The 57,671-nt window shown below is 72.5% G+C and carries 48 protein-coding genes (1 of these 48 running past the window's edge); 33 read left to right on the plus strand and 15 right to left on the minus strand.

Translation table 11 applies throughout. The annotated features are described in order from the left end of the window. Window positions 1-139: 139 nt before the first annotated feature. From serS to AC069R_RS07320, 12 genes are all read right to left on the minus strand, one after another. Complete coding sequence (gene serS, locus AC069R_RS07265; RefSeq protein ID WP_478765302.1) at window positions 140-1,417, minus strand: serine--tRNA ligase; 1,278 nt, start codon at window positions 1,415-1,417, stop codon at window positions 140-142. Continuing rightward, window positions 1,401-2,885 carry an APC family permease gene (locus AC069R_RS07270; RefSeq protein ID WP_397983526.1) on the minus strand — a complete coding sequence of 495 codons (1,485 nt, stop codon included), beginning with the start codon at window positions 2,883-2,885 and terminating at the stop codon, window positions 1,401-1,403. The genes serS and AC069R_RS07270 overlap by 17 nt, the downstream gene beginning before the upstream one ends. A 190-nt stretch (window positions 2,886-3,075) precedes the next feature. Then, window positions 3,076-4,296: a beta-ketoacyl-[acyl-carrier-protein] synthase family protein gene (locus AC069R_RS07275; protein WP_478765304.1), complete on the minus strand. Its 1,221-nt coding sequence runs from the start codon at window positions 4,294-4,296 to the stop codon at window positions 3,076-3,078. Then, on the minus strand, window positions 4,296-4,526 hold the full coding sequence (locus AC069R_RS07280; RefSeq protein WP_397983524.1) for a phosphopantetheine-binding protein: 231 nt from the start codon (window positions 4,524-4,526) through the stop codon (window positions 4,296-4,298). The genes AC069R_RS07275 and AC069R_RS07280 overlap by 1 nt, the downstream gene beginning before the upstream one ends. Before the next feature lie 35 nt (window positions 4,527-4,561). After that, window positions 4,562-5,569, minus strand: coding sequence for a beta-ketoacyl-ACP synthase III (locus AC069R_RS07285; RefSeq protein ID WP_478765305.1), 1,008 nt, complete (start codon window positions 5,567-5,569; stop codon window positions 4,562-4,564). Continuing rightward, window positions 5,566-6,546, minus strand: coding sequence for a ferritin family protein (locus AC069R_RS07290; protein ID WP_478765306.1), 981 nt, complete (start codon window positions 6,544-6,546; stop codon window positions 5,566-5,568). The genes AC069R_RS07285 and AC069R_RS07290 overlap by 4 nt, the downstream gene beginning before the upstream one ends. Further along, window positions 6,543-7,091, minus strand: coding sequence for a flavin reductase family protein (locus AC069R_RS07295; RefSeq protein ID WP_478765307.1), 549 nt, complete (start codon window positions 7,089-7,091; stop codon window positions 6,543-6,545). The genes AC069R_RS07290 and AC069R_RS07295 overlap by 4 nt, the downstream gene beginning before the upstream one ends. Continuing rightward, window positions 7,088-7,621, minus strand: coding sequence for a hypothetical protein (locus AC069R_RS07300; protein WP_397983520.1), 534 nt, complete (start codon window positions 7,619-7,621; stop codon window positions 7,088-7,090). The genes AC069R_RS07295 and AC069R_RS07300 overlap by 4 nt, the downstream gene beginning before the upstream one ends. 21 nt (window positions 7,622-7,642) lie before the next feature. After that, window positions 7,643-8,125 (minus strand): type II toxin-antitoxin system RatA family toxin, encoded by a 483-nt coding sequence (locus AC069R_RS07305; protein ID WP_478765308.1) that lies wholly within the window; start codon window positions 8,123-8,125, stop codon window positions 7,643-7,645. Between the two features lie 2 nt (window positions 8,126-8,127). Then, the gene (locus tag AC069R_RS07310; RefSeq protein WP_478765310.1) at window positions 8,128-9,423 is read right to left on the minus strand and encodes an aspartate aminotransferase family protein; all 1,296 of its coding nucleotides are present in this window, start codon (window positions 9,421-9,423) and stop codon (window positions 8,128-8,130) included. A gap of 135 nt (window positions 9,424-9,558) precedes the next feature. Next, complete coding sequence (locus AC069R_RS07315) at window positions 9,559-10,701, minus strand: acyl-CoA dehydrogenase (RefSeq protein ID WP_397983517.1); 1,143 nt, start codon at window positions 10,699-10,701, stop codon at window positions 9,559-9,561. 27 nt (window positions 10,702-10,728) lie between these two features. Further along, window positions 10,729-12,360 carry an aldehyde dehydrogenase family protein gene (locus AC069R_RS07320; RefSeq protein WP_397983516.1) on the minus strand — a complete coding sequence of 544 codons (1,632 nt, stop codon included), beginning with the start codon at window positions 12,358-12,360 and terminating at the stop codon, window positions 10,729-10,731. Between the two features lie 143 nt (window positions 12,361-12,503). Here AC069R_RS07320 and AC069R_RS07325 point away from each other — a divergent pair, with 143 nt between their 5' ends. The 12 genes from AC069R_RS07325 (at window position 12,504) to AC069R_RS07380 (ending at window position 30,954) form a co-directional block, all read left to right on the plus strand. Continuing rightward, the gene (locus AC069R_RS07325) at window positions 12,504-12,812 is read left to right on the plus strand and encodes an acyl carrier protein (RefSeq protein ID WP_397983515.1); all 309 of its coding nucleotides are present in this window, start codon (window positions 12,504-12,506) and stop codon (window positions 12,810-12,812) included. A gap of 11 nt (window positions 12,813-12,823) precedes the next feature. Further along, a complete protein-coding gene (locus AC069R_RS07330; protein ID WP_478765311.1) occupies window positions 12,824-18,511 on the plus strand; it encodes a type I polyketide synthase in 5,688 nt (1,895 codons plus the stop codon). 34 nt (window positions 18,512-18,545) lie between these two features. Then, a complete protein-coding gene (locus tag AC069R_RS07335; RefSeq protein WP_478765313.1) occupies window positions 18,546-20,147 on the plus strand; it encodes a fatty acid--CoA ligase in 1,602 nt (533 codons plus the stop codon). A gap of 38 nt (window positions 20,148-20,185) precedes the next feature. Continuing rightward, window positions 20,186-21,184, plus strand: a complete 999-nt coding sequence (locus AC069R_RS07340; protein ID WP_478765314.1) for an LLM class flavin-dependent oxidoreductase — start codon at window positions 20,186-20,188, stop codon at window positions 21,182-21,184. Window positions 21,185-21,213: 29 nt separating this feature from the next. Then, window positions 21,214-21,981, plus strand: a complete 768-nt coding sequence (locus AC069R_RS07345; protein WP_478765702.1) for a thioesterase II family protein — start codon at window positions 21,214-21,216, stop codon at window positions 21,979-21,981. A 132-nt stretch (window positions 21,982-22,113) separates the two neighbouring features. Further along, window positions 22,114-23,124 (plus strand): ketoacyl-ACP synthase III family protein, encoded by a 1,011-nt coding sequence (locus AC069R_RS07350; protein ID WP_478765316.1) that lies wholly within the window; start codon window positions 22,114-22,116, stop codon window positions 23,122-23,124. A 52-nt stretch (window positions 23,125-23,176) separates the two neighbouring features. After that, window positions 23,177-24,658 (plus strand): MFS transporter, encoded by a 1,482-nt coding sequence (locus AC069R_RS07355; RefSeq protein WP_478765318.1) that lies wholly within the window; start codon window positions 23,177-23,179, stop codon window positions 24,656-24,658. Between the two features lie 95 nt (window positions 24,659-24,753). After that, the gene (locus tag AC069R_RS07360; RefSeq protein ID WP_478765320.1) at window positions 24,754-26,247 is read left to right on the plus strand and encodes an MFS transporter; all 1,494 of its coding nucleotides are present in this window, start codon (window positions 24,754-24,756) and stop codon (window positions 26,245-26,247) included. A gap of 223 nt (window positions 26,248-26,470) precedes the next feature. Then, entirely contained in the window at window positions 26,471-27,667 is a 1,197-nt protein-coding gene (locus AC069R_RS07365) for a cytochrome P450 (protein WP_478765322.1), read from the plus strand. Window positions 27,668-27,852: 185 nt separating this feature from the next. Next, a complete protein-coding gene (locus AC069R_RS07370) occupies window positions 27,853-28,803 on the plus strand; it encodes a diacylglycerol/lipid kinase family protein (RefSeq protein ID WP_478765324.1) in 951 nt (316 codons plus the stop codon). 52 nt (window positions 28,804-28,855) lie between these two features. Next, a complete protein-coding gene (locus AC069R_RS07375; RefSeq protein WP_397983506.1) occupies window positions 28,856-29,224 on the plus strand; it encodes a nuclear transport factor 2 family protein in 369 nt (122 codons plus the stop codon). Between the two features lie 161 nt (window positions 29,225-29,385). Then, window positions 29,386-30,954: an MmgE/PrpD family protein gene (locus AC069R_RS07380; protein WP_478765326.1), complete on the plus strand. Its 1,569-nt coding sequence runs from the start codon at window positions 29,386-29,388 to the stop codon at window positions 30,952-30,954. Window positions 30,955-30,961: 7 nt separating this feature from the next. Here AC069R_RS07380 and AC069R_RS07385 read toward each other — a convergent pair whose 3' ends face one another. Then, a complete protein-coding gene (locus tag AC069R_RS07385) occupies window positions 30,962-31,705 on the minus strand; it encodes a GntR family transcriptional regulator (RefSeq protein ID WP_478765327.1) in 744 nt (247 codons plus the stop codon). A 323-nt stretch (window positions 31,706-32,028) separates the two neighbouring features. Between AC069R_RS07385 and AC069R_RS07390 the strand changes: the two genes are divergently transcribed. The 11 genes from AC069R_RS07390 to AC069R_RS07440 all read left to right on the plus strand — a co-directional run bounded on the left by AC069R_RS07390 (window position 32,029) and on the right by AC069R_RS07440 (window position 43,343). Continuing rightward, window positions 32,029-33,306 carry an extracellular solute-binding protein gene (locus tag AC069R_RS07390; protein ID WP_478765329.1) on the plus strand — a complete coding sequence of 426 codons (1,278 nt, stop codon included), beginning with the start codon at window positions 32,029-32,031 and terminating at the stop codon, window positions 33,304-33,306. A gap of 112 nt (window positions 33,307-33,418) precedes the next feature. Then, window positions 33,419-34,417, plus strand: a complete 999-nt coding sequence (locus tag AC069R_RS07395) for a carbohydrate ABC transporter permease (RefSeq protein ID WP_478765331.1) — start codon at window positions 33,419-33,421, stop codon at window positions 34,415-34,417. Continuing rightward, complete coding sequence (locus AC069R_RS07400) at window positions 34,414-35,244, plus strand: carbohydrate ABC transporter permease (RefSeq protein ID WP_397983501.1); 831 nt, start codon at window positions 34,414-34,416, stop codon at window positions 35,242-35,244. The genes AC069R_RS07395 and AC069R_RS07400 overlap by 4 nt, the downstream gene beginning before the upstream one ends. A 6-nt stretch (window positions 35,245-35,250) precedes the next feature. Then, window positions 35,251-36,762 carry a glycoside hydrolase family 3 protein gene (locus AC069R_RS07405; protein ID WP_478765333.1) on the plus strand — a complete coding sequence of 504 codons (1,512 nt, stop codon included), beginning with the start codon at window positions 35,251-35,253 and terminating at the stop codon, window positions 36,760-36,762. 416 nt (window positions 36,763-37,178) lie between these two features. After that, window positions 37,179-38,210, plus strand: a complete 1,032-nt coding sequence (locus AC069R_RS07410; RefSeq protein ID WP_478765335.1) for a phytanoyl-CoA dioxygenase family protein — start codon at window positions 37,179-37,181, stop codon at window positions 38,208-38,210. Further along, window positions 38,207-39,490 carry a DUF6271 family protein gene (locus tag AC069R_RS07415; RefSeq protein ID WP_478765336.1) on the plus strand — a complete coding sequence of 428 codons (1,284 nt, stop codon included), beginning with the start codon at window positions 38,207-38,209 and terminating at the stop codon, window positions 39,488-39,490. The genes AC069R_RS07410 and AC069R_RS07415 overlap by 4 nt, the downstream gene beginning before the upstream one ends. Window positions 39,491-39,618: 128 nt before the next feature. Further along, window positions 39,619-40,755, plus strand: a complete 1,137-nt coding sequence (locus AC069R_RS07420) for a type III PLP-dependent enzyme (RefSeq protein ID WP_478765704.1) — start codon at window positions 39,619-39,621, stop codon at window positions 40,753-40,755. Window position 40,756: 1 nt separating this feature from the next. Beyond that, window positions 40,757-41,275, plus strand: a complete 519-nt coding sequence (locus AC069R_RS07425; protein WP_478765338.1) for a GNAT family N-acetyltransferase — start codon at window positions 40,757-40,759, stop codon at window positions 41,273-41,275. Then, window positions 41,275-42,492, plus strand: coding sequence for an MFS transporter (locus tag AC069R_RS07430; protein WP_478765339.1), 1,218 nt, complete (start codon window positions 41,275-41,277; stop codon window positions 42,490-42,492). Before AC069R_RS07425 ends, AC069R_RS07430 begins: the two co-directional genes overlap by 1 nt. 126 nt (window positions 42,493-42,618) lie before the next feature. Beyond that, a complete protein-coding gene (locus tag AC069R_RS07435; protein ID WP_478765341.1) occupies window positions 42,619-42,750 on the plus strand; it encodes a hypothetical protein in 132 nt (43 codons plus the stop codon). A 92-nt stretch (window positions 42,751-42,842) separates the two neighbouring features. Further along, window positions 42,843-43,343 carry a DUF4234 domain-containing protein gene (locus AC069R_RS07440; protein ID WP_478765342.1) on the plus strand — a complete coding sequence of 167 codons (501 nt, stop codon included), beginning with the start codon at window positions 42,843-42,845 and terminating at the stop codon, window positions 43,341-43,343. A gap of 59 nt (window positions 43,344-43,402) precedes the next feature. Here AC069R_RS07440 and AC069R_RS07445 read toward each other — a convergent pair whose 3' ends face one another. Next, on the minus strand, window positions 43,403-46,243 hold the full coding sequence (locus AC069R_RS07445) for a BREX system ATP-binding domain-containing protein (protein ID WP_478765343.1): 2,841 nt from the start codon (window positions 46,241-46,243) through the stop codon (window positions 43,403-43,405). 483 nt (window positions 46,244-46,726) lie between these two features. On the opposite strand from AC069R_RS07445, the gene AC069R_RS07450 reads away from it, so the two are divergent. The 9 genes from AC069R_RS07450 to AC069R_RS07490 all read left to right on the plus strand — a co-directional run bounded on the left by AC069R_RS07450 (window position 46,727) and on the right by AC069R_RS07490 (window position 55,240). Continuing rightward, window positions 46,727-47,200: a hypothetical protein gene (locus AC069R_RS07450; RefSeq protein WP_478765344.1), complete on the plus strand. Its 474-nt coding sequence runs from the start codon at window positions 46,727-46,729 to the stop codon at window positions 47,198-47,200. Between the two features lie 3 nt (window positions 47,201-47,203). Then, window positions 47,204-47,950: a thioesterase II family protein gene (locus AC069R_RS07455; RefSeq protein ID WP_478765346.1), complete on the plus strand. Its 747-nt coding sequence runs from the start codon at window positions 47,204-47,206 to the stop codon at window positions 47,948-47,950. Between the two features lie 89 nt (window positions 47,951-48,039). After that, entirely contained in the window at window positions 48,040-48,945 is a 906-nt protein-coding gene (locus AC069R_RS07460) for a class I SAM-dependent methyltransferase (RefSeq protein WP_397983492.1), read from the plus strand. Between the two features lie 379 nt (window positions 48,946-49,324). Beyond that, window positions 49,325-50,161 carry an AfsR/SARP family transcriptional regulator gene (locus AC069R_RS07465; RefSeq protein ID WP_478765348.1) on the plus strand — a complete coding sequence of 279 codons (837 nt, stop codon included), beginning with the start codon at window positions 49,325-49,327 and terminating at the stop codon, window positions 50,159-50,161. A gap of 52 nt (window positions 50,162-50,213) precedes the next feature. Beyond that, window positions 50,214-50,678, plus strand: coding sequence for a group II truncated hemoglobin (locus AC069R_RS07470; RefSeq protein WP_478765350.1), 465 nt, complete (start codon window positions 50,214-50,216; stop codon window positions 50,676-50,678). 301 nt (window positions 50,679-50,979) lie between these two features. After that, entirely contained in the window at window positions 50,980-52,206 is a 1,227-nt protein-coding gene (locus AC069R_RS07475) for a Cmx/CmrA family chloramphenicol efflux MFS transporter (protein ID WP_478765352.1), read from the plus strand. Between the two features lie 133 nt (window positions 52,207-52,339). Next, window positions 52,340-53,089: a methyltransferase gene (locus AC069R_RS07480; RefSeq protein WP_478765353.1), complete on the plus strand. Its 750-nt coding sequence runs from the start codon at window positions 52,340-52,342 to the stop codon at window positions 53,087-53,089. A gap of 130 nt (window positions 53,090-53,219) precedes the next feature. Beyond that, window positions 53,220-54,677, plus strand: coding sequence for an NAD(P)/FAD-dependent oxidoreductase (locus AC069R_RS07485; protein WP_478765355.1), 1,458 nt, complete (start codon window positions 53,220-53,222; stop codon window positions 54,675-54,677). A gap of 155 nt (window positions 54,678-54,832) precedes the next feature. Further along, window positions 54,833-55,240: a RidA family protein gene (locus AC069R_RS07490; RefSeq protein WP_397983486.1), complete on the plus strand. Its 408-nt coding sequence runs from the start codon at window positions 54,833-54,835 to the stop codon at window positions 55,238-55,240. A 106-nt stretch (window positions 55,241-55,346) separates the two neighbouring features. Here AC069R_RS07490 and AC069R_RS07495 read toward each other — a convergent pair whose 3' ends face one another. Continuing rightward, window positions 55,347-55,937, minus strand: a complete 591-nt coding sequence (locus tag AC069R_RS07495; RefSeq protein ID WP_478765357.1) for a flavoprotein — start codon at window positions 55,935-55,937, stop codon at window positions 55,347-55,349. A gap of 219 nt (window positions 55,938-56,156) precedes the next feature. Between AC069R_RS07495 and AC069R_RS07500 the strand changes: the two genes are divergently transcribed. Beyond that, window positions 56,157-57,671, plus strand: the 5' portion of a protein-coding gene (locus AC069R_RS07500; protein ID WP_478765359.1) for a non-ribosomal peptide synthetase. Its footprint extends 1,758 nt past the window's final position; the window shows 1,515 of its 3,273 coding nt (coding positions 1-1,515); the start codon lies at window positions 56,157-56,159; its stop codon lies beyond the right edge, outside the window.

Raw genomic sequence — 57,671 nt, forward strand, 5'->3', positions numbered from 1 at the left:
TTCCCTCGCACCATGGGAGAGGTCTTCCATGTGGAGGGGGGGGTGAATGTGGTGGGCTCCTAACCCCCCCCGACCCCCCTCGGCGCGAACGCGGGGGGGGGGGGGGGCCCGCCCCCCCCCCCCCCCCCTTCCCGTGGTGTCACTCGGTCGTGCCGCCCGGCAGGATCCGCCGGAACCCGGTGTACGGCACCAGCGCGTCCGGCAGCAGCACCGAACCGTCGTCCTGCACGCCCTGCTCCAGGAGCGCCGCCACCGTCCGCCCGATCGGCAGCGCCGAGCCGTTCAGCGTGGCGGCCGGCGTCTTGCGGCCGTCGGCCCGCTTGACCCGGATGTCCGCGCGCCGCGCCTGGAAGGTGCCGCAGTCGGACACCGAGGAGATCTCCCGGAAGGCGTCACCGCCCGGCAGCCACACCTCGATGTCGTACGTCATCCGCGCCGAGAAGCCCATGTCGCCCGCGGGCAGCAGCACCGTACGGAAGGACAGTTCGAGCCGGCGCAGGCACTCCTCCGCGTGCCCGACCATCAACTCCAGCTGCTCCTGCGCCTCTTCGGGTGCGCAGATCCGCACCAGCTCCACCTTCTCGAACTGGTGCAGCCGCAGCACACCGCGGGTGTCACGGCCGTACGCCCCCGCCTCCGCGCGGAAGCAGGGGGTGCGGGCGGTGAAGGCGTACGGCAGCGCCCGCGCGTCCAGCAGTTCCCCGGAGACCAGGTTGGTCAGCGGCACCTCGGCCGTCGGGATCAGGAACAGCTCCCGCTCCCCGACCTGGGTGCGGAACAAGTCCTCCTCGAACTTGGGCAGTTGCCCGGTGCCGGTCATGGTGTCGCGGGAGACCAGGAAGGGCACCGACTGCTCGGTGTAGCCGTGCTCGCGGGTGTGCAGGTCGAGGAAGAAGTCGGCGAGGGCGCGCTCCAGGCGGGCCCCGGCGCCGTGCGCCACGCTGAACCGGGCGCCGGACAGCTTGGCCGCGGCCGGCGGGTCGAGGATGCCGAGGGTTTCGCCGATCTCGGCGTGGTGCCGGGCGCCCTTGGCCGGGCGCGGCGCGGGACCGCCCCGCCGCACCTCCACGGCCTCCTTCTCGGAGTCGCCGTCCGGGACGCTGTCCAGCGGCAGGTTGGGGATGCCGAGCAGCATCTCGGTCAGCTCCCCCGCTGCCACCCGCGCAAGCGCCTCCGCCTGCTGCACCTCGGCCCGCAGCGCGCGGGCGGCCTCCTTCTCCGCCTCGCTGGGCGGACCCGAACGGCGCGCCTTGGCCGTCCTGTTCAGCTCGGTGCGCAGCCGGGTCACCTCGGCGTTGGCGGCCGAACGGGCGCGCAGCGCACCGCCCACCGCGTCCAGGTCGAGGTCGTAGCGGCGGCGGGCCAGACGGCGCCTGGCGTCCTCGCCGGCCTCGATCAGCTCATTGGGATCGTGCATGGCGGTCTCCTGACGGGGCGGGGGAGAGGTCGGGGGTGGCGGGGGCGGCGGTGTGCCGGGTGCCGAGCAGCCGGTAGCGCAGCGGGTGGGCCGTGCGCAGCCGGAGCGCGTAGAGGAGCCCGCCGAGCGCGACCAGCGGCAGCAGCCAGGGCAGCGCGGCGATCACCTTCGAGGGCGAGCCGGTGAGCATGTCGAAGTTGCCGACCACCAGCCACACGGAGGCGGCGAGCCCGGCGAAGCCCAGCAGCGGGGCAAGGGTCTCCTTCCACCAGTGCCCGTGCCCGGCGCGCAGCCGCAGCCCGAGCACGGAGAGCGCGGCCAGCGCCTGGAGCGTGACGATGCCGAGGGTGCCGAGACCCAGCATGCTGGTGGTCAGGTCGGCGTACGGGTCCAGGCCCGCGACCGCGAACCCGGCCAGCACCAGCGCGGTCAGCACGCTCTGCCAGACGCTCGCCCGGTGCGGGGAGCCGTGCCGGGCGTGCTCGGCGGCCAGGGTGCGGGGGAGCAGCCCGTCCTGGGCGAGGACCTGGGCATAGCGGTTGGCGGCGCTGTGCAGGGCCAGCGTCGCCGCGAACAGGCTGGTGCACAGCAGGACTTGGAGCATGGTGCTGCCCGCGGTGCCGAGGAAGTCGTCGCCGAGTCCGAAGAACAGGTCGCCCATCTGCTTGCCCGCGACCTCGCGCACATGGTCCGGGCCGATCGCGCCCACCGCGAGCCAGCTGGTCAGCGCGTAGAACCCGGCGATCAGCGCGGCGGCCGCGTACGTCGCGCGGGGCACGCTGCGCTCCGGGTCGCGCGCCTCCTTGCCGTACAGCGCCGCCGACTCGAACCCGATGAAGGACACGAAGGCGAACATCAGCGAGACACCGACACCGGGGCCGGCGGCGGTGTGCGGGGAGAAGGAGGCGGCGGGCAGCGCGTGCAGCCCGTGCCGGACGAGGATCGCCACGTCCAGGGCCGCGAGCACCCCGATCTCGCCCAGCATCAGCAGGGCCAGCACGCGGGCGCTCAGCGCGATCTCCCGGTAGCCGAGCACCGCGGTCAGCACCAGCCCGACCGCCGCGCACCACTCCCAGGACACCGTCAACCCATGGGCGGCCAACACGAGTTGGGTGAAGTATCCGAGCGCACCGGCCAGTCCGATGGTCGCGCAGTTGTACGACAGCAGGGCCAGGTATCCGGCCGCGACCGCCGGGGGCCGGCCGAGCCCGTCGGCGACGGAGGCGTAGAACCCGCCGGATCCCCCGGTGCGCCGGGCGCTGACCGCGTACCCGGCCGAGAAGCACAGCAGGGTCACCCCGGCGAACAGGAACGCCGCCGGCACCCCGGCGCCGTCCCCGAACGCGAACGCGAGCGGGACCGTGCCGACCATCGCGGACAGCGGTGCCGCGGCGGCGACGATGAGAAACAGAATGTGCGCCGTACCGAGCCGCCCCGACACGGGCGGCGAACCACTGGTGGTGGACATGGGGGCTCCAGATATGGGGAGAGGGGTGGGGACCGTGGGGGGTGACGTCAAGGACAACAGCCGCCCGCGGGAACTTCTCAGCGGACGGCTGTTGGAAGCGCCCTGTCAGGGGCGCGGGGCTGTGCTCGGTTCACGGCTCCGCCGCGTGGGCGCGGCCGGCCGCAGCGGGCCCGCGGACGAACGGCGTGCGTTATGCCGGTGCGATGGCCAACGCCGTGTTCTGCCCGCCGAACCCCAGCGAATTGCTCAGCGCCAGATCGATCGGCATCTCCGTCAGGGTCTGCGCCAGCTTGATCTCCATCCGGGGGTCCGGCATCACCAAGTTGGCTGTAGGCGGGATGATTTCGTGCTCCACGCTGAGCACGGTGAACGCGGCCTCGACCGCCCCCGCCGCCCCCAGCAGATGCCCGGTGACCCCCTTGGTGGACGTCACCACCGGATCGCCGCGCAGCGTCCGCTGGATCATCCGTGCCTCGGACAGGTCGTTCAGCGGCGTCGACGTACCGTGCGCGTTGACGTGCTCGACGTCGTCGGGGTCGGCCCCCGCGTCGGCGAGCGCCGCGCGGACCGCCGCCTCGATGCCGGCGCCCTCGGGATGCGGCGACGTCATGTGGTGGGCGTCGGCCGTGGCGCCGTACCCGATGATCCGCCCGTGGATGTGCGCGCCACGGGCCCGCGCGTCGGCGACGCGCTCCATCACCAGGATCCCGGCCCCCTCGCCGGCCACGAACCCGTCGCGGTCGGCGTCGAAGGGACGGGACGCGGACGCCGGGTCGTCGTGCCGCCTGGACAGCGCGCCCATCTGGGCGAACCCGGCCATGACCAGCGGGGTGATCATGGCCTCGCTGCCGCCGGCCAGCACGATGTCGCAGCGGCCGAGCGCCAGCAGGTCCCGCGCGGTGCCGATGGCCGTCGCGCCGGACGCGCACGCGGTGGCCACCACCAGGTTGGGTCCGGTCGCCCCGAACTCGATGGCCGTCTGACCGGCCAGCATGTTCGGCAGCTGCATCGGCAGCAGCAGCGGCGACACCCGGTCCGCGCCCTGCTCGCGCAGCACATGGTGCTGTTCCTCGACCGTGCCCGGACCGCCGTCGGCGCAGCCGAGGACCACGCCCACGCGGGCGCCGTCCCAGGTCTGCGGGTCCAGGCCCGCGTCGGCCACCGCCTCATGCGCGGCGACCAGCGCGAACTGCACGAACCGGTCCAGACGGTGGGCCCGGCGCGCGCTGAGCAGACGCTCGGGGTCGAAGTCGGGCACCCGGCAGGAGATCTGTACGGGATTGTCGGCCAGCACCGGATCGAGGGCCGCGGCCGGCCTGCCGTCGCAGACCGCCGCCCAGCTCGGTCCGACCCCGATCCCGCCGGGGGTGATCAGACCGAGCCCGGTGACGGCGATGTCCATCGCGGCCATCAGACCTTCGCGCTCCGCTCCTCCATCAGCCGGACCATGTCGGCCACGGTGTCGGCTTCGAGCAGGTCGTCGTCGCTGATGTCCAGGTCCAGCTCGGACTTCAGCAGCAGCGACAGCTCCACGACGGCCAGCGAGTCCAGCTCGATGTCCTCCCGCGTGGCCTCGGGGGTGATGGCCTCGGGCGACACCTTGAGCTTGTTGGACAGGATTTCCTTGAGCTGCTCCAGCATGTCGGTTCCTTTCGAAGGTCTTTCCTGACGATCGGTCAGATGGTCTGGAGCTCGGGCCAGACGACGGTGGCCGCGCCCCAGGACAGCCCGCCGCCGAACGCGGTGAGCAGCACCCGGTCCCCCGCCGTGAGCCGGCCGTCGGCGGTGGCCTCCGCGAGCAGCAGCGGGATCGAGGCGGCACCGGTGTTGCCGACCCGCGCGATATTGCTGAGCCGCCGCTGGCCGGGGATGCCGAGCCGGTCCGAAACCGCCTCCAGGATCCGGGCGTTGGCCTGGTGCGCCCCGAACCGGTCGACGTCGTCCAGACGCCAGCCGGCCCGCTCGACGGCCTCGGTGGACGCGCTGGTCATACGCTCCACCGCGTGCCGGTACGTGTCCCGGCCGAGCATCCGGAAGTAGTGGTCCTCGGGGGCGGCCGGGCGGCCCGAGGAGCGCTGCTTGGAGCCGCCCGCCGGGACCTCGATCAGATGGCTCAGCTCGCCGTCGCTGCCGAGTACCAGCGGTCCGAGCGCACCGGGCTCGTCGGGCGAGCCGGCCCGCAGCACCACCGCGCCCGCGCCGTCCGCGAAGATCACGGCGGTGGTGCGGTCCTCCGGGTTGATGATCGTGGTGAAGGCGTCGGCGGCGATCAGCAGCACGCTGTCCGCGATCCCCGCGGCGATCAGCCCGGCGGCGGACGCGAGGCCGTACAGGAACCCGGAGCAGACGGCCGCCACGTCGAAGGCGGGCACCTGGCCGAGCCCGAGCCGCGCGGCCACCTGGGGGGCGGTCGCGGGGCACGGCTGGTCCGGGGTGGTGGTGGCGAGCACCACCGCGCCGACCTGCTCGTCGCCCGCCGACTTCAGGGCCCGCAGACCCGCCTCCACCGCGAGGTCCCCGGTGGAGGTGCCGGGGGAGATGTAGAACCGCTCGGCGATGCCGGTACGGGTGCGGATCCATTCGTCGGAGGTGTCGAGGCGCTGCGAGAGGTCCTCGTTGGTGACGATGTTGGGCGGGACGTACGAGCCGATCCCGGTGACGACCGCCGCCCGCCCGGTACTCATGCGCCGGCCTCCGAGGCGAGGACCTCGACCGGCAGGCCCATGTACTCCATACGGACCTCGGCCATGTCGTCGGTCCACTGCTCGGCCATGTCGTAGCGCTGGTCGGGCGTGGTGTCGAGGAGGCGGACGCCCGGCCAGACCTCGTAGTCGCCGATCAGGTCGGCGTGCTTGAACATGCCGTCCTGGAACAGCTCCTCGCGGTGGATGACGAACTCCCGGTCCGGCAGCTCGTCCCACAGCCTGACGCCCGAGCGCAGGATCTCCAGCAGCCGGGGGGTGTACTCGGGGTGCGCGACGAGGTGGTCGCGCAGGATGGTGCTGGCCACGGTGAGGTGGCGGATCTCGTCGATGGCGGTGCCGCGGGAGATCTCGCCGGTCGCCGGGGACAGCGGGGTCCACTTGCGCTCGCTCAGCTCGGCCGCGGGGGCGAGGACGCCCTCGATGATGATGGCGAACACGCCGACGCCGCCGGCGAAGTCGGCCTTGTCGCGGACGATGTCCAGGGTGAAGTCCACCACCGGGTTCAGCACCCGCTTGCGGTAGTCCTGGGACATCTCCTCGATCTCCCGCAGCAGGGCGCTCTGCGGGATGCCGAGGTCCACCAGGTGCTGGCGGAAGACACGGGCGTGCCGGGCCTCGTCGATCAGCTGGGTGGCGTAGAACTCCATCTCGGGGATGCCGGGCGCGATGGTCACGTAGTGGCCGAGCAGCCGGGTGGCCAGCTCCTCGGAGAGGGCCCGGAAGCCGAACTCCAGGATCAGCGCCTCGCGCAGCGGGCCGGGGGCCTTCAGGAAGTCGGGGGTGAGGGCGTCCACGTGGTGGCCGGTGGCACCCCGGTCGCGCAGGGTGCCCTGGGCGACGGAGGTGAACCAGTAGGCGAGGTCGCACTCCTCGGGGCCGAGGGTGAGTTCCTTCGCGCCGTCCAGCAGGCCGGGGGCCTTGTCCCAGTCGGCCTCGGGGGCAACGGGTGCGGTCATGATGCGGCGGTCTCCTTCGCCGGACGCAGGGAACCGGCGAACAGCCCGCCGGTGTAACTGAGCAGCGGCAGGCCCTCGTCCGCGGTGGCCCGGACGACATGGCCGAGCAGCAGCTCGCTGTCGCCCGCGGGGTGCGCGGAGTGGAACCGGCAGACGTAGTGGGCGAGGGCGCCCGCGATCAGCGGGGCCTGGGCGTAGCGGTCGGCGGTCCAGGCGAGGCCGGCGAAGGCCGCGCTGCCGTCGGGCCGCGAGCTGTCGGCGAACCGCCGCGCCACGTCGGCCTGTTCGCCGCCGAGCACATTGATCGCGAACCGGCCCTCGGCGGCGGCGAGCCGGGCGAAGGACGAGCCCGCCCGCAGCACCACCCCGACCAGCAGGGGCGCGCGCGATACCAGGGTGACGGTGCTCGCGGTGGTGCCGTGCATCCGTTCCTCGGGGCCCGTGGTGAGCACGGACACCGGGGAGGCCAGGTGGTACAGGGCCCGCCGGCGCTCGGCGGGGTCCTGGCGCACCGGCCGGCGCACCGGGGTCGCGGCGGTGGTCATCGTACGGCCTCCGTCTCGCGGACGACGGGACGCGCGGGGACGTGCCCGACCGGCACCGGGTCCATCGCGTGCCCGACCGGCTTGGGGTGCGGCAGGCCCAGGTCGTCCAGGAGGCGGAGGTAGCCCTCCTGGCGCACCGGCTCGAAGGGCAGCGCGAAGGACTTCATGAAGTTGCCGAACAGGCCCCGGTCGCCGAAGAGATGGAACGGCAGCACCAGCAGCGCCCACTCCGGCTTGACCAGCAGGCACCACAGCGCGGCGACCGCGCCCTGGGTGATGAGGCTGTGCATGACGTTGTAGAGGACGTAGTACGCCTTGTGGATCGGCCGGCCGCCGCTCTTGCGGAAGGCGATGGCGCCGGGGATGTAGCCGATCAGGTCGATGTACAGGAACAGCCCGAGCGCCGGCAGCCAGCGGATGTCACCGAAGTGGTAGATGATCATCCCGGTGGTGACGGCGAGGCCCACCAGGTACTCGGCGCGGTGCAGCGAGTACGTGCGGGGCGTCTCGAAGGGGTTCGCCTGGTCCATGGTCAGCTCCTTCGGCCGGTGCTACGCGCCGACCGTGGCGGGCGTGTTCAGCTCGATGCCGCCCTGGATGCGCACGGCCGGGTACAGACCGGTCAGGGCCCAGGCGACGGTCTCCTTGATGACCCGCTCGGCGATCGGGTCGAGGATGCCCTCCAGGCTCGGGATGCCGAAGTCGAAGTCGGCGTCGAAGCGGACGGTGACGTCCGCGCCGTTCTGCTTGACCGACCAGACCCCGGTGAACGAGTCGAAGTCGCCGTCGGACTGCTCGAAGCGGATCTCGCCCGCCTCCGGCAGCACCGTGTCGTCCTCGGTCCAGCGCAGCAGTCCGCTGCGGAAGTGCAGCTCCCAGCTGGAGGAGGGCTTGGGCTCGGGGTACGCGGAGTGCACGGTGGTCGCGTTCACGTGCGGCGCGAGGTCGGGGTACTTCTCCCAGCGCCGTACGGCGTGCAGCACCTCCTCGGCCTGCTCCGCGGGTATCAGGGCTTCCAGTTCGACGTGCCGCACGATCAGTTACCGCCTTCCGGCATAGTGGCCGCGCCCTTGATGAGGTCTCGGGTGGCCAGGTCGAAGGAGTTGACGAGGTAGTCGAGGTCGGTGTCGTTCAGCACGGCGGGCGGGGTGAACCGGACCACCGAGCTGCCGTTCATGGAGTGGTTGGCGACGACGCCGTGGTTGAACAGCTCGATCAGCAGCTCGCCGGCGAGGCCCGCCTCGACCAGCTCCACGCCGATGAGCAGCCCCTGGCCGCGGACGTCCACCACCAGCTCGGGGATGTTGCGGTGGGCGACCTCCGCGATCCGCGGCAGCAGCCGGGCACCGAGGTCCATGGACCGGGTGACCAGGCGCTCCTCCTTGACGGCGCGGACCGCGCCCATCACCGCGGCCATCAGCACCGGCTGCCCGGAGAAGGTGGCGGTGTGGACGTAGGGATCCTTGTCGAAGGGGCGGAACGCCTTGCGGGTGGCGATGGCCGCGGACACCGGCATCACCCCGCCGCCGAGCGCCTTGCCGGCCAGCAGCACGTCCGGTACGACGCCTTCCAGGTCGGCGCCCCACCACTCGCCGAGCCGCCCGAACCCGGACTGCACCTCGTCGAGGATGAGGAAGCCCTCGTACTCGCGGACCAGTTCCTCGACCCGCTTGAGGTAGCCCTTGGGCGGGATGATCACGCCGCCCTCGCCCTGGACCGGCTCCAGGATCACGCAGACCTCGCCCGGATGGGCCTTCAGCTCCGCCTCCAGGGCGTCGGCGTCGCCGAACGGCAGGTGCAGGAAGTCGGGGATCAGCGGGCGGAACGGCGCCTGGTAGACGTCCTTGGCGGTGGCCGACAGGGCGCCCAGCGTCTTGCCGTGGTAGCCGCCGCGCATCGACACGGTCCGCTTGAAGCCGCCCGCGCGGGCCAGTTTCAGACCGGTCTCCACCGCTTCGGCGCCGGAGAGCGCGAAGTGCACCCGGTCGAGCCCGGCGGGCAGCACCGACACCAGCGCCTCGGCGGCGCGGGCGACCGTCGGCTCCAGCAGGATGCGGGTCGCGGTGGGGTGGGTGCGCAGCTGGCGCTCCACCTCCTCCATGACGATCGGGTGCCGGGCGCCCATGATGAACACGCCGTAGCCGCCTGCGTTCAGGAAGCGCTCACCGTCACTGGTGGTGAGCCAGGCGCCCTCGGACGCCACCTCCATATGACTGCCGAACAACTCGGCGAGCGTGGCCCGCCCCTTGCTCAGGTGGGCCCGGTACAGGTTGAGGATCTCGGCCTCGTCGTCGACGACGGGCGCGTGGGGGGAATCGTGCAAGACGGTCACGTGTCACTCACTCCAAGAGAGGGGACTTTGCAATGCCGTTGAGGGGAGCGCCCCTTCAGGGGCGCGGGGCTCTGTTCGATGTGCGGCTCCGCCGCGCGGGCGCGACCAGCCACATCCGGGCCCGCAGCCGACGAACTACGCGAGAACCAACGGCCCTCCGTCGAAGTACGTCAGCAACGGCTCCGACGCGGCGATCCGGGACGGCGGGTGGAAGGCCAGCGCCCGCGTCGCCGCCGCGGCCTGCGCGAACGCCGAGTTCGTGATGAAGTCCATCCCGCCGAGCAGCTCCAGCGCCCGCGCCACGATCCCCGGCAGCGCGTTCTGCACCGCGTACCGGGCCACGAGCACCCGCGCCACCGACTCCTCGTCGCCCGGTTCGCGCCCGGTGCCCCGCGCCACGCCCTCCAGGAGGGCCAGCGCCGCCTCCATGTCGACGGCGAGCGCGGCCCGCGCGTCCGCGCTGCCCCGCTTGCGGGTGAGCACCTGCTCGACCAGTGCCGCCGCCGCGCCCGCGTACCCCGCGGAGATCAGCATCTCGAACCAGACGAACCCGGCGGACTGGAGGTCGTCCAGCCGTGTGGGGTCGTCCGCGCCGGCCCGCACCACCATCTCGCCGGGCACGAACACGTCCTCCAGGCGCACCTCGTCGCTCTCGGCGCCGGCCAGCAGGTCGTTGCCCCAGAACCGGTGCACCGTGAGGCCCGGCGCGTCGGCCGGGACCAGGGCGAGCGCCAGCTCGGGTTCGCCGCCGTCCTCGCCGTGGATCGCGGTGGACGCGGTCAGCAGGCTCATCGAACGGGACAGGCTGCACGGCTTCTTGGAGCCGGAGAGCAGGAAGCCGCCCTCCACCGGGCGCGCGGTCACCGCCGGCTTGAGGATGTTCTGCGCGGTACGGCCCTCCGACCAGCCGGAGGCCAGCACCTGCTGGTCGGGCACGATCTGGTGCAGCAGCCGGGTCTGCGCGTCGGTGAGCCGGCCCGACTTGACGGCCAGCGAGTACAGCATGGCCGCGGTGAAGTGGTGCATGGAGACGGCCGCGACCAGCGAGGGCGAGAGCGCGCCGAGGGCCAGCTGCACCCGCAGCGCCTCCAGCGGGGCCGCGCCGTGGCCGCCGTAGCTCTCGGGGATCAGCAGGCCCACACCACCGTGGATGCGGAACAGGTCGATCACCGGACTGCCGGGTTTCTCCCGTTCCTGGTAAGGGAGTTGCTCCAGTTCCTTGAGCAGTCCCGGATGGAACCGCTCGCACACGGTCCGGGCGACATCGAGGGAACGCACGGGAAAACCTCCGGGTACGGGGTGGGTTCAGGCGCCGAAGACCGCGTCGTACGGGCTCACGTCGCGGGCGATGCTGACTCCCTGGACGTGGGAGGTCTTGAGCATCGGGTAGTTGGCCTCGCCGAACGCGCCGCCGGTACGGCCGGTGCCGCCGTGGCTCGGCAGGTAGGGCAGGAAGCCGATGTGGGAGTCGTTGACCTTCAGCAGGCCGCCGTTGACGGTGCGCCGCACGAACGTCTCGACCACGTGGTCCGAGCGGGACCACAGGGAGTTACGCAGCCCGTAGTCGTTGCTGTTGACGAACTGGAGGAACGATTCGAGCAGGGCGTCGTCATGGTCGCGCTCGGCCACCACGATCGGGATCAGCGGGAAGAAGGTCTCCTCGCGGACCACGTCGTACGTCCGTGCCCGGTCCAGGCCGTCCACCCGCACCACCGTCGGCTGGAGGAACACGCCGGTCTCCGAGACCGTGCCGTCCACCTCGGTGCGGTTGCCGCCGGTGACCAGCTCGGCACCGTTGTCCAGCGCCTGGCGCAGCAGCCGGAAGAACCGCTCGCTGCGCCGCACCGGCGACAGCAGCACGTCCTCCTCCTCGGGCAGACCCGGCTTGATGCCCTTGACCTGCTCCTTGACCTCGGCGATCAGCGCCTCGGCGACATCCGGGTGGGCCAGCACGTAGTTGGGCACCATGCAGATCTGCCCGGAGCCGTAGAACGCCTCCGTGATCGCCTCGGCCGCCCACTTCACGTCGGCGTCCTTCCACACCACGATGCCGTCGTTGCCGGCGAGTTCGAGGATCGGCTTCTTGCCGTGGGCCACGCACTGCTGCTCGAAGCGCAGGCCCTCCTGGCTGCCGCCGATGTAGAAGATGTCGTTGATCAGCGGGTCCGCGATCCAGCGGTCCATGGTCTGCTTCGGGTTGGAGCAGACCGCGTTGAGCACGCCGGGCGGGGCGTCGAACTCCTCCAGCAGCGGGGCGACGATGTCGCGCAGCAGCCACATGGTGGACAGCGCGATGCTGCGCGGGGCCCGTACGACCACCGCGTTGCCGGCCATCAGCGCCAGCACGCACAGCGCGGCGCTCGGCAGCGGGGCGTTCTGCGGCGGGTTGAAGGCGACCACTCCGTCGGGCTGGCGGTGCAGGATCAGCCGGCGGCCGTTGTACTCCTTCTCCACCCGCATCTGCTTGTCGTACCAGCGCAGGGAGCCCGGCGCGTAGATCTGGAGCAGGCAGCTCAGCTCCCAGCGAGCGAGCTTGACCGGGTGGGACTCGGCGACCAGCATCCGCAGGAACTCGTCCTCGTGCTTGATCAGTTCCTCGCGGAACCGGGTGCCGAGCCGCATCCGCCGCTCCAGCGGAACGGCCGCCCAGTCGGCGGCGGCAGCGGCGGCCGCCTGGGTGGCCAGGTCGATGGAGGCGTCGTCGGCGATGGCGCAACGCCCCACGACGTACGGGTGCTTGGCCGCCTCGGACTCCGGGTCCTGTTCGAGGGAGCGCTTCAGGCTCACGCTGGTGAACACGTCTTCCAGCAGCGAACGCCCGCTGACGGTGTACACCCAGCCGTCGCCGGCGACGTCCTTGCCCGCGATGTAGAGGTCGTAACTCTTCAATCCGGAAGGTGCCTCAGCACTCTCCTCCTGCGCGGCTTCGCGAAGCATCTTCAGCCTTTCGGATATGGCGTGTGGATTTCTTGAAGCAAGGCGAGCGTGACAGCGGAATCTGATCCGGCGCTGACACCCGACTGATCCAGCCAACCCGCCCCGCCACGGCCGTCAGTGGGGCGTCAGCCGCCGCTGCTTGCATGAGCCGCATGTCACCCGTCGACAGCACCATCCAGCGGTTGCGCGAGCTGCCGCGCAGTGAACTGACCGAGGAAATCGAGACAATCGTCCTGCGGAAATTCAAGGCCGTTCTCCTCATGGACGATTCCGAGGACCTCCCCGTCGACATCTCCTACTTCGACCTCGGGCTCACCTCGCTGCGCCTGACCGAGATACGCCAGAGCCTGGAACAGCTCCTGGATCTGTCGATCAACGTCAACGTGCTTTTCAACGAGCCGACCATCACCCACCTCGTCGACCACCTGACCCAGGCCGTCCAGGAAGCTTGAGGAGTCGTTCCATGCCGCGTACGGAATCAGCGCAGGCCCCCGAGCCGGTAGCGATCGTCGGAATCGGTCTGCGGTTCCCCGGCGGCAGCGGCTCGCCCGACGAGTTCGACGACTTTCTGCGCGAGGGCCGCAGCGGGATCCGCCCCATCCCCACCGACCGCTGGGACGTCGAGGCGTTCACCCCCGAGGGCCCCGACGACAAGGGCAAGATCCGCGCCTCGGCCGGCGGGTTCCTCGACCGCATCGACCTGTTCGACGCCGGCTTCTTCAACATCTCCCCGAAGGAAGCCCGGTACATGGACCCCCAGCAGCGGCTGCTGCTGGAGACCGCCTGGCAGGCGCTGGAGCACGCCGGCATCGACCCCGCGCCGCTGCGCCGCGGCAACGGCGGCGTCTACATCGGCGCCAGCTCCATCGACTACGCGCTGGAGCTGGACTCGCTGCCCTACGAGGAGCTGGACGGCCACCTCGCCTCCGGCATCACCATGTTCCCGCTCTCCGGGCGGCTCTCCTACTTCCTGGGCTGGCGCGGCCCGAGCATGAGCGTGGACACCGCCTGCTCCTCCTCACTGGTCGCCCTGCACCTGGCCGTGCAGGCGCTGCGCGGCGGCGAGACGGACATCGCGCTGTGCGGCGGCGTCAACGCCCTGCACCACCCGCGCATCCCGGTGATGTTCTCCAACGCGCAGATGCTGTCCCCGGACGGCCAGTGCAAGACCTTCGACGAGGCCGCCGACGGATACGCGCGCGCCGAGGGCTGCGGCATCGTCGTCCTCAAGCGGCTCCGTGACGCCGAACGCGACGGCGACCGGGTGCTCGCCCTGGTCCGCGGCACCGCCGTCGGCCAGGACGGCGACAGCGCCGGCCTGACCGTGCCCAACGGACCCGCCCAGGAGAAGGTCATCCGGGGCGCGCTGGCCGCGGCCCACCTCAAGCCCGAGGACATCAGCTACGTCGAGGCGCACGGCACCGGCACCCCGCTCGGCGACCCCATCGAATTCGGCGCCATCGGCGACGTGTTCGTGGACTCGCACACCAAGGACCGCCCGGTGGTGGTCGGTTCGGTGAAGACGAACCTCGGCCACATGGAGCCGGCCTCCGGCATCGTCGGCGTCATCAAGACGGTGCTCATGCTGCGCTCGGGCACCATCTACCCGCACATCAACCTGAACAACCCCTCCGGGCGCATCCCCTGGGACCTGTACCCGCTGCGGGTGCCCACCGCGTGCGAGCCCTGGAAGGCCGAGGTCAAGCGCGCGGTCGTCAACAGCTTCGGCTTCGCCGGAACGATCGGCGCCGTGGTCCTGGAGGAGGCGCCGCAGCGCCCCGCCGAGGAGACCGAACTCCCCGGCGCCGCACCGCTGTTCACCCTCTCCGCGAAGAACGCGGGCGCCCTGCGCGAACTCGCCGCACAGTACCGGGCGTTGCTGGACGAGAAGCCCGAGACGTCCATCGCCGCGCTCTGCCACAGCGCCAACACCACCCGCGCGCACCACCCGTACCGGATCGCCGCCCCCGTCGCCGACCGCGCCGCCCTCGTCAAGCTCCTCGACAGGGCCGCCGAGCGGGAGCACGAGGGCCCGACCGGCATCCGCAAGACCGCGTTCATGTTCACCGGCCAGGGCTCCCAGTACGCCGGCATGGGCGCCGCCCTGTACGCGGCGCTGCCCGTCTTCCGCGCCCAAGTAGACGCCTGTGACGAGCTGTTCGCCGCCCACCTCGGCCGCTCGGTGCGCGAGCTGCTGCTCGGCACCGCGGCCGACCCCGAGGCCATCGACCGCACCGAGTACACCCAACCCGCCCTGTTCACCCTGGAGTACGCGCTCGCCCAGCAGTGGATGGCCTGGGGTGCGAAGCCCAACGTGCTCATCGGACACAGCATCGGCGAGGTCGTCGCCGCCGCCGTGGCCGGTCTGTTCAGCCTCCCGGACGCCGTCAGGCTGGTCGCCGCCCGCGCCCGGCTGATGCAGGCCGTCACCGCCGAGGGCGGCATGGCCGCCGTCTCCGCGCCGCTGGAGGACGTCGCCCCGCTCCTGGAGGGCCACGAGGACCTGGCCGTCGCCGGGGTCAACGCCCCCGACCAGACGGTGATTTCAGGCGGCGTCGCGGCCCTGGACGAGGTGAGCGCGGTCCTCGCCGGGCGGGGCGTGCGCGTCGAGCGCCTGAAGGTCTCGCACGCCTTCCACTCCCCGCTGATGGCCGAGGTCTACGACGACTTCCGCGCCGCCCTCGACGGCATCGAGTTCCACGAGCCGAAGATCAGCCTCATCTCCAACGTCACCGGACGCCTCGCCCGCTTCCGCGAGATCGGCAACATCGGCTACTGGGTGCGGCACATCGGCGAGCCCGTGCGCTTCCTCGACGGCATCCGCGCCGTCGCCAAGCGCGGCCGGCACGCCCTGATCGAGGTCGGCCCGCAGGCCGGGCTCACCGCGCTCGCCCGCCGCTCGGTCACCGTCGAGGACCACGTCTGGCTGGCCAGCCTGCGCCGCCGCGACACCACCACCGCGACGACGCTCACCGCCCTCGCCGAGTACTACGCAGCCGGGCTCACCGTCGCCTGGGACGGCTACCACGCCGGGCACCCCGCCCCCCAGCGGGTGGACCTGCCGACGTACGCCTTCCAGCGCAAGCGCTACTGGCTGCCCTCCGTCACCCCCCGCCGCTCCGCCGCCGGCGGCACCGCCCGCCACCCGCTGCTCGGCACCGAGGAGCGATTCGCCAGCGGGGTACGGGAGTTCACCGCCGAGTTCACCGCCGAGGAGCTGGGCGCGCTGGCCGACCTCGCCGCCGACGACCGCACCGTGCTGCCCGCCGGCGCCTACGTCGACCTGCTGTTCGCGGTGCAGGACGCGGTGCAGGGCCACGCCCGCAACGCCGTCCGCGACCTCAGACTGCTCGCCCCCCTCGAACTGCCCGCCGAGACGGTCACCGCGCTCACCACCCGCTGGCGGCCGCGCCCCGGCGGCGGCGCCGAGGTCGAGGTGTACACCCTGGTCGGCGGCGAGGAGAACCTGCACGCCACCGCCACGGTCGCCGCCGACCCCGAACCCCTCGTGCCCGTCTCCGAACTGGCCGAGCTGGACGCGGGGCTCGCCCCGGCCGCCCAGCACATCGACGACGAGGACATCTACACCGACCTCGCCTCCGTCGGCCGCCCCCAGGGCCCCCGCATGCGCCTGCTGCTCAAGGCCGCCCGGCACGGCGACGGCCTGGTCTCCGGCGAACTGACCGGCCGCGACGCCAGTGCCGTCGAGCACGTCCCGGCCGAGCTGCTGGAGGCCGCCGTGCAGGCGCTGGTCGTCCTCGACCCCGAGGGCCCGGTGTTCGTGCCCCGCGAGATCGCCTCCGTACGGCACTTCCGCAAGCCGCGCGGCGAGCAGCTGCGGGTCCTCGCGCGGGTCCGCGGCGACCAGGACCGGCGCCTCGCCGACGTGCTCCTCCTGGAGAACGGCGACCCGGTCGCCGAACTCCTCGGGGTGCGCATGGCCCGCCCCGAGGGCCGCGCCGGCCGCCGCCAGTTCCTGCACCGCCCCGAGTGGGTGCGCCGCGCCCTGCCCGCCCGCGGCGGCGCCCCCGCCGCCCGGCACGTCGTCCTCCTCGACCCCTCGGCCGCGCGCGCCGCCGAACTGGCCGGCGAACCCGGTCTCAAGGTCACCCGGCTGCCCGACCTCACCGACCTCAAGGCCGCCCTGGAGGACCCCACCGTCACCGACATCTGCCGGCTGTGGCGCCATCGCCCCGGCCCGATGTCCGCCGAGCGGCTGCGCGCCGAGTGCGAGGACAACTACCGCGAACTCCTCACCCTCGTCGGCGCGTTGGAGAGCGCGCACCGGCCGCCGAGGCTGTGGCTGGTCACCGAGGGCGCCCAGTGGCTGCCCGGCGACCCGGCCGGCGACGGCGGCCACCTGGGAGCCGCCACCCTGTGGGGCTTCGGCCGGGTGCTGCTCACCGAGTACGCCCAGTACCGGGCCACCCTGGTCGATCTCGCCCCCGGCAGCGGCCTCGCCCCGCTCGCCGAGGAGTGGCGGGCCGAACCGGCCGGCGAGTACCAGGTCGCGCACCGGCCGGGCCGCCGCTATGTGCGCCGGCTGCTCGCCGGTGACGCCAGCCTCACCTGGTCCGGGGGCTTCGAGCTGCGCGCCCCCGACTCCGGCGACCTGTCCGACCTGGTGCTCGTGCCGGTCACCGACCGGGCCCCGGCGGCGGACGAGGTCCAGCTCCGGGTGAGCGCCGTCGGCCTGACCGCCGAGGACGCCCGCACCGCCCTGGACACCGGGCGCGCCGAACGCGCCGAGGAGACCGGCGAGCCGGAACTCGCGCCGCTGCTCGGCCAGTTGGCCCGAGGCAGCGTGCTGGCCGCCGGTGCCGGCACCGGGTTCGCGCCGGGCGACGAGGTCCTCGTACGGCACGACGGGACCTTCCGCGCCACGCTCACCGTGCCCGCGGTCGCCGTCGTACCGGCCGGCCGCGACGACGACCCGGCCCCGCACTTCCGCCTCGACGAGACCGGCGAGGCCCTGCGCACCGCCCTGTCCGACCCGGCGGGACCGGCCTGGGTGACCCTGCCCGCGGACCTTCAGGAGCGGCCCGAGCCGGCCGCCGAGGGGCCCGCCGGACTCCGCCCCGACCGCACCTACCTGGTCACCGGCGGCCTCGGCGGCCTCGGCCTGGTCACCGCCCGCAAACTGGCCGCGCTCGGCGCCCGCCACCTCACCCTGGTCAGCCGCAGCGGCAAGGCCACCGAGGAGGCCGCACCGGTCCTCGCCGACCTCGCGGCCGACGCCGAGATCGACGTCGTACGCGCCGACATCTCCCGGCCCGCGGACGTCGAGCGGCTGGTCCGGCACCTCAAGGCGGGCTCCCGACCGCTCGGCGGGATCGTGCACGCCGCCGGGTCCTACGACAAGAAGCTGATCTCCGAGCTGACCTGGGAGTCCATCGACGCCCAGCTCGCGGCGAAGGCGTACGGCGGCTGGCTGCTGCACGAGGCCGCCGAAAACTCCTTCCCCGAGCTGGAGTTCTTCGTCACCTACTCCTCCATCGCCTCCGTCCTCGGCGGCGCCACCCAGGGCCACTACGCCGCCGCCAGCGCCGGGCTCGACGCGCTCGCCGAGTGGCGCGGCCGGCGCGGGCTGCCGGGCCTGTCGGTCAACTGGGGCGCCTGGGCACGGGTCGGCATGTCCGCCCGCCTGGAGGACCACCTCAGCCAGGAGATCGAACGCAGCGGCGTCCGCTTCTTCTCCCCGACCCGCGCCCTGGACACCCTGGCCCGGCTCTGGGGCCGCCCCCGCACCCAGCGGATCGTCGGCGAGTTCGACTGGGACCGCTACGTCTCCGGCAGCGTCAACGGCGACCTCTTCTACGACCGGCTCGCCCGCCGGGGCGGCGAGGACGGCACCGGTCTCGACCTGACCGCCCTCACCGCGCTCCCCGACGCCGAACGGCTCGCCGCCGTCACCGGCGTGGTGAGCGAGAAGGTCGGCGCCGTCCTGCACCTGGAGGAGGGCGATGAGCTGGACCTGAACAGCGAGTTCGTGTCGCTGGGCCTGGACTCCCTGATGGCCCAGCAGGTCAAGGCCGCACTGGAGCAGTCGTTCCGGCTGCCCCTGCCGGCCTCCCTCACCCACGACCACCCCACGGTCCGCGCGCTCGCCCGGTTCGTCGACGGGCAGCTCGTCCCGGCGCCGGCGGCGTGACGGTCGGACAGTCCGACAGAGACGGCACACCATCATGAGCGACATACCGAGGGAGCGCTGGACGCTCCACCACTCCGCCCGCGCCCACGCCGGCACCCGCCCCGACCACCCGGCGATCATCTGCGAGGGGCACGTCACCACCTACGACAAGCTGCACCGCGACAGCAACCGCGCCGCCCACGCCCTCGCCACCAGCGGGGTCCGGCGCGGCGACCGGGTCGCCTACCTCGGCCGCGAGTCCGCCACCTACTACCTCGTGATGATCGCCTGCGCCAAGGCGGGCGCCGTCCTGGTGCCGGTCAACTGGCGGCTCACCCCGAACGAGGTCGACCACATCCTGCGCGACTCCGGCGCCACGCTGATCTTCGTGGACGACGAGTTCTGGGACACCGTCGCCGCCGTACGGCCCCAACTGCGCGGCCTGCGCCGGGTGATCCGGGTCGACGGCACCGACGCCGACGGCGAACCCGCCCGCGGCGCCGGGCTGCTCGCCTGGGCCGCCGACCAGCCCGAGACCGACCCGGCGCCCGGCACCGGACCCGACGACGCCGTCATCCAGATCTACACCAGCGGAACCACCGGGCTGCCCAAGGGAGCGATCCTCGCCCACCGCAGCTTCTTCACCCTGCCGCACGCCAGCCGCGAGCAGGGCGTGGACTGGATCGACTGGCTGCCCGAGGACGTCGCCCTGATCTCCCTGCCGGGCTTCGGCGTCGCCGGGATCGGCTGGTTCCTGCACACCTTCAACGCCGGCGGCACCAATGTGATCATGCCGCAGTTCGACCCGCAGGAAGCCGTCCGCCTCATCCGCGAGCACGGCGTCACCACCACCTTCGCCGCACCCGCGATGCTCCAGGCGATGGCCGCCGAACGCGGCGCCGGACCCGAGGCGTTCACCTCCCTGCGCAAGATCGCCTACGGCGCGGCGCCCATGTCCGAGACGCTGCTCAAGCAGTGCCTGGAGACCTACCGCTGCGCGTTCGCGCAGATCTACGCCAGCACCGAGACCGGCAGCGTCGCGGTCTGCCTGCCGCCCGGCGAGCACCACACCGGCAGCACCCGGCTGGTCTCGGTGGGCCTGCCCTGCCCCGGCAACGAGATCAAGGTGGTCGGCCCCGACGGCGAGAGCCTGCCGCCCGGCGAGATCGGCCAGGTCTGCGTGCGCACCCCCGCCCGGATGCTCGGCTACTGGAACCTGCCCGAGGCCACCGCCCGCACTCTGGTGGGGGAGTGGCTGCACATGGGCGACGCCGGCTACCTCGACGAGGACGGCTACCTCCACCTGTGCGACCGCATCAACGACACGATCATCGTCGCCGGGCAGAACATCTACCCGGCCGAGGTCGAGAAGGCCCTCGCCGCGCACCCGGCGGTCGAGGACGCGGCCGTGGTGGGGCTGCCCGACGACCGCTGGGGCGAGAGCGTGCACGCGGTGGTCGTCCTGCGCCCCGGCGCCCGCGCGACCCCCCGCGAACTCCTGCTGTCGCTGCGCGGCCGGATCGCCGACTACAAGATCCCCGGCACCTACCACTTCGCCGACTCCCTGCCCCGCAACCCCTCGGGCAAGATCCTGCGCCGCGCGGTGCGCGAGCGGCTGACGGCGGAGACCAGGACCGCTGCCGGGAGTGCCGTATGACCACGTTCCCCGACCTCCCCGCGGAGAGTGACACGTTCATGAGTACCGAACCGCTGCGGATCGGCATCCTCCTGCCCACCCGCGAGCAGGCCATCAACGGCACCTACGCCGCCGCCCCGCTGCTGGACTTCGCCCGGAACGCGGAAGCCCTCGGGTTCGACTCCCTGTGGGCCGGCGACTCCCTCACCGCCCGCCCCCGCCTCGACCCCCTGGTCGTCCTGTCGGCCGCCGCCGCCGCGACGCGCCGCATCACCGTCGGCACCGCCGCCCTCACCCCCGCCCTGCGCCACCCCCTGATCGGCGCCAACATGATCGCGAGCCTCAGCCATGTGGCCGCCGACCGGCTGATCCTGGGCCTGGGTTCGGGCTTCCCGATGGCCGAGACCGAGGCGGAGTTCGAGTCCGTCGGCGCCTCCTTCCAGGGCCGCGTCGGCCGCCTGGACGAGATCGCCGCGCTCTGGCGCGCCGCCTGGCGCTCCGGCGAGGACGGCGAACCCACCGAGTTCGAGGGCAGGTTCTGGCAGGCCGAGAACCTGGACCGGCTGCCCTCGCCCGCCGTGCCCGGCGGCCCGCCGCTGTGGCTGGCCGGCAGCGACACCCCCAAGGTGCTCGCCCGCGCCGCCACCCGCTACGACGGCTGGCTCCCCTTCCTGCCGGATGTCGAGGCCTACGGCCGCGCCGCCGCCCGCCTCGGCGAACTCGCCGCCGAGGCCGGGCGCACGGTGGTCCCCGGCCTGTACGCCACGGTCACCGTGAACAGCGACGAGGCCGCCGCCGAGGCCGAGTTGGAGCACTACATCAGCCACTACTACGGCCGCTCGCTGGAGCAGATGCGCACCATCCAGGCGTACGCCTGGGGCAGCGCCGAGAAGTGCGCGCAGTGGCTCGCCGGCTACGTCCGGGCCGGCGCCCGGCACCTGGTGATCCGCATCGGATCCCTCGACCCGGAGCCCCAGTTGAAGGAGATCGCCGAGGTGCTGCTGCCCGCGGTACGCGCCCTCGGCCCCGCACCCACCGTAGGGAGTACGCAGTCGTGACCACCGCCATCGGCACCGCCGGCAGCCAGATGTCCAGCGCGGGACACTGGTTCCACCCCGTGGAGCCCTCGCCCGACGCCTCCATCCGGCTGTTCCTGCTGCCCCACGCGGGCAGCGGCGCCATCATCTACCGCGACTGGGAACGCCTGCTGCCGCCGGACATCTCCCCGCAGGCCGTCACCCTCCCCGGCCGGCACAACCGCCGCGACGAGGAGACGTACGAGAACTTCTGGCCGCTGCTGGAAGCCCTGCACGAGGCGGTCCTCGACGACCTGGACGACCGCCCGTTCGCCTTCTTCGGCCACTGCCTCGGGGCGCAGCTGGCCTTCCGGCTCGCCATCCGCATGGAGGAGGAGGGCGGCCCGGCCCCCGCGATGATCGGCATGTCCGGCTGGTCGCCGGTCGGCTTCTTCAAGCCGACCGAGGAGCAGAGCCGGATGCCGGAGCCCGAACTCATCGAGTGGATCAAGAAGTTGGGCTCCTTCCCGGCCGAGGTCTACGACAACCCCGAGATGCTCGCCCTGGTCGTGCCCGCCCTGCGCTCCGACCTCAGGGTCGCCGGGGACTACGACGACGACGGCGCCGGCGTCAGCTGCCCGCTCGCCTCCTACGGCGGCCGCAGCGACCCGCTCCAGGAGGCCCCGGACGCCATGACCCACTGGGCCGCGCGCACCCCGGCGTACCTGGGCCACAACGAGTACGAGGGCGGCCACTTCTACATCGACACGCACGCGCAGGCCGTCACCGCCCACTTCGCACACCGGCTCCAGCGGACCGTGGCCACCGCCGTGAGCTGACCGGGGAAAGGGCGCGCGTCAGCGCCGTGTCAGCGGGCTGCGAGAAGGTGACAGACGGCCCGCCGACACGGCGCTCGTCGGTCTCTCCCCGACGTACTGCCGAGGCCACCCATCCGAGAGAGAAGCAGCAGCATGAGATTCGACAAAGACCTCTTCATCGCGTCGGCCGGGTCATGGATACCGGACACGATCACGGTGGCCCAGGCCGCCGCCGACGGCCTCGTGGACGAGGAGCACCGCGACCTCGGCTTCGAGAACATCGCCGTCTCCGACGAACTCTCCGGCCCCGAGATGGCCGTACGCGCGGGCCGCCTCGCCGTCGAACGCTCCGGCATCGCCCCCGCGGACGTCGGCCTCGTCCTGCATTCCTCCGGCAGCTACCAGGGCCACGACATGTGGCCCGCCGCGGCCTACGTCGCGAACGAGACCGTCGGCCCCGGCGTCCCCGGCTTCGACCTCCAGCAGCGCTGCAACGCCGCCGTCGGCTCCCTGAGCCTGGCCGCCGGCTACATCACCTCCGGTCTCGCCACCGAGGTGCTGCTCACCACCGGCGACCGGTTCGCCGCGCCCTGGGTGGACCGCTGGAACATCCAGCTGAACCTGATCTTCGCGGACGGCGGCAGCGCCCTGCTGGTGTCCGGGCGCACCGGCTTCGCGCGGGTGATCGCCGCCACCCTGGGCGCCGACAACTCGCTGGAGCGCTGGAACCGGGGCCTGGAACCCTTCGCCCTCCAGCCCGGCCCCGAGGTACGGCTGATCGAACGCGGCAGGCAGCACGCGGCCACCCCGGAGGCCGAGGGCTCCTGGGAGCGCTACGAGGCCGCCCTGATGTCCACCACCAAGCGCGTGCTGGCCGAGGCCGGCGTGACCACCGAGGACATCTCCCGCGTCGTCACCCCGCACGTCCACCGCAACAAGACCCCCGAGAACTTCGACCTGCTGGGCTTCACGGAGAAGCAGAGCACCTGGGAAGTCGGCCGCAAGTACGGGCACGTCGGCCCCGGCGACCAGTTCCTCGGCCTCGAACACCTCGTCCTGGAACGCGCCGTCGGACCGGGCGACCTCGTCCTCGTCGTCGCGGCCGGGGCGGGCTTCAGCTTCTCCGCAGCCGTACTGGAGATCCTGCACACCCCGTCCTGGTGACGGGAGGGGCGGCTCCTCAGTCCCCCGCCGACCGATGAAAGGAACGGCCGTCATGGCCCTACAAGAACCCCGGGAAGCCGCCCCGGACCAGAACGGGAACCCGCCCGCCGCCGCACCGGCGCAGCCCGCGGCCCCGCACTGGGCGATGCTGCCGATCATCCTGATCGGCACCTTCGTCATCACCCTCGACGTGTTCATCGTCAACGTGGCGATCCCGGCCACCCAGCGCGACCTGCACGCCAGTTCGTCCGCCGTGGAGTTCATCGTCGCCGGGTACGCGCTCGCGTACGCGGCCGGACTGATCACCGGCGGCCGGCTCGGCGACCTCTACGGCCGCCGCCGGATGTTCCTGATCGGCGTGGCCCTGTTCACCCTCTCCTCGGCCTGGGCCGGCAGCGCGCCCACCGCCGGGCAGCTGGTGGCGGCCCGCGTCGCCCAGGGCCTCGCCTCCGCCCTGATGGGCCCCCAGGTCCTCGCCATCATCGGCACCGTCTACAGCGGGCCCGCCCGCGTCCGCGCCTTCAACGCCTTCGGCCTGACGATGGGTCTCGCCGGGGTGTTCGGGCAGCTCATCGGCGGTGTGCTGATCCACCTGGACATCGCCGGGCTCAGCTGGCGCACCTGCTTCCTGGTCAATGTGCCCATCGGCATCGCCGCGCTGGTCTTCGCGCCCCGCGTGGTGCCCGAGTCCAGGGCACAGGGCAAGTCCCGCCTCGACCCGCTCGGCATGCTGCTGGTCTCCGCGGGCCTGGTCGCCGTCGTCCTGCCGCTCGCCGAGGGCCAGCAGGAGGGCTGGCCGGAGTGGACCTGGGTGTGCCTGGCCGCCTCCCCGGTGCTGCTCGCCCTGTTCGCGCTGTACCAGCGGCGGCTGGCGGCGGCCGACCGCGGCCCGCTCGTCAACCCGGCGCTGTTCCGCCAGCGTTCCTTCACCGTCGGGGTGAGCACGGCCGTCGTCTACTACTCGGGCATGGCGTCGTTCTTCCTGGTGCTCGCCCTCTACCTCCAGCAGGGCTGCGGGCTCAGCGCGCTCGACTCCGGCCTGGTCTTCCTGCCGCTCGGCGTCGGCTTCCTCGGCGTCTCGCTGACCGCCAAGCAGATCGCCGCGGTGCTCGGCCGGCAGACCCTCGCGGTCGGCGCGCTGGTGCTGACGGCGAGCCTGATCGGGCTGTACGCCGCCGTGGAGCACATCGGCACCCACGGCCCGGTCGCCTGGCTGGTGCCGGGGCTGCTGGTCGGCGGCGCCGGCATGGCCATGGTGATGGCACCGCTGGCCACCGTGGCCCTCGCCGGCACCGACCCGCGCTACGCGGGCGCGGCCTCCGGCGTGCTGTCCACGGCCAACCAGGTCGGCGGCGCGATCGGCGTCGCGCTGGTGGGCGTGGTCTTCTACCACGTCCTCGGCCGCGGCACCGGCCCCGACGCCTTCGCCGACGCCTTCCGGGCCAGCGTCTACCTGCTGGTGCCGTTCGCGCTCGGGGTGGCCGCCCTGGTCCAGCTGTTCCCGCGCCCGCCCAAGAAGGCGCCCACGTCCTGAGCCGTGCGGCAGGCCCGTGCGCGGGCCCGCCGCCGGCCCCGTTCCGCGCGTCCGCCGACGGACGCGCCCTCAGCGCACCACAGAGGAGTTCGACCATGACCACCGAAGCGGAACCGACCGGCAGAACTGCCGAGTCCGTGCCGGCAACGGACCAGGGGGAAACCGGCGGCAAGCCCGCCTGGGGAGCTCTCCTCGTGGTGTTGCTCGGCCTGTTCATCGCCAACATCGACTTCTTCATCGTCAATGTGGCCATCCCCTCGCTCCAGCGGGACATGCACGCCACCAGCGCCGAGATCCAGCTGGTGGCGGCGACCTTCAACATCGGTCTGTCCGCGATGCTCATCACCGGCGGCCGGCTCGGCGACCTGTACGGCCGCCGCAAGGTGTTCGCCGTCGGCCTGGCCCTGTTCGCACTCGCCTCGCTGGCCTGCGGCATCGCCCCGAACATGGCCGAGCTGATCGCGGCCCGCGCCGTCCAGGGCGCCGCCGCCGCGCTGGTCATCCCGCAGGTCCTCGGCATCCTGACCACCGCCTACACCGGCAAGGCCAGGGTCGCCGCGTTCAACGCGTACGGCATCACGATGGGCGCCTCCGCCGTGTTCGGCCAGCTGATCGGCGGTCTGCTGATCAAGGCCGACCTCTTCGGCTGGGACTGGCGGACCATCTTCCTGATCAACGCCCCCATCGGCGCCGTCGTCCTGCTGCTCACCCCGAAGCTGGTCCCCGAGTCCCGCGCGGAGGGCCGTACCGGCCTCGACTGGACCGGTGTCGTCCTGGTGACCGCCGGTCTCACCGCCATCGTGCTGCCGCTGGTCCAGGGCCGCGAGCAGGGCTGGCCGACCTGGACGTGGGAGTGCCTGATCGCGGCCGTGCCGCTGCTGGCCGCGTTCTGGTGGACCCAGCGCCGCAAGGCCGCGCGTGACGGGTCGCCGCTGATCCACCCGAGCCTGTTCGAGGACCGCGCGTTCGGCATCGGTGTCGTCTCCCTGCTGGTGTTCTTCGCCGCGATGGCCTCCTTCTTCCTGGTCCTCGCGCTGTACCTCCAGGAGGGCCGCGGCCTGTCCGCGCTCAAGTCCGGGCTGCTGTTCATGCCGCTCGGCCTCGGATTCTTCCTCGGCTCCGCGCAGTCGCCCAAGGTCGCGGCCAAGCTCGGCAAGCAGGTGCTCGCGCTCGGCGCGGTGCTCCAGGCGGTCGGCAACCTGGGCCTGGCCGAAACCGCATGGCACCTGGACAGCACCGGGAACGTGGCCTGGTGCATTCCGGCCATGGTCGTGGCCGGTCTCGGTATGGGCTTCGTGATCGCCCCGCTCGCCTCGCTGGTCCTGGCCGGCGTCGCCCCGCACCACGCGGCCGCCGCGTCCGGTGTGTTCTCCACGGCCCAGGAGATGGGCAACGCGATCGGCATCGCGGTGCTCGGCGTGGTCTTCTTCGGCGTCGCCGGACCGCACGTCACCGCGCACTCCTACGCCCACGCCTTCAGCACCGGACTGCTGGTCCAGGCGGGGATCTGCGTCGCGGTCGCCTGCCTGGTGCAGCTGCTGCCGCGGCCGGAGGCGGCACAGGCGGGCGCGGTGGCCGCGGCCGCCTGACCCGTCCCGCACTCCGCCCCGACGGGGGCCGGCGCCGAGCGCGCCGGCCCCCGTTCCGTTGTTCCGCACCGTCTGCGAACCGCTTGCCCGCCACCCGTTTTGCCCCCGGAAAAGCAGACGTTTACCAGCTGATAACGAGTCAGTAACCCGTCAGATTTCCGTCAGCGCCGCTCATCAGGATGTGCTTCCAACGCTGAGTTTCAGCCAACGGAGGGAATCCCGAATGTCCGCATGTGAGCAGCGAACCCTGCCGGACTGGCCCATGCCCCGGTCGTGCCCGTACGGGCCGCCGGACGCGTACGCGGAACTGCGCGGGCAAGCGCCGTCGAGAGTGCGCATAAGAGGCGGCGAGGCCTGGCTGGTCACCCGGCACGCGGATGTGCGCCAGGTGCTCAACGACAACCGGTTCAGCGCCGACGACCAGCAGCCCGGCTTCCCGATCCGCATCCAGCTGCCGCCCGAGCCGGGCGTGATGTCCTTCAGCCGCATGGACGACCCGGAGCACGGCCGGCTGCGCCGGATGGCCCTGACCGAATTCACCGCCCGCCGCACCCGCGCCCTGCGCCCCGAGGTGGAACTCCTCGTCGAGGGCCTGCTGGACGAGCTGGCGCGCGGGCCGAAGCCGGTCGACCTGGTGGCGAACTTCGCCATCCGGCTGCCCTCACTGGTCATCGCCCGCATGCTCGGCGTGCCCGAGCAGGACGAGGCGGACTTCACCGAGCAGAGCCAGGTCATCCTCTCCCAGGAGGCGGGCCCCGAGGAGACGTACGCGGCGTTCACCGCGATGACCGAGTTCCTCGACGGGCTCGTCGCCCGGCGCACCGCCGAACCGCGGGACGACCTGATCAGCCGGCTCGCCACCAAGTACGTCGGCACCGGCGAGCTGTCCCACCAGGAGCTGGTGGCCATGGCCAGGTTCTTCCTCGTCGCCGGGCACGAGACCACCGCCCACCAGATCAGCCTCAGCGTCCTCAGCCTGCTGCGCGAACCCGCCCAGCTCGCCGAACTCCGCGCGGACGAGAGCCTGTTCAAGCCGGCGGTAGAGGAGCTGCTGCGCTACTGGTCCATCTCCCAGGACAACCAGGTGCGGGCGGCCGTGGCCGAGGTCGAACTGGGCGGCGCGACCATCCGCAAGGGGGACGGCGTGATCGTCGCCATCCCCGCGGCCAACCACGACGAATCGGTCTACCCCGGCGCCGGCGAGGTCGACATCCACCGCAACGCCTCCGGCCACCTCGCCTTCGGCTTCGGCCCCCATCTGTGTCCGGGTGCCTCCCTGGCCCGGATGGAGCTGGAGGTCTGCCTCAAGGCCCTGTTCACCCGCTTCCCGTCGCTGCGCCTGGCGGTAAAGCCGGAGGACGTCCGCTTCCGCGAGAACACGATCGTGTACGGGCTCCAGGAGCTGCCGGTCACCTGGTGACGCCGGAGCGCCCCGACGGCGGGACCCGATGCGGGTACCCGCCGCCGGGGCGGCCGTCCGGTACGGGTCCCGGAGGGTGCATGACAACGCGTCAGTAGCGCGTCAGTGCCAGGTCAGGACCGCTTGGCAGAGTCATCCGTGTTCCGTCCACCGCCGGTGCGTCCGACGTGAGGAGAGCGCCCGTCATGGCAGACACCGCAGCCCCCGGACCCACCAGGGCCCTGATCCTGGCCAACCCGGCCTCCGGCAGTCACAGCCCCGAACTCGTGGGCCAGGTAAGGGAGTTGTGCGCGTCCTACCTGGAGCGGGCCGAGGTGCACGAGACCAGCGGACCGGGGGACGCGACCGTCGCCGTACGCCGCTCCCTGGAGCGCACCGACGACGCACCCGACCTGATCGTCGCCATCGGCGGCGACGGCACGGTCCGCGAGGCCGTCCAGGGACTCGTGCCGGCCGACCACGGGGCCAGCCTCGCGGTGGTGCCCGGCGGCACCGGCAACTCCGGCTACAAGATGCTGTGGGGCGAGCGGCCCTGGAGCGAGGCGCTCAAGGCGATCCTCACCGACCACGGCGTCGGCGGCACCGCCCGGCTGCGCAGGCTCGACCTGGCACGCCTGGTGGAGACCCGCAACTACGTGTACCTGGGCGCCTGTTCGGGCGTCATCGCGGACGCGCTGATCACCGCGAAGCAGGTGCCGCTCAAGGGCCGCGAACGCTACGTCCGCGCCTTCGCCGACACCGCCGACGGGTACGAGCCGTACCCCGGCCGGGTCACGGTCGACGGCCGGATCGTGCACGAGGGCCCCACCGTCCTCGCCAACGTCGGCGGCGGCCCCTACCGCGGCGGCCGCTTCCACGTGCTGCCCGACTCGCTGCTCGACGACGGACTGCTCGACGTCTGCGTCATCGGCGGCGACATCACGGCGGCCGAGGTCCCCGAACTGACCCTGGACGCCGCCCATATGACCCATCCGGCGACCGTGTACGCACGGGGCCGCCGGATCACCGTGGAACGCACCGACGGCCGCCGCCTCCCGCTGGAGCACGACGGTGAGTACCAACCCGGCATCGGCGCCGCGGCCACCTTCGAGGTGCTCCCCGGAGCCCTCCCCGTGTGGGCGCCTGCCACCCCCTGAACCAACCGTCCGAAGAACCGAAGAAGCACCACCCAAAAAGGAGATCGCCCGCATGAGCGACCTGACCACCACCGTCACCCGCTACCTCGCCATCTGGAACGAGGCGGACGCCGACAAGCGCGCCGCGGCCATCGCCGAGCTGTTCACCGCCGACGCCCCGTACATCGACCCGCTGGCCGCGGTCGAGGGTCACGAGGGCTTCGCGGCCGTGGTGGCCGGCGCCCGCGACCAGTTCAAGGGCCTCTCCTTCGAGCTGCACGGCACCGTCGACGCCCACCACAACCAGGCCCGCTTCCAGTGGGGCCTGGTGACCGAGCCGGGCGCCGAGCCGGTCGCCATCGGCTTCGACGTCCTCGTCGCCGACGAGGCCGGCAAGATCAAGGCCGTCTACGGCTTCCTGGACAAGGTCCCGGCCGCGTAACACCGGCACGCGTCGCGGGAGCACCGGTCGATCCGGTGCTCCCGCACCCGTGTCGGGGACCGGCGTCCGCCACCTCGACGTGCCGGGGACCGTCGTCCTCCACTTCGATGTGCCGGGCACCGCGGTCCTCCCCTTCGACGCACGCACGGAAGGTACCCGCCATGACCGCCGTCCTCGCGGAGAGCGTCGCCCGGGCGCTGTGCGACGACTGGGCCGAGCAGGCCGAGGCGTCGGCCCCGGCCGCCCGCCACCTTGCCGGCACGGACACCCCGCTGCGCGAACTGTCGCACTGGGCCGCCACCTTGCGCCCGCAGGCCGTGCCGTGCCGGGTGCTCAAGCTCGCCGCGAGCCAGGTGCTCTCGCAGATCGCCTCCATCCGCGCCGGACTCCAGCACCCCCTGGGCCGCAAGCTGGTGGCCGCCTTCGGGCACCCCATGCAGCGCGACCCCCGCCAGGCCGCCGGGGTCTTCGCCGCGCTCGGCTCCTGGCTCAACCTGGACGACACCGCGTACGCCGGGCACCTGTCCAACTCCACGGTCGCCGTGCCCCTCGCCTTCGCCTACGCCCGCCGCCTGGACGGCCTCTCCCTGCTGACCTCGGTCGTCGTGGCCAACGAGTGCGCGGCCCGTATCACCGCCTCCGCGACCCTGGGACCGCTGCGCGGCCAGAGCGCCGTGCACACCCATCTGGCCGGCGCCGTCGCCGGGCGACTGCACGCCGACCGGGCCCCCGCGAGCCTGTACGAGAACGCCTTCGGACTGGCCTTCGCCATGCCCAACTGGCCCCTGATGCGCGCCTTCCTGGCCAGCGACGCCCGGCTGTTCAACACCTTCACCCCGGTGCGCACCGCGATGGACGCCTGCGACGCGGCGTACGCCGGGCTGCGCGGCGCGCCCGACATCATGGAGCACAGCGACGGCTTCCTCGCCCGCTTCGCCACGGTCCCGCTGCCGCAGGCGGTCGCCAAGGGCCTCGGCCGGCGCTGGCACACCGACACCCTCTCCTTCAAGATGCACCCCGGCGGCCCCGGCATCGACGCGGCCGTGGACTGCGCGGCCGGGATCCACCGCGAACTGGGTCCGCTGCGCCCGCAGGACGTGGCCGAGGTCGTCGTGGAGGCGTCTCTGTACACCCTGTTCGCGGGGGAGCGGGCCGCCCGCTACGTCACCGGGCCGGGCTCCCCGCTCGGCGCGCTGGTCCTGGACGTGCCGTACCCCGTGGCGACCACCCTGCTCACCGGCGAGTTCTCCGTGGACGACTTCTCCTCGCCCGCCGTGGACGACCTCGACCGCTGGGCGCTGGCCAAGCGGATCCGGCTGGAGCACGACACCGAGATGACCCGCGAACTCTTCCTGTCCGACGCCCCGTTCGGGGAAGCGGTACGGGAGGCGGGGGAGCTGGCCGTGCCCTGGCTGCGCGGCTTCGGCGGCGACGAACTGGTGGACCTGGTCGGCGCGGTCCGTGCCGACGACCGCGACTTCTCCCGCTCCACCAAGGCGACCGGCGCCCGCGTCACCGTCCGCCTGACCGACGGCCGTACGGTCTCCCGCACCCGCCTGATCCCCATCGGCGCCGCGGGCCCCGAAACCCGCGCCTCCCACACCGACCTGGTGCGCGAGAAGTTCCTCTCGGTAGGCGGCCCCCAGGAGGTCGCCGACACGGTGGACCGCCTCCACCGCATGCGCCCTTCGGCGGTCCGGCGCTGGATAGAGACGGCGTTCCTGGACTGACGCCGCCCTACCGCGCGCCCCACCCCGCCGGCCGCCGCAGCGTCGCCACGAACTTGTACCGCGACCCCCGGTAGACCGAGCGCACCCACTCCACCGGCACCCCCTGCGCATCCCGCGAGTGCCGGGACATCAGCAGCATCGGCAAGCCCACGTCCGTCGCCAGCAGCGCCGCCTCCCGAGGTGTCGACAGCGATGTCTCGATCGTCTCGTCGGCCGACGACAACCGCACCCCGTACACCTCCGCCAACGCCGTGTACAGCGACGGACACGAGGCCAGCACCCCCCGCAGCCCCGGAAACCGCCGCGCCGACAGATGCGTCGTCTCGATCGCCATCGGCTCCCCGCTGGCCAGCCGCAGCCGCTCGATCCGCAGCGCCCTTTCGCCCACGGCGACCCCCAGCAGCCCCGCCAGCCGCTCGTCCGCCGGCACCTCCCCGACATCGAGCACCTGCGACGCGGGCGACAGCCCCTGCGCCCGCATGTCCTCGGTGTGCGAGGTCAGTTGCAGCGTCCGGTACAGCTTCGGCTGCGCCACGAACGTGCCCTTGCCCTGGATCCGGTCCAGCCGCCCTTCCCCGACCAGCTCCTGGAGCGCCTGCCGCACGGTCGTCCGGGAGGTGTCGAACCGCTCGGCGAGCACCCGTTCCGCCGGTACCGCCGCGCCGGGCTGGAGCGCCTCGGTCATGGCGAGCAGCCGCTGCTTGATCCGGTAGTACTTCGGCACGCGCGCGCCGCTGACGTCGGTGGTCATGCCTGCCTTCCGGCCGTGTCGGTGGGCTCCCGTTATAGCGAGCAAGTGCCCTATGGTCTAGTCCAACTGAACGGACCGGGCGAAAGGGGCGGACCGGGCCGGGGGATGGCGGAGAACCGGACGAAAGTACTCCGGTGACTTTCTCGTAACGGCCTCCATCCGCCGCCCGGACCACCCTTGACACCCCGAAAGGTCTAGGCCAAGCTCCACCGTACTGGTCTACACCATTAGTGGCCAGGTCCCGAGCCCTACGTGCAACAGCGTCGTACGCAGGTCACCGCCGAGGGCGTGGGGGGTTGAGTGGCATCCCTGAGGAGGGTGGCGTGAAGCGCAAGCTCGCTTCCGCGATCGTGATCGCGGGCATGATGGTCTCCGTTGCGGCGTGTGGCGGAAACAGCGGCAATGACAGCAAGGACGCCGGTCCGGCGAGCTGGAAGGGCCAGACCCTGACGGTGTGGACCATGACCGGCTCCGCGCCGGCGCAGTGGACCAAGGACGTCCAGGCCGCCTTCGAGAAGAAGACCGGCGCCAAGGTGAAGTTCGAGATCCAGCAGTGGGACGGGATCCAGCAGAAGATCACCACCGCGCTCTCGGAGGACACCCCGCCGGACGTCCTGGAGGTCGGCAACACCCAGACCCCGGCCTACGCGTCCACCGGCGGCCTCGCCGACCTCGGCGACCTCAAGCAGTCCATCGGCGCCGACTGGACCCCCTCGGTCTCCAAGTCGTCCGTCTACGACGGCAAGCAGTACGCGGCCCCCTGGTACTTCGCCAACCGCATCGTCATCTACAACAAGAAGATCTGGGCCCAGGCCGGCATCAAGTCCACGCCGAAGACCCGTGACGAGTTCCTCAAGGACCTCGACACCATCGGCAAGAAGACGGACGCCGAGCCGATCTACCTGCCCGGCCAGAACTGGTACTTCCTGGACGGCCTGATCGTCGGCCAGGGCGGCGACCTGGTGAAGAAGCAGGGCGACAAGTACGTCTCCAACCTCGCCGACCCCAAGGTCGCCGCGGCCATGGAGATCTACAAGAAGTACGCCGCCTACTCCAAGGCCCCCAAGGACAAGGACGAGGCCAACCCCCAGCAGGCCACCGTCTTCGCCAAGGGCAAGACCGGCGCCTTCATCGGCATGGGCTGGGAGGCGGCCACCGCCGTCCAGGCCAACAAGTCCATCGAGAAGGACCTCGGCTACTTCACCATCCCCGGCGCCACCGCCGACAAGCCCGAAGGCGTCTTCCTCGGCGGCTCCAACCTCGCCGTCGCCCAGAACAGCAAGAAGCAGTCCCTGGCCAAGGAGTTCCTGAAGATCGCCCTGTCCGACCAGTACGAGGGCGAACTGGCCAAGCTGAGCGGCGTCATCCCGAACAAGCAGTCCCTGGAGTCCAACCTCAAGGGCAACGCCGCCGCCGAGGCCGCGGCCCCGGCCGCCGCGGTCGGCGGCACCACCCCGCTGATCCCCGAGTGGGCCGCGGTGGAGAACACCCCGAACCCGATCAAGTCGTACATGACCGCCGTGCTGAACGGCAAGGCGCCGGCCGCCGCCGCCAAGGACGTCGAGAGCCAGATCGACCAGCGTCTGGCCCAGCAGAACTGACCCCGCGCCGGGGGCGTCCCAGCGACGCCCCCGGCTCACCCGCGTCCGCCCGCGACCTCCGGGGCCCGCGGGGCGCATGGATTTCGTACGGCCACGGAAGAGACGACGACTCATGTCAGTGCAGACCGAAGGCACGGACACGGCCGGGGGGCCCGCTGTCCGCAAGGGCCGGGCGCCGAGCCCGCCCCGCGGCGCGGCCGGGGCCTCCCGGCCCCCGGCGGGCCGCCTTGCCGCCGCCCCCTATCTCCTCCTGCTGCCCGCGCTGGCGGCCACACTGGTCCTGCTGGGCTGGCCGCTGGTCAAGAACGGCATGCTGTCGTTCCAGAACCTCAACCCGCGGCAGCTCATCCAGCACCTCACCGAGTGGAACGGCTTCCACAACTACCAGCAGGTCCTGACCGGTTCGGACTTCTGGAAGGTCGTCGAACGCTCGGTCCTGTTCACCGCCGTCAACGTCGTCCTGATCATGGTGATCGGCACCCTGGTCGGACTGCTGCTGGCCCGCCTCGGCAAGAAGATGCGCCTCACCCTGCTGGTGGGCCTCGTCCTCGCCTGGGCCATGCCGGTCATCGCCGCCACCACCGTCTACCAGTGGCTGTTCGCCCAGCGCTTCGGCGTCGTCAACTGGGTCCTGGACAAGCTGGGCTGGCACTCGATGGCCGACTACAACTGGATGGGCAGCCAGTTCTCCACCTTCTCGGTGATCGTCCTGCTCATCGTGTGGCAGTCGATCCCGTTCGTCGCGATCAACCTGTACGCCGCGACGACCACCATCCCCAGGGAGCTGTACGAGGCCGCCGCCCTGGACGGCGCCGGCGCCTGGCAGAGCTTCACCTCCGTGACCCTGCCCTTCCTGCGGCCCTTCCTCTACTCCACGACCTTCCTCGAAGTCATCTGGGTCTTCAAGGCGTTCCCGCAGGTCTTCGCCATGAACGAGGGCGGTCCCGACCGGCTCACCGAGACCCTGCCGATCTACGCCTACGTCGAGGGCGTCGGAAACCAGCACTTCGGGGTCGGCGCGGCGATCTCCTTCCTCACCATCCTGGTCCTGCTCGTCATCACCTCGTACTACCTGCGCATGGTGCTCAAGCAAGAGGAGGACGAGCTGTGAAGCGCTCCGTCTTCGGCCGTATCTGGCCCAACGCGACCGCCGTCGTCCTCTTCGTCGGCTTCGTGTTCCCCGTGTACTGGATGTTCGCCACGGCCTTCAAGCCGACCGGCGACATCATCACCGACAACCCGGTCTGGTTCCCGACGCACTTCACCTTCGGGCACTTCGACAAGGCCGTGCACGCCGACCACTTCTGGACACTGGTCGCCAACTCCGTGACGGTCACGGTTTGTTCGGTCCTGCTGTCGCTGGTCATCGCCCTGTTCGCCGCCTTCGCGCTCACCCGGATGCGGTTCAAGGGGCGGCGCGGGTTCATCGTCACCTTCATGCTGGCGCAGATGGCCCCCTGGGAGGTCATGATCATCGCCATCTACATGATCGTGCGCGACGGCGACATGCTCAACAGCCTCGTCCCGCTCACCGTCTTCTACGCGATGATGGTGCTGCCCCTCACGGTCCTGACGCTGCGCGGCTACATCGCCGCCGTGCCGAAGGAGCTGGAGGAGTCGGCGATGGTCGACGGCTGCACCCGCCTCCAGGCGTTCCGCAAGGTGATCTTCCCGCTGCTCGCGCCGGGCCTCATGGCCACCTCGCTGTTCGGGTTCATCACCGCCTGGAACGAGTTCCCGCTGGTCCTGATCCTCAACAAGGACATCGAGAAGCAGACCCTGCCGCTGTGGCTGTCGCAGTTCCAGACCGCCTTCGGCGACGACTGGGGCGCCACCATGGCCGCCTCGTCCCTGTTCGCGCTGCCCATCCTGATCCTCTTCATCTTCCTGCAACGCAAGGCTGTCAGCGGTCTGACCGACGGCGCCGTGAAGGGATGACGCCCGATGACCACACTCGCCACCACGGGGTCTGACAGCGGCTCCGCCTCGGGTGACGCCCTCACCCGTGACGCCCTCGCCGTGCTCCAGCCGGGCTTCGACGGCACCGCCGCCCCCGACTGGGTGCGCCGCCGCGTCGGCGAGGGCCTCGCCTCCGTCGCCCTGTTCGGCCGCAACGTCGTCACCGAGGAGCAAGTCACCTCCCTCACCGCCCAGTTGCGGGCCGAGCGGGACGACCTTCTGATCGCCATCGACGAGGAGAGCGGCGACGTCACCCGCCTCGACGTGCGCACCGGCTCCTCGTTCCCCGGCAACCACGCCCTCGGCGCCGTCGACGACCCGGACCTCACCCGCGCCGTCTCCCGCGAACTGGGCCGCCGGCTGGCCGCCTGCGGCGTCAACTTCGACTGGGCGCCGTCCGCCGACGTCAACGCCAACGCGGACAACCCCGTCATCGGCGTCCGCTCCTTCGGCCCCGCCACCGACCTCGTCGCCCGGCACACCGCCGCCTGGGTCGAGGGCCTCCAGTCCACCGGCGTCGCCGCCTGCACCAAGCACTTTCCGGGCCACGGCGACACCAACATCGACTCCCACCACGCCGTACCCCGCATCGACGTCGACGCGGAGACCCTCTTCGCCCGCGAACTGCCGCCGTTCCGCGCGGCGATCGCCGCCGGCACCCGCGCCATCATGAGCGCGCACATCCTCGTCCCGGCCCTGGACCCCGACCGCCCCGGCACCCTCTCCCGCCGCATCCTCACCGAGCTGCTGCGCGGCGAACTCGGCTACCAGGGCCTGATCGTCACCGACGGCATGGAGATGCGCGCCATCTCCGGCACCTACGGCCTGGAACACGGCGTGGTCCTCGCCATCGCGGCCGGCGCCGACGCGATCTGCGTGGGCGGCGGGCTGTGCGACGAGAACACGGTGCTCGGCCTGCGGGACGCGCTCGTGGCCGCCGTACGCTCCGGCGAACTCCCCGAGGAACGCCTCGCCGACGCGGCCGCGCGGGTACGGGAGCTGGCCCGCTGGACCGCCGCCGGGCGCGCCGACGCGGCCCGCACCGAGCCGGCCCCGCAGATCGGCCTGACGGCGGCCCGCCGGGCGCTGAGAGTCACCCGCTCCGGCGCCCCGGCACCCGTCGACTCGCCCGTCTTCGTCGCCCAGTTCAACCCCGAGCCCAACATCGCCGTGGGCGACCAGACGCCCTGGGGTGTCGCCGTCGAGCTGAGACGGCTGGTGCCGGGCAGCACGGACGGTTCCTTCACCGGCCCGGACGCGGGCACCCGTGCCCTCGCCGCCGCCGGCGACCGCCGGATCGTCGCCGCCGTCCGCGACGAACACCGCCACGACTGGATGCGCTCCGCCCTCGACACCCTTCTCGCCGCCCGCCCCGACACCGTTGTCGTGGAGATGGGCCTGCCCCAGGCGCCCCCGCGCGGCGCCCTGCACATCGCGACGTACGGCGCCGCACGGGTGTGCGGGCTCGCCGCGGCGGAAGCCGTCGTCAGGGGCTGAGCAGCGGAGTACGACAGGTCGGGGGGCCTGTCGTACTCCGGCTGGGGCGGGTCCGCGGGGGCGTGGGCCTTTGCCGTTCGCCGGGATTTTGCGCGTATCCGTGCCCCCGAAGGGGTGCGGGCGTGCTCGACATGCGGCTCCGCCGCGCGGGCGCGACCAGCCACCAGGCACCCGCACCGGCCACCCGGCCGCACCCGCACCCGCCACCCGGCCACACTCGCACCGGCCACCCGGCCGCACCCGCACCCGCCACCCGGTCGCACCCGCACCCCCTCAGCGCCCCCTCCGCACCCACCTCCCACCTCACCCGCCCTCCGCGCGGCGGCCACCCCGCCCGCCCGAACATCTCCGCGCCCGGCGTATGCCACCGGCAAATGTCTCACCGCCACCCACATCCGTACCCCCGGAGTGCTCGCATGCAGACACCCGCCCCCTACCTCCACCGCGCGGCTTCCGACCGCCCTTACTTCAGCGCCGACGGCGAGACCTACCTCGCCCCGACCCCACTGCGCGACATCGAGAAGTCCCGCCCGCTGAGGGTGCTTTCGGCCGAGGACTTCGCGTTCTGGCAGACGTACGGCTATGTCGTCGTCCGCGAGGCGATCACCCCCGGCGAGGCCAAGCAACTCCTCGACTTCACCTGGGAGTTCCAGGGCCTGGACCCCGACCGACCGGAAACCTGGTACACGCGGCCGGAGTTCCGCTCCGAGCTCGACCAGCACCTGTTCATCTACGGTTTCGTGGAGGCGTACCACCACCAGCTCCTGTGGAACAGCCGCCAGAACCAGCGCGTCTACGACGCCTTCGTGGACGTCTGGGACTGCGAGGAGCTGTGGGTCACCCTCGACCGCCTCAACCTCAATCCGCCCAACACCGGCACCCGTTCCCGCTCGCTGATCGAACCCACCAGCGAGGGCTTCGACATCGATCTGCACTGGGACGTGGACACCACCCGCGCCGTGCTGCCCCAGCGTGTGCAGGGCATCATCGCGCTGAACGACACCCGCCCCGAACTCGGCGGCTTCCAGTGCGCCCCCGAACTCTTCCGCCGCTTCGAGGAATGGCGCCTCGCCCAGCCACCCGGCCGCGACCCGATCCGCCCGAACGCCGACCGCGCCGAGTTCCCCGTCGTGCGTCCCGACCTCCAGGCCGGTGACCTGCTCATCTTCAACGGGCTGCTCGCCCACGGCGTCGCCCCCAACCACTCCGAGCGCGGGGTCCGGGCCGTCCAGTACCTGTCGATGATGCCCGCCCTGGAGGAGCACACCACCCTGCGCGACTCCCGCGTGCACTCCTGGCGCACCCTGGCCACCCCCGACTGGAACGCCACCCTCCTCGGCGACGCCCGCCGCCCCGAGGCGGAGCGCTACGGCACGGCCGAACTGAACCCCCTGGGCCGCAAATTGCTCGGCCTGGACTCCTGGACCCGGGGAGGCGACGCCGAGTGACCGCCATCTGCCTCTGCCTGCCCACCAACCGCGCCTGCCCCTCGACGATCACCGCCCTGCACGAAGAGGCCGCCTACGCCGTCGGGCACTTCGGCACGGACGTCCACCTCCTGATCCTCGACTCCGCCGACGACCGCACCCGCGCCGACCACCTCCGGGTCCTCGCCGCCCTCCCCGAGGTCCCCGGCGTGACCGTCCACCACATGGACGAGCAGCAACAGCGGGCCCGGCTGCGGGAGTTGATCGAGGCCGCGAACCTGCCCTCCGGCCTCCTCGACCTCCTGCTCCCGCCCGCCGTCTCCTACGGCGCCTGCACCAACCGCGCCTTCCTGTTCGCCGCCGCGCTCGGCTGCCGTTCCGTGCACCGCAGGGACTCGGACAGCACCTACCAACTCCACGCCGGACAACCGGTGTTCCCCATCCACCACGAGCTGCCCTGGCTGGGCCACCCCGCCGCCGAGGCCACCGCCGCCGGCCTGCCCACCGACCTCGACCCGGCCCACGCCCGGCGCCCGGTCTCCCTGGCCGGCGCGTCCTTCATCGGCGAACTCTCCGTGGACATAGGCGAGATACGCCGTCTCGACCCGGCCGTCTACCACGACGTGGTCGGCCTCTGGGCGCCGGTCGACTGGCCGGAGGAGCGCAAACGGGACCTGGTCGCCGAGTCCTTCACCGGCGTGGGCACCACCCCGTTCACCGGCGACCGCTCGACCCTCACCCTGGTCGACCCCATGCGCGTCGACATGTGCAACGTCGCCTTCGACCGATCTGTCTACGAACGCGTCCCGCTGCCGCCCGCCACCGACACCATCGGCAGCGACTACTTCCTCCTCCACCTGGTCCACGACGCCACCCTGCCCGGCATCCTCCACAACCGGCACATCGAGAACTTCCACACCCCCGAACGCCGCACCCCCACCGGCTTCCCCGCCTACCAGCGCCGCTTCGTGAAGTTCCTGCTGTCCATGCGCTACTTCCACCCTGTCTACGACCGCATGACCGCGACCGGCGCCGCCCTCCTGGACGCGGAGGACCGGATACGCCCCGACCTGATCACCGCGTTCCTCCGCGAGAGCACCACCCTGGACCCCGCCGAGAACCTCTGGCGCCTGGACCGCCTGGACACGTCGTACCGGAAACTGGGCGGAAGGTACGCGGAGTTCGCCGACCGGATACGCGACGAACGCGACCAGTTGCTGACCGAGGCCGCCGCGGACATGACGGCCTACGCGGACCTGATCGACGCCTGGCCCGCACTGATCGAAGCGACCCGCCCGTGAACGCCGCCCCCGACAGGCGCGGGCAACCGCACGCCGAGGCCCACCGGACCCACACCCGCCCGACGAAAGCTCCCGGCACCCGGACAGGCGCACTCGCCACCGCCCTCTCCTGCGCCGACACCGATCGCATCATCTACGACCTCACCGGCATCGCCGCCCAATACGACTCCCTCCTCTCCGAACTCCCCGGCACCGACGTCCGCTTCGCCCTCAAGGCATGCCCGGTCGACGACGTCCTGCACTGTCTCGCCGCCCGCGGCTCCGGCTTCGACGCCGCGAGCCCCGCCGAGATCGCCCAGGCCCTGCGCACCGGCGTCGATCCGGACCGCATCCACTACGGCAACACCATCAAGTCCGACCACGACATCGCCGAGGCGCACCGCCAGGGCATCCGCACCTTCGCCACCGACAGCGTCGAGGACGTCACCGCCATCGCCCGGCACGCCCCCGGCGCCCGTGTGTTCTGCCGCCTCGCCACCAGCGGGGAGGGCGCCCTGTGGGGCCTGAACCGCAAGTTCGGCTGCGCCCCCGAGGACGCCGTACGCATCCTGGACACGGCCCGCGCCGCCGGCCTCACCCCCGCCGGTCTGTCCGTCCACGTCGGCTCCCAGCAGATGACCGCCGAGGGCTGGCAGGCGGCCCTCGACCTGCTCGCCGACACGCTGACGGCGCTGGTCGGGCGGGGGATCGTACCGGACCACATCAACCTCGGCGGCGGACTGCCCGCGCTCGGCTACCGGGACCGCCACGGCAACCCCCTCGCGCCGCCCCTCGACAAGATCTTCGCCGTGCTCCGCGAGGGCATGGACCGCCTCCGCGGCCTCGCCCCCGTCACCTTCGTCATGGAACCGGGCCGCCATCTGGTCGCCGACCACGGCGCCGTCCGCGCCCACGTCACCCGCCTCACCCGCCGCCGCGGTCCGGACGGCGAGGACGCGCACTGGCTCTATCTCAGCTGCGGCAAGTTCAACGGCCTCTACGAGATGGACCAGTTGACCCACCACATGGTCTTCCCCGGCCGGGCGGACGCGGGGGAGACGGTGCCGGCGATCGTCGCCGGGCCCACCTGCGACAGCGACGACGCCTACGGGGCGGGCCTGCACCCGGTCCGCGTCCCCCGCTCTGTCACCTCCGGCGACCCGGTGTGGATCCTCTCCGCCGGTGCCTACGCCACGAGTTACACCACCGGCGGCTTCAACGGCTTCGCCCCGCTGCCCTGCGTCTGCGTCCGCGCACCCGACTCCCCAGCACACGAACGGCCCTGACATGAACGACCCGCTGCACATCCGGGAGATCGCGGCCCCCGACTGGCCCGCCCTGGCGGCCCTGGAACACGAGGCGTACGCACACCTCTCCCTCGCCGAGGGCGAGCACCTGCTGCGCTCCCGCGCCGCCGCCTCGCCCGCCACCTGCTTCGCCCTCACCGTGCACGGCCAACTCGCCGGCTATGCCCTCACATTGCCCTACCCCCGCGCGCACTGCCCCGACCCGAGCCGCCCCGAGCACACCCGTCACGACACCACCAACCTCCACCTGCACGACCTGGTGATCAGCGCCCCGCTGCGCCGCCGGGGACTGGGCACCCGCATGGTCCGCCATGTGACCGAGACGGCACGGGCCCGCGGCTTCGAGACCGTCTCCCTCGTCGCCGTGGCCGGCAAGGAGACCTTCTGGCGGGCGCAAGGCTACGCGCCCCACCCCGAGACCCCCGTCCCGTCGGCCTACGGCGCCGACGCCCTCTACATGTCGGCCCGCCTGTTCCGCGAAGCGCTGAGGACGCCCTGATGCCCACCCCCTCCTTCACCCGCGCCAAGTGGTCGATCGCGGCCCTGTTCTGCTTCCTCGGCTTCCAGTACGGCACCTGGGTCTCCCGCCTCCCCGCGCTGAAGACCCGCCTCGATCTGGGAGCCGGGGAAGTGGGCCTCCTCCTGATGGCCTGCGGCGCGGGCGCGGCGGCCGCGTTCCCGCTGGTCGCGGTGCTGATGCGGCGCCTGGGCGCACGCACCCTGTCGCTCGCCTCGGCGCTGGCCCTGATCGTCGTACTGGCCGCGCTGTCGGTCGTACCGAACTACCCCCTGGCGCTCCTCGCGGTCTGCGCCGACGGGGTCGCCGTCGGCTGCCTCAACGTGGCCATGAACGCGCAGGGCGCCGCGCTGGAGTCGTCGTACGACCGTACGGCCATGTCCCAGCTGCACGCCACCTTCAGCGCGGGCCTGCTCACGGCGGCCCTGCTGACCTCCGGGGTGACCAGCCTGACCCAGTCCGTCCCGGCCCATTTCACCATCGCGGGCGCGGTGTTGCTGCTGTTGCCGGTGTGCGCCCGCCGCGGTCTGCTCCCCGACGCGCCCGCGCCGGCCGCGACGCCGGAGAAGCGGCGCGCCCGGCACTGGACCCTCCCCTCCGGCCTCACCCTCCTCATGGGCTGCGCGATGACCTTCGGCACCATCACCGAGGGGGCGATGAACGACTGGTCGACCCTCTACCTGAAGGACACCGTCAAGGCGTCCTCGACCGTCGCCCCGCTGGGTATCGCGGTGGTCTCCGCGACGATGCTGCTGGCCCGCGCGTGCGCCGACCGCTGGCGCGACCGGTGGGGCGACGGCCCGGTGGTGCGCGCGGGCAGCGCACTGGCCGCCGTCGGACTGGGGCTCGCGCTGCTGACCGGCGGGGTGCCCGCGACGCTCCTCGGCTTCGCCTGCGTCGGCCTCGGCGCGGCCGCCATCACCCCGTGCGTGTACGTCGCCGCCGCCGAACGGGGTTCAGACGCACTGTCGTTGGTCGCCGCCATGGGCACCGTGGGCCTGCTGGCCGGCCCCGCGCTGATCGGCTTCGTGGCGACGGCGGGCGGCCTCACCCTGGGCATGGCGGTGGTCGCCGCCTCGGCGCTCGCGGTCACCGTGACCGCGATCTGGATCCCCTGGAATATCCGCTGGTCGCCGGAGCCGCAGGTGACTGCGTTGCCCTCCATGACCGACGACGACCGAAAGGGCAGTGCCGCGTAGGCGCCCCTCGGCCCCGCGCGCCGCACTCCCTGTCCGCGCCCGGCGCCGCCACCCCTTTATCGACCACCTGTCCGACCCCTGCCTGGCCGCCCTCCGCCGCCTCGACCACGCCCGCTACGGGCCCGGATGGAAGTCCTGCACGCCCTGGCCGCCAAGAGCGCCCGCGAACTACGCTCCCTGGTGGCGTCGCTGGACGAGAAGCCCCGCACCCGAGCCTCCCTCGGCACCCCCGCCGGCCCCTGGGTCACGAAGATGTGACGACTCTTCGTTGAATCGCCAACTGTCTTCACAGGACCTTCACTTCCTGCCATGCTCCTCGCTCCGACGACAGCATCCGGGGAGCGCGCCACATGGACGAGATCAAGCCCACCACCGACAACAGCCGGCACGTGCCGTTCGCGACCGGCGGCGCGATCGCTCCCGGCGCCGGATTCCCCGCCGCGACCGGCCTGTCGGGACTGGCGATGAAGTCCCGCGGCCCGGTCGCCGTATGGCTGGGCCTGCCGATCATCACGCTCGGGATCTACCACCTGGTGTGGTACTACAACATCCACAAGGAGATGCAGGAGTTCGACAGACGCCGGACCCTGAACCCGGCGGGCAGCCTGCTGGTCCTGCTCCTCCTGAGCTGGACCCTGGTCGCACCGCTGGTCTCGTACTACAACACCGGCAAGGCCATCGCGAACGCCCAGCGCGCGGCCGGCCTGCCGGTGACGTGCAGCCCCGCCGTGAGCATGTGGCTGTCGCTCGTCTTCGGCCTGAACACCTGGTACATGCAGCGCCAGCTCAACCTGGTCGTCGCCGCCTATCCGGGCGTCGAACCGGGCGCCGGGGTGCTGCTGGCGGCCTGACCAAGGGCACGCGGCACGCCGGTCCCGCGGGTGACCCGCACCGGGCACCCGCCCCCGCGTCAGCCCGTCCGCAAGCGCGGCAGCGGGGTGAGCGTGGCCCGGTGCGGGCGCAGACGTACCGGGGCCGGGGCGGGCTCCTCGTCCGGCGGAAAGAACTTGGTCAGTTCGTGCCGCCCGCTGATCCGCAACTTGCGGTAGGCATGGGTGAGATGGGACTCGACATTGCGCAGGCTCACCTTCAGCAGCTGTGCGATGCCGCGATTGCTCAGCCCGCGTGAGGCCAGCTCGGCGACCTGCCGTTCGGTGGGCGTCAGCAGCGACTCCGTGGAGTCCTTGCGCGGGTCCGGCCGGCCGCCCGCGCCCCGCAACTCCCGCTGCACCGCCGCGACCAGGCCCTCGGCGCCCAGCGAGATGCCGACCTCGTTGGCGCGGTGCAGCAGCTCGCGGGCGCGTCCCGTGTTGCCGGCGCGCCGGTGGGCGGTGCCCGCCGCGGACAGGGCGTGCGCGAACAGCAGCGGCGCCTGGGCGGGTTCGAGGAGTTCCACGGCCCGGCCGGCGAGCTGGAGCGCCTCCCGCCCCGAGCCCGCCGCGGCCCGGGCGACCAGTGCCCGGCCCAGCGCGAAGGGCGCCCCCCAGCGACCGGCCAGCTCCGCCTCCTCGCGGGCGGTACGGCGGGCCCCCGCCGCGTCGCCGAGGGCCAGCAGAAGCGCGGACCGGGACGAACGCCAGGGCAGGACCGCCGGGTTGACCACCCCTCGGCGTTCGAGCTCCGCCGCGCACCGGGCGATCAGGTCGAGCCCGCGCCGGGCCTCGCCGAGCCGCCCCAGCGCCCGCCCGGTGCTGTGCAGCAGATGCAGCCGCCACCAGGTCACCGGCCGGTCCTCGGGCAGCGGCGGTGCCTCGTCGAGGAGGGCGCCGGCCCCGGCGATGTCGTCCTTCTCCAGGGCCACCTCGATGAGCACACTGCGGGCGAGCGCCCCGGTGTGGTACCCGTCGGCGCCGATCCGGGACAGCAGCTCCAGTGCCTCGCGGGAGTCGTCCCCGGCCTCGGCCAGATGCCCGCGGTGCAACTGCACCAGGCCGCGCACGGCCAGCGCTTCGGCGCCGCGGGGCACATCGCCCTCGGCGCGCGCGAGCCGCACCTCGGTGTCCACCCCCTGCCGGGCGTCGTCCACCTCGCCCGCCCACAGCAGGGCGAGCAGCGCGTGGTACCAGGTGGGGGAGCCGTACGGGGCGCGCGGCACGGACAGGACGCGCTGGGCGATCCGCCGTACCGCGGGCGCCGAGTCGCCGCGCGCGGTACGGAGCAGCAGCACCCGCTCCAGCCGGGTCTCGACCCCCTCGCCGGGCCGGTAGCTCCCGTCGAGCAGCCGGATATGGGTGAGCCCCCGGCGCAGCCGCGCGGTCACCGCCGGATCGCCGCCGCCGATCTCCCGTTGGGCGTCCTCCAGCACAAGGCGGGCGCGCGGGAGTTCGTCGAGACGCAGCAGGATGTGGGCGAGTTCCAGCGCCTGCCGGCCGCGCTCGGCGGGCCCGGCGGCGGTGGCGCGTGTCACCAGCGCGCCCGCGGCCGCGGGCAGATCGAGCCGGGTGAGCACCTGGACGCGCAAGTCCTCGGCGCGCGCGGCCAGTTCCGGCGGCAGTCCGTGCAGGACGGCCTTCTCGATCAGCCGCCGGGCGCCCGCCGGGTCGGCGCCGGCCATGCCGCGGGCGCTGTCCAGCAGCAGCCGGGTCATCCAGGGCTCGTCCAGGCGGTGCGAGCGCAGCAGATGGGTGGCGATGTCCTCGCCGGGCGCGCCGCGCAGCCGAAGACAATGCGCGGCGAGCCGGTGCAGCTCGCCGCGCTCGGCACACGGGATGTCCTGGTAGAGCAGTTGGGCGAGCAGGGGGTGGCGGAACCTCAGGTCGTGCGGGTGCAGCAGCCCCGACTCGGTCAGCCTGCCCAGACATCGGCAGGCGTGCTCCGTGGGTATGCCGCACAGGGCGCCGAGCAGGGCCGCGTCCATCGGCGCGCCCAGGATGCTGGCCGCGCGGGCGACCTGCACGCCGTGCGGGTCGAGTCGCCGCAGCAGGCACAGGATGCGCTCCTTCACCGCCTCCAGCCGCGTCCGCTGCTCCGGCGGGTCTGCCGGCGGGTGGCCGGGCGGATGCTGGTCCGCGGTGGGGCGGCGCGGGGCGGCGGAGAGCGCGGGAACGGTGCGTATCTGCTCGGTCAGCAGATACGGGTTGCCGCCGCTCTCCGCGATCAGGGCGCCCACGGATTCCTGGCCGTGGCCGCAGAGCGCGGCGGCGAGATCGAAGGCGGCGCTGGGGCTGAGGTCGTGCAGATGGATGTGCCGGTCGGGACGGACCCCCTCCATGAACTCGACCAGCAGATGCTGGTCGCACGCCGGTTCACCGCAGCGCTTCGTGGCGAGCAGGGCCACCGGCAGGTTCTCCAGACGGCGGGTCAGGAACCCCAGCCACAGCAGGGACTGGAGGTCGGCGTACTGGACGCAGTCGACCGTCAGCAGGATCGGGGTGCGCCGGGCGGCCCGGCCCAGACAGGCGCACAGCTCCGCGAGCAGCGGGTAGCCGGGGCCGGCCGGGTCCGCGGCGCTGTCGGACGCGCCGCACCGCGCGAAGGCCCGCTCCCACATGCCCGAGGTCTCGGGCAGCGCCCCGAGGAGCTGGTGCACGACGCCCAGGGGAAAGCGCTGCTCGGCCGGGGACGCGGTGGCGGACAGCATGGCCATGCCCTGCTCACGGGCGTACGTCTCGGCCCAGCGCAGGAGCGTGGTCTTGCCGGTCCCGATGATCCCTTCCACCAGCGCGGCCGCTCCCGTGCCGGTCCTGGCGGAGTCGAGCAACTCGACGATGATCTTCGCTTCTTCGCTCTTGCCGAACAGTTCCCGGGGCACCGGGCCCACACCTCCTGCCTGAACAGTGCATGACCTGGGTGACGAGGAAACGGAATGGGGGCTCAAAAGCCGGAGTTCGTGAAACAGGCCGGAATCAGCGCCTTCAGGCACCTTTTCCGGTCATGACGGACCGGTCCCGGCCATCGTAGGAAGGATTTCGCCAAAGGGCACGGGAAGTGCGTCCGATAATCCCCCCACGGCTCCCCCTGGACACCGGTGAAACGGCGTACACCGCTGACGCCTCCGACGCTAGCACGAGTACCCGTCGCATTTGTACAGCCAGTTGCCCGGTAGATTCCGGAGCGTGTTTCTTCGGCCAGTGCTTCGGTCTCACCGTATTGATGTCCTCGGGTACCGCACGAGTACGGTCGGCACGGCTCAGAGCCGGTGACCGGTGATCCACCGACGGAAAGCGGCCACCGCGCGTCCCGTCCCATTCCTCCGTCCTGTTGGCGGAAACCCGGTGGAAGGAGCGGTGCCCACGTGTCCGCGATCAGTCAGCAGCTCGGCGGCGGTCGTACCGAGCAGTTCGTCCTCTCCCTGACCGGCATCCTGCCGTACGTCTACGAGCAGGCCTGGCAGTCCGTGCTGGCGGCCTCGCCGGTGCTGCGCGGGGCCCTGCCCGGCTCCCGGTTCCCGCTCCGCGTCGTGGACTGGCGGGCCACCCGCCCCGCCGTGCAGGAGGCGCGGCTCGCCGAGCAGTTGTCCGAGGAGGCCGCCACCGGACTCGCCCGTGACGAGGGGCCGTCGATGCGCGCCAGCCTCATCCGGCGCACCGACGCTTCCTGGACCTTCGCCTGGCGGTACGCCCGCGGGCTGCTGGACCGCGGGACCGCGCTGCGCCTGCTGGCCGAGGCCGCCGACGAGTACGGCGTACTGCTGCGCGGCGGCACCCCGCGGCCCGTACCGCGGCTCGGGACACGGAGTGCCGCCGCGCCCCTGCGGGCCGGTGAGTGACGGATGAGCGACTGCTCGGTGCGCCTGTTCTGCCTGCCCTTCGAGGGCGTGTCGGCAGGCGTCTACCTGCCCTGGCGCGAGGCGCTCGGCCCCTCGGTGGTCGTCACCCCCGTGGAACTGCCCGGCCGCGGGCGCCATCCGCGCACCCGCCCCCGCTCCCGGATGGAGCAGCTGCTGGCCGAGGTCCTGCCGTACGTGGTCCGCATGCGCGACCGGCCGTTCGCGCTGTACGGGCACGGCGTCGGCGCGCTCCTCGCGTACGAGATCGCCGCCCGCCTGGAATGGGACCACGACGCCGTGGCCGAACGGCTCTACGTCTCGGGCGCCGGGCTGCCGCACCCGCCGCACCGTCCGGCGCCCGAGCGGCCGGTCGGCGGGCTGCCGGACGCGGAGATGCTGCGCCGGCTCGGCGAGTGCGGCCGGATACCGCCGGGCGCCCACGACCCCCGGCGGGCGGGCCGGGTGCTCGCCGCGCTGCGCGCGGACCGTGCCGTCCTGGAGTCGTACCGGCGCGATCCGCGCCATGTCGTGCACTGCCCCGTCACCGTCATGACCGGGCGGGACGACCGCAGCGTCGCCGCCGGCCCGGCCGGGTGGCACCGGTGCACCCGCGGTTCGCTGCGCACGCACACCTTCCCCGGCGGGCACTACTTCCCGCTCACGGCCGGCTGGGAACTGCTGGACACCTTCCCCCGTGACCTGCTGCGGCCGGAGGCGGTGCGGCGGGCCGGGCTCGCGGCACTCCGCTGACCGGCCGGTGCCCGCCGCGGTTCCGGAAACGGCAACAACATTTGCCCGGCCCGCCCGACATGCTCATGCTGGCCGCCGGAGGTGACCGTATGACCACACACCACACCGAGGATGTCGGCGGCGATGCCCTCGCCGCCGGGCCGGAACCGGAGACGGAGGCGGAGCTGGAGGCGGAACTGTGCTCCGGCTTCCTGGCGGAGGCGGCCGGCTGGCTGCGGGACCTGCTCGTGCCCGCGGACCGGGTGTCGGCGGTCCGCCGGGTGCTGGACGTGGGCAGCGGACCGGGAGCGGCCTCCTGCGAACTGGCCCGCGTCTTCCCGCGGGCGCAGGTCGTCGCCGTGGACCGGTCGCCGTCGCAACTGGTCCGGGCCAGGGCCAGGGCCGCGGAACTCGGGCTGACCGGCCGGCTGAGCACCCGGCGGGCCGAACGGCCCGAGGAGTTCGGCGCACTGGGTCCGGCCGACCTGATCTGGACCGGCAACGTCTGCCGCCACCTGGGCGACCAGCAGGCGGCGGTGACCAGCCTGGCGTCCGCCCTGCGCCCCGGCGGGCTGCTCGCCATCTGCGAACGCGGCCTCGCCCCCCGCTTCCTGCCCCGTGACATAGGCATCGGCCGGCCCGGTGTGCAGGCGCGGCTGGACGCGGCGCTGGAGGACCGTTTCGCGGAGCGGCGGGCCCGGCTGTCCGGCGCGACGTCCGTGGTCGAGGACTGGCCGCGCCTGCTGGCCGCGGCCGGGCTCGTGCCCGCCGGTACCCGCACCTTCCTGATCGACTTCCCCGCCCCGCTGGGGCCGGCCGCACGCGGATACCTGCGCGCCCGGCTGACCCGGCTGCTCGCCGAGATCGGCGACCGGCTGGACCTCGCCGACCGGCTGACCGTGGAACAGCTCGTGGACGGCGACGCCTGCACCGGCATCCTGTGGCGGCCCGACGCCTTCTACCTCACGGCGGTCACCGTGCACACCGCCCGCCTGTGCACGGGCCGCCGCACCTGAACGACCCACCGGCCGCCGCCCCGACCCCGGCCGCCGCCGGATGAGCCGGTGCCATTCACCAGGTGCCGTATTCGGCGGGGAGCGCGTTCTCTTTCCCTCTCGCGCGCGGAAGGAGAACGCGCCCTTCGGCATGCCCGGATTCCGGTAACACCTTCCCCGGCGCGTCCGTCGCCCTTTTCCGGAAATCCCCTCCGCGGACCGCCCGGCCCCCCGAGGGGACATCGGTATGCCCGCGTGCGGTACGGCCCAGATTCTTCGGTCATCCCTACGGTGCCACCGTATTGAGGCCCCCGGCCCCGCACTCCTAGGTTCCTTCCGTGGCCACCGCCACACGCAATTGCTGAAACCGGGCACTTCACGGTGACGTTACGGAGGACTCGTGAAGATTCAGGTTTTGGGCCCCCTGCACGCAGTGGCCGACGGAACCGCGGTCACCCCGGCGGCGGGAAAGGAGCGGCAGATCCTGGCGCTCCTCGCCCTCCATCCGGGGCGGCCGGTGCCGGTGAGCGGCCTCATCGAGGAGCTGTGGGGCTCCCGGCCGCCGCGCACCGCGCACAGCACCGTCCAGACGTACATCCTGCGGCTGCGCCGCGCCCTGGCCGCCGCGCTCGGCGGACCGGGCCGGCCGGACGGTCCGCAGCGCGCCCGGCGACTGCTGGCCACCGGGCACGGGAGCTACCTGCTGCGGATCGCGGAGGAGGACGTCGACGCCTTCGCGTTCCAGCGGGCGGCGCGGGCGGGCCACGCCGCCTTCGCGGACGGCGAGGGGGAGCGGACCGCACGGCTGCTGCGCGAGGCGCTGGCACTCTGGCGGGGCCCGGCCCTGGTCGACGTGCCCACCGGTGAGGCGCTGCGCGTCCAGGCGGCCCGCCTCGAAGAGGCCCGGCTGCTCGCGACCGAACGCTGCGTCGACGCCGGACTCCGGCTCGGCCGGCACAGCGAACTCATCCCCGATCTGGTGGAACTGACGATCCGTCACCCCAAGAATGAACGGCTGCACGCGCAGGCCATGGTCGCGTTCTACCGCTCGGGACGGCAGTCCTCGGCACTGGAGCTCTACCGCGCCCTGCGCCGCCGGCTGGTGGACGAACTGGGCCTGGAGCCCTCGCCGCGGCTCCAGCGGCTGCACGAGGCGATCCTCGCGGTCGATCCCCGGCTGGACGTCCTCGCCCAGGGCGGCAGGCCGACGCCGACCTTCGACCTGTACGCGGCCTGACCGGCGCGCCACCCACCCCCACGGAAGACCCCGACCAGCGGAAGGCGACATCGTGACCGACCAGGTCCCCACCCTCTACGAGTGGATCGGCGGCGCCGAGGCGCTGAGCCGGCTCACCGAGGAGTTCTACTCCCGCGTCCGCAAGGACGAACTGCTCGCCCCGATCTTCGCCCGGATGTCGGACGACCATCCCCAGCACGTCGCCACCTTCCTCGGCGAGGTGCTCGGTGGTCCGGCGGACTACACCCGCCACCACGGCGGCTACCGGCACATGGTGTCCCGGCACCGCAACCGGGACATCCAGCCCGCCCAGCGGGAGCGCTGGGTGGAACTGATGAGGGAGGCCATGGACGTGGTGGGACTGCCGCAGGACGCGGAGTTCCGCTCGGCGTTCATCGGCTACATCGAGTTCGGCTCGCGTCGCGCCATGGCCAACTCCCAGCCGGGTGCCGGACCCGGCCGCCGTACCACCATCAAGAAGTGGGGCTGGGGCGAGGCCGTACCCGGCGACGACTGACCGGCCGCCGGCGACGACCGACCGGCCGTCCGGCGGCGTCCCGGTATCGGCAACAAATGTTGTCCGCCGGCCACGCCCGGTCCCAGCATGGGCACCAGTGGTGATCACCACGAACACGCGGATCGCCGGGGCACGGCTCAGCACGCGGCCGTGGCTCCCCTCGCCCGTGGCACCGCGCCATGCGCCCCGATCCGCCTGCCCGGACAACCCGAACAAGGAGTTCGCCCATGCGTATGACCACTGGGCCGGCGCGCCGCGACACCGCGCCGACCGGTCCCGAGCAGACCGGGGGTGGCCCCCGATGAGCGCCCAGACCGAACAGCTCCGGGCGGCCGACGGCAAGGCCACCGCCCGGCTTCCGCTCGGGGTCTACCTTCTCGCGTTCAGCCTGTTCGCCATGGGCAGCGCCGAGTTCCTGCTCGCCGGTGTGCTGCCGGACATCGCCGACGACCTCGGCATCTCCCTGTCCGAGGCGGGCGCGCTGATCTCGGCGTTCGCCATCGGCGTGGTGCTCGGCGGACCGCCGCTGGCCGTCCTGACCCTGCGCTGGCCGCGCCGCACCACCCTGGTGGTCTCACAGGCCCTCTTCGCCGTCCTGGTGGCGATCGGCCTGGTCAGCGACAACTTCACGGTGCTGCTGATCACCCGCTTCCTGTGCGGTCTCGCCTACGCGGGGTTCTGGGCGGTCGCCGCGGTCACCGCGATCAGTCTCGTCACCCCCGACCGCACCGCCCGCGCCTCGGGCGTGGTGGTCAGCGGGCTCAGCGTGGCGATGGTGGCCGGCGGCCCGGCCGGGGCGCTGCTGAGCCACTTCACCTCCTGGCAGGGCGGCTTCTGGGCGGTCGTCGCCCTCACCGCGGCCGGCGCGCTCTCCACGGTCGCCGCCGTGCCCGCCACCCGCGCCGCGCAGGAGCCCAGCGTGCCGCGGGAACTGCGCACCATGAAGCAGCCGCAGCTGTGGGTGGTGTACGCCGCGACCCTGCTGAGCACCGCCGCCTACATGATCTCGTACAACTACCTCGCGGCCTTCCTCACCGACATCACCGGCATCCACTCGGTGTGGGTGCCCGCGGTCCTCGTCCTGTTCGGTGTCGGTGCCTTCGTCGGGCTGTCCATCGGCGGCCGGATCTCCGACGGGCGCCCCCATCACGCGCTGCTGATCGGCGCGGCCGGCATTCTGGTCGCCTCCGTGCTGCTCGCGCTGTTCGCCCACCACACGGTGGCCGTCGTGCCGCTGGTGCTGATCCTCGGCGTCGCGGGGTTCGTGCTCAACCCGGCCATCTACGGACGGGTGTTCACGGTCGCGGCCGGGGCGCCCACCCTCGCCGGCGCCACCGCCGTCTCCATGTTCCAGCTCGGCATCAGCCTGGTGCCGCTCCTCGCCGGCGTGGCACTGGGCGCCGGCGCCGGACTGACGGCCATCCCCTGGCTCGGCGCCGGGCTGGCCGTCCTCACCGTCCCGGTCGTCCTGGCCGACCGGACCATGGCCCGCGGCCGCACCGGCGACTCCCCGCCGGCCGACGGCTGATCCACCCGGCGGCCGACCCGTCGCCGTCCGGGGCCCGGCGGTCCCGCGTCCGTCCCGCACATCCCACCGTCGAGAGCAGTGGCGCAGCACGTCCGCGACGCGCTGCGCCACGGCTCTTCCCAAGGAGGTCCGCATGGACAACGAACTCGGATACGAACTCGGCACCTGGGTCGTGTCGCAGATCCAGGACCCGGACCGCCCGGCGCGGACGGAGTTCTCGCTGCTGGACCGGGACTGGGAACTGCTGCCCGAGGTGTTCCCGCCGTTCACTGATCCGGGCCCCGGCCTGTTCGCCTCCTGGGTGCCGTACGAGAAGGGCGGCCGCTTCCTGGAGATGGGCTGCGGCGCCGGGGTCGCCGCGGTGCTCGCCGCACAGCAGGGCGCCGAGCGGGTACTGGCGCTGGACGTCAACCCGGCTGCGGTGGAGAACACCCGCCGCAACGCCGCGCGGCACGGCGTGTCCGACCGGGTGACGGCCCTGCACAGCGACCTGTTCGACGCCCTGGACCCGGCCGAGGTGCTGGACCTCGTCTTCTGGAACACCCCGTTCATCGAGGCGCCCGAGGACCGCGCCTGCGGCGGCCGGATCGAGCGGGCGGTCTTCGACCCCGGCTACGAGCTGGTGCGCCGGTTCTTCCGGGACGTGGTCCCCCACCTCTCCGCCGGGGGGCGCGTCTATCTCGGCACCAGCGAGGCGATGGGCAACCCGCGGAAAATGCTGCGGGCCGCCGCCGACGCCGGATTCGAGGGCCACCGGTACCGCAGCGAAACCGTCGGACTCCAGGCCGCGGATTTCCCTGATTCCCCGGCGGTGAAGGCCCACACCGACGAACGCGGAATGGTGGACATGGACTTCACGATGTACGAATTCCTGCGCCGCTGACCGCGCACCGCCCAGCCGGGAGGAGAACCCGGCGCGAAACCCGACCGCACCATCAGTTCAGTTCCGACGTAATCGATTCGCTTCGTCTCGATCCGGGCGATACGACAGCGCCCTGGAAGATTGGAATGTGATGAACGCCAACGGAAAGGCAGACGGCGGCAGTTTCGACGTGGCCATCGCCGGCAACGGAGTCCTCGGTCTGTCGCTCGCCTGGGTCCTCGCCCGCCGCGGACAACGGGTCGCCGTGCTCGGCCGGCCGGGCCGCCCCTGGGCCGGCTCCACCGCGGCCGGCGCCATGCTCGGCTGTTTCGGCGAGGTCACCACCTCCCTGTTGGCCAGCGAGCACGGCCGGGCCAAGCTGGAACTCGGCATCGCGGCCCGCGCCCTGTGGCCGCAGTGGCTGGCGGAGCTGGAGGAGCGGACCGAGGGTGCCCCCGTCCAGACCGCGCAGGGCACCACCGTCGTCCTCAACACCATCGGCACCGCCGAGATCGACGACGCCAACTACCGCGCCATCCGCGCCGAACTCACCCGCTACTCCGAGCCGTTCGAGGACGTCGAGCCCGCCGACCTCGACTGGGTGGACGCCGAGCCGATCTCCCGCCCGCTGAGGGCCTTCCACATACCCGGCGAGCACGCGGTCGACTCCGCCGCCCTCCTGGAGCGCCTGGAGGCGGCCGTCGTCCAGGCCGGCGGCACCCTCGTACCCGAGTTCGCCGCCCGCGTCGAGTACCGGGGCGACCAGGTCACCGGGGTCGTGCTGGCCGACGGCCGGCGGATCGCCGCCGGCCATGTCACGCTGGCCGCCGGAGCCCGCACCCAGGAACTCCTGGACGGTCTGCCCGTCGGCCCCCGCATCCCCCGCCTGGTCAGCGGCTACGGGGTGTCCGCCCTGATCAGGACCGTGGACGGCAGCACCCCCGACAGCGTCGTCCGCACACCGAACCGCTCCTTCGCCTGCGGCCTGCACGTCGTCCCGCGCGGCGACGGGCATGTCTACGTCGGCGCCACCAACGTCATCTCGGCCGACCCCCGTGACACCGCCGAGATGCGCGACCTGGTCTTCCTCCTCCAGTGCGCCCACCGCCAGGTCCGCCGCAACCTGTGGAACAGCGATGTCACCAAGGTGCAGGTCGGCAACCGCCCGGTGTCCATGGACGGTTTCCCCCTGCTCGGCGACGGCGGCATGCGCGGCCTGTCGGTCATGACCGGCACCTACCGGGACGGCCTGCACCTGTCCCCGCTGCTGGCCCAGGACTTCGCGGCGCGCGTCCTCGGGGAGGAGACGCGGCCGGATGTGGCGCGGTTCGCCCCCGTACGGCAGCCGCTGCGGACCGGGACCCGCGAGGAGATCGTGGACGTCCTCATCGACCACCAGATGGGCATCGGCTACGAGCAGGACTGGACGATCCCCGTCGAGTGGCACCAGTGGATCGAGATGGACCTGCGGCCCGGCACCCTCGCCTGGGCGAACGGACTCGACCCCGAGTTCACCCCGCCCGCCGAGCTGCTTTTCGCGTCCCGCTTCGACCCGGAGCTGGTCAGCGTCCTGCGCAAGTACTACGCCACCTGCCGCGAGTACAGCTGACCCACCACGGGCGGCCCGGCCCCCGACCCCTCACCCCTTGACGCCTCACCCCTTGACACCCGCGCGCCTGATCCCGCACCCCGGACCCTGAACCGCCGTGCGGGCGGACCGGTTCCCCTCACCCGCCCGCACGGCCGTCGAGAAAGGACAACGCAATGGCAGTCGAGGCGATCGACCCGCCCGGCCTCCCCGAGCCCTACGGCTGGCGGCAACTGGCCGTGGGCACCGGCAGCCGGGTGGTGTTCCTCAGCGGCCAGACCCCGCGCACCGCCGACGGCAAGCCGGTGGGCATGGGCGACCTCGCGGCCCAGACCGAGCAGGTCTACCTCAACATCGCCACCGGACTGGCCGCGGCCGGCGCCACCTTCGACGATGTGCTCCGCCTGACCATGTACGTCGTGGACTGGTCGCTGCCCAAGTGGGAGCAGGTCGGCGCGGGCGCCGAGCGGGCCGCCGCCAAGCTGGGCGTCGACGTCGTCCGGCCCACCACCCTCGTCGGCGTCGCCACCCTCGCCGAACCCGACTTCCTCATCGAGATCGAGGCCACGGCCATCGTCTCCTGACCGCCGCCGGGCGGGACGCCGGGGCCACCCGCCCGTCCCGCCCGGCCGCCGTACGAAACGCCTGGTGCCCCGCGCCCCGGAAACGGGGGGCGGGGCACCAGGCGTATCAGCAGGGCCGGCCGGTCACCAGGAGATCCCCGATCACCTTCGCCACCGACTCCGGCGACGGCAGCCCCGGATGGTGGCTCGCGGTTCCGGTGGCCGGGTCGTAACCGTCGTGCCACTCCGGCTCGTTGACGAGCGCGCCGTCCTCCCGCAGCTGCGCGATGTTGCGCCGCACCGCCGGCTTGCGCCACATCTTCGCGCCCATCACCGGGAAGTAGACGACGGGGCAGTCCACCGAGAGCGCCACGGTCAACAGCCGGTTCGGCGCCGCGCCGACCGCCGCCGAGGCCAGGGTGTGGGCGGTGGCCGGCAGCACGGCCAGCACATCGTGCTGTGCGGCGAGCCGTGACGGCTTGTCCGTCGGCCAGTGCGCCGGGGACTCCCCGCTCACCACCCGCTCGGCGAACAGGGCGAGACTCTCGGGGGACACGAAGGAGGCCGCGGTGTGGGTCAGCAGTACCGTGAACGTACTGCCCTCGATGTGCCGGCGCATCGCCTGGATATACGCGGGAAGCCCGGTCACCGCAATCGAGCCGGTGGCCCCGACGAGTATGCGTTTCCCGGTTGCCGCCGGGGAGTATTGGATTTCCATGCCCCGATGATGTCGCCGCCGTCCCGCCCCCGGTCAATGGCGTGCACGCACATGCCGGGGAGAATCCGGCGCGGGTCCAGCGGCGGTCCAGCACCGGCCAAATCCTTCGGCCGTCCCTACGGTGGCACCGTATTGAGACCGAATGCGGCCGTTGCCTAACGTCCCCTTCGCCACGCATTCGAAGCCGATCAGGCAACCGACGAAAAGGGGCGGACACCGATGGAGGATCTCTTCGCGGAACTGCGTACCCGGACCGGCCACCGCGGTCCGGACCGGGACACGCCGGAACTCAAGCCGCGGCCGGAACAGCGCCACGAACCCTTCCCGCTCACCGACATCCAGCAGGCTTATCTGATCGGCCGGCTGGGCGGCCTGGAACTCGGCGGCATCTCCAGCCAGTACTACCTGGAGTTCGACTGTCCCGGTCTCGACGCGGACCGGCTGACCGAGGCCCTGCACAAGGTCGTCGCCCGGCACGACGCGCTGCGCACCGTCGCCGGCCCCGACCGGACCCAGCGCGTCCTCCCCGCGTCCGAACCGGCGCCGCACCTCGTGCGCACCACGGACCTGCGCGGCCGCCCGGAGGGCGAACAGCGCGCCGAACTGGAGCGCGTCCGCGCCGAGTTGACCGGCCAGGTGCTCCCCGCCGACCGGGCGCCGCAGCTCGACGTCCGGGCCACGCTCCTGGACGGCGGCCGAGTGCGGCTGCACCTCGCCGTCGACCTGCTGTTCCTCGACATGCCCAGCCTCTTCCGGCTGCTGGCGGAGTGGCGCCGCCACTACGACGACCCCGGCCTGCGCCCGCGGCCGCTGGAACTGTCGTTCCGCGACTACGTGCTGGCCCAGGAGGAACTGCGCGAGTCCGGCACCGGCCAGGCCGCCGCCGCGTACTGGACCGAGCGCCTGGACACCCTCCCCCCGGCCCCCGAACTGCCGCTGGCCACCGCCCCCGAACAACTGGGCACCCCCCGGTTCGTACGACACCGCGCCACGCTCGCCCCAAAGCGGTGGGCGGCGCTGCGGGCGGCGGCCGGCGAGCACGGGCTCGCCCCCTCGGCCGTGCTGCTCGCCGCGTACGCGGAGGTGCTGCGGACCTGGTCGCGGCGGCAGGAATTCACCCTGACCGTGACCCAGTTCCACCGGCTGCCGGTGCACCCGCGGGTCGACGAGATCCTGGGCGACTTCCTGTCGCCGGGGCTGCTCGCCGTCGGCGGACGCCCCGAGGAGACCTTCGCGCGCCGGGCCGCCGACCTCCAGGAGCGGCTCCTCGACGACCTCGCACACGCCACGCACGGCGGCATCCGGGTGCTGCGCGAACTGGCCCGGCGCCGGGACGACGGCCGTGCCTCCATGCCGGTGGTCTTCTCCAGCACCCTCGGCGACGGGAAGACCCCCGGAGCCGGGTCCCTGGAGTCCTTCGGGGAACTGGTCCACGACCACAGCCGCACCCCCCAGGTCTGGCTGGAGAACCAGATCCTCGAACTCGACGGCCGCCTCAGCGTCAACTTCAACGCCGTCGAGGGCCTGTTCCCCGAGGGCACCCTGGAGGACATGTTCGAGGCGTACCTGACGCTGCTGCACCGGCTCACGGACGACCCGTCCGCCTGGAACACCACGCGGGGACTCGTACCGCTGCCGGCCGCGCAGGCCGAGGAGCGCAGGCTGGCCAACGCCACCGCCGCGGACATCCCGCCGGCTCTGCTGCACGAACTGGTCGCCGACGCGGCCCGGCGC

It is taken from the genome of Streptomyces sp. NPDC043952 (genome assembly GCF_056435325.1).

Bases quoted from the DNA above. Each gene is read 5' to 3' on its own strand.
- serS (WP_478765302.1), bottom strand. From the start codon at position 1,417: ATGCACGATCCCAATGAGCTGATCGAGGCCGGCGAGGACGCCAGGCGC.
- AC069R_RS07270 (WP_397983526.1), bottom strand. From the start codon at position 2,885: ATGTCCACCACCAGTGGTTCGCCGCCCGTGTCGGGGCGGCTCGGTACG.
- AC069R_RS07275 (WP_478765304.1), bottom strand. From the start codon at position 4,296: ATGGCCGCGATGGACATCGCCGTCACCGGGCTCGGTCTGATCACCCCC.
- AC069R_RS07280 (WP_397983524.1), bottom strand. From the start codon at position 4,526: ATGCTGGAGCAGCTCAAGGAAATCCTGTCCAACAAGCTCAAGGTGTCG.
- AC069R_RS07285 (WP_478765305.1), bottom strand. From the start codon at position 5,569: ATGAGTACCGGGCGGGCGGCGGTCGTCACCGGGATCGGCTCGTACGTC.
- AC069R_RS07290 (WP_478765306.1), bottom strand. From the start codon at position 6,546: ATGACCGCACCCGTTGCCCCCGAGGCCGACTGGGACAAGGCCCCCGGC.
- AC069R_RS07295 (WP_478765307.1), bottom strand. From the start codon at position 7,091: ATGACCACCGCCGCGACCCCGGTGCGCCGGCCGGTGCGCCAGGACCCC.
- AC069R_RS07300 (WP_397983520.1), bottom strand. From the start codon at position 7,621: ATGGACCAGGCGAACCCCTTCGAGACGCCCCGCACGTACTCGCTGCAC.
- AC069R_RS07320 (WP_397983516.1), bottom strand. From the start codon at position 12,360: ATGCTTCGCGAAGCCGCGCAGGAGGAGAGTGCTGAGGCACCTTCCGGA.
- AC069R_RS07325 (WP_397983515.1), top strand. From the start codon at position 12,504: ATGAGCCGCATGTCACCCGTCGACAGCACCATCCAGCGGTTGCGCGAG.
- AC069R_RS07330 (WP_478765311.1), top strand. From the start codon at position 12,824: ATGCCGCGTACGGAATCAGCGCAGGCCCCCGAGCCGGTAGCGATCGTC.
- AC069R_RS07335 (WP_478765313.1), top strand. From the start codon at position 18,546: ATGAGCGACATACCGAGGGAGCGCTGGACGCTCCACCACTCCGCCCGC.
- AC069R_RS07340 (WP_478765314.1), top strand. From the start codon at position 20,186: ATGAGTACCGAACCGCTGCGGATCGGCATCCTCCTGCCCACCCGCGAG.
- AC069R_RS07345 (WP_478765702.1), top strand. From the start codon at position 21,214: ATGTCCAGCGCGGGACACTGGTTCCACCCCGTGGAGCCCTCGCCCGAC.
- AC069R_RS07350 (WP_478765316.1), top strand. From the start codon at position 22,114: ATGAGATTCGACAAAGACCTCTTCATCGCGTCGGCCGGGTCATGGATA.
- AC069R_RS07355 (WP_478765318.1), top strand. From the start codon at position 23,177: ATGGCCCTACAAGAACCCCGGGAAGCCGCCCCGGACCAGAACGGGAAC.
- AC069R_RS07360 (WP_478765320.1), top strand. From the start codon at position 24,754: ATGACCACCGAAGCGGAACCGACCGGCAGAACTGCCGAGTCCGTGCCG.
- AC069R_RS07365 (WP_478765322.1), top strand. From the start codon at position 26,471: ATGTCCGCATGTGAGCAGCGAACCCTGCCGGACTGGCCCATGCCCCGG.
- AC069R_RS07370 (WP_478765324.1), top strand. From the start codon at position 27,853: ATGGCAGACACCGCAGCCCCCGGACCCACCAGGGCCCTGATCCTGGCC.
- AC069R_RS07375 (WP_397983506.1), top strand. From the start codon at position 28,856: ATGAGCGACCTGACCACCACCGTCACCCGCTACCTCGCCATCTGGAAC.
- AC069R_RS07380 (WP_478765326.1), top strand. From the start codon at position 29,386: ATGACCGCCGTCCTCGCGGAGAGCGTCGCCCGGGCGCTGTGCGACGAC.
- AC069R_RS07385 (WP_478765327.1), bottom strand. From the start codon at position 31,705: ATGACCACCGACGTCAGCGGCGCGCGCGTGCCGAAGTACTACCGGATC.
- AC069R_RS07395 (WP_478765331.1), top strand. From the start codon at position 33,419: ATGTCAGTGCAGACCGAAGGCACGGACACGGCCGGGGGGCCCGCTGTC.
- AC069R_RS07405 (WP_478765333.1), top strand. From the start codon at position 35,251: ATGACCACACTCGCCACCACGGGGTCTGACAGCGGCTCCGCCTCGGGT.
- AC069R_RS07410 (WP_478765335.1), top strand. From the start codon at position 37,179: ATGCAGACACCCGCCCCCTACCTCCACCGCGCGGCTTCCGACCGCCCT.
- AC069R_RS07425 (WP_478765338.1), top strand. From the start codon at position 40,757: ATGAACGACCCGCTGCACATCCGGGAGATCGCGGCCCCCGACTGGCCC.
- AC069R_RS07430 (WP_478765339.1), top strand. From the start codon at position 41,275: ATGCCCACCCCCTCCTTCACCCGCGCCAAGTGGTCGATCGCGGCCCTG.
- AC069R_RS07435 (WP_478765341.1), top strand. From the start codon at position 42,619: ATGGAAGTCCTGCACGCCCTGGCCGCCAAGAGCGCCCGCGAACTACGC.
- AC069R_RS07440 (WP_478765342.1), top strand. From the start codon at position 42,843: ATGGACGAGATCAAGCCCACCACCGACAACAGCCGGCACGTGCCGTTC.
- AC069R_RS07455 (WP_478765346.1), top strand. From the start codon at position 47,204: ATGAGCGACTGCTCGGTGCGCCTGTTCTGCCTGCCCTTCGAGGGCGTG.
- AC069R_RS07460 (WP_397983492.1), top strand. From the start codon at position 48,040: ATGACCACACACCACACCGAGGATGTCGGCGGCGATGCCCTCGCCGCC.
- AC069R_RS07475 (WP_478765352.1), top strand. From the start codon at position 50,980: ATGAGCGCCCAGACCGAACAGCTCCGGGCGGCCGACGGCAAGGCCACC.
- AC069R_RS07480 (WP_478765353.1), top strand. From the start codon at position 52,340: ATGGACAACGAACTCGGATACGAACTCGGCACCTGGGTCGTGTCGCAG.
- AC069R_RS07485 (WP_478765355.1), top strand. From the start codon at position 53,220: ATGAACGCCAACGGAAAGGCAGACGGCGGCAGTTTCGACGTGGCCATC.
- AC069R_RS07490 (WP_397983486.1), top strand. From the start codon at position 54,833: ATGGCAGTCGAGGCGATCGACCCGCCCGGCCTCCCCGAGCCCTACGGC.
- AC069R_RS07495 (WP_478765357.1), bottom strand. From the start codon at position 55,937: ATGGAAATCCAATACTCCCCGGCGGCAACCGGGAAACGCATACTCGTC.